Annotated in this window: 35 protein-coding genes and 1 pseudogene (1 of these 36 cut by a window edge); 13 read left to right on the forward strand and 23 right to left on the reverse strand. The window is 59.2% G+C overall.

The features are described 5' to 3' along the window. On the forward strand, positions 1–1,426 hold the 3' portion of the coding sequence (locus tag H7C19_RS25440) for a GH39 family glycosyl hydrolase (RefSeq protein ID WP_185671891.1). Its footprint begins 1,940 nt before the window's first position; the window shows 1,426 of its 3,366 coding nt (coding positions 1,941–3,366); its start codon lies off the left edge, out of view; its stop codon occupies positions 1,424–1,426. Between the two features lie 139 nt (positions 1,427–1,565). Here the strand turns inward: H7C19_RS25440 and H7C19_RS25445 are convergent, their stop codons facing one another. Both H7C19_RS25445 and H7C19_RS25450 read right to left on the reverse strand, forming a co-directional pair. Continuing rightward, positions 1,566–2,444 (reverse strand): carbohydrate ABC transporter permease, encoded by an 879-nt coding sequence (locus H7C19_RS25445; RefSeq protein ID WP_185671892.1) that lies wholly within the window; start codon positions 2,442–2,444, stop codon positions 1,566–1,568. 16 nt (positions 2,445–2,460) lie between these two features. Further along, positions 2,461–3,318 carry an ABC transporter permease gene (locus tag H7C19_RS25450; protein ID WP_246469790.1) on the reverse strand — a complete coding sequence of 286 codons (858 nt, stop codon included), beginning with the start codon at positions 3,316–3,318 and terminating at the stop codon, positions 2,461–2,463. Between the two features lie 338 nt (positions 3,319–3,656). On the opposite strand from H7C19_RS25450, the gene H7C19_RS25455 reads away from it, so the two are divergent. The 7 genes and pseudogenes from H7C19_RS25455 (at position 3,657) to H7C19_RS25480 (ending at position 14,458) form a co-directional block, all read left to right on the forward strand. After that, the gene (locus H7C19_RS25455; RefSeq protein WP_221469473.1) at positions 3,657–5,348 is read left to right on the forward strand and encodes a type 2 periplasmic-binding domain-containing protein; all 1,692 of its coding nucleotides are present in this window, start codon (positions 3,657–3,659) and stop codon (positions 5,346–5,348) included. Positions 5,349–5,461: 113 nt separating this feature from the next. Then, positions 5,462–7,147, forward strand: coding sequence for a sensor histidine kinase (locus H7C19_RS25460; RefSeq protein ID WP_246469791.1), 1,686 nt, complete (start codon positions 5,462–5,464; stop codon positions 7,145–7,147). A gap of 21 nt (positions 7,148–7,168) precedes the next feature. Next, on the forward strand, positions 7,169–8,818 hold the full coding sequence (locus tag H7C19_RS25465; RefSeq protein ID WP_185671896.1) for a response regulator: 1,650 nt from the start codon (positions 7,169–7,171) through the stop codon (positions 8,816–8,818). Between the two features lie 51 nt (positions 8,819–8,869). Further along, positions 8,870–9,391: pseudogene (locus H7C19_RS35785) on the forward strand (glycosyl hydrolase 2 galactose-binding domain-containing protein); the annotation flags it as partial. 21 nt (positions 9,392–9,412) lie between these two features. After that, on the forward strand, positions 9,413–11,350 hold the full coding sequence (locus H7C19_RS25470) for a glycoside hydrolase family 2 protein (RefSeq protein WP_185671897.1): 1,938 nt from the start codon (positions 9,413–9,415) through the stop codon (positions 11,348–11,350). Between the two features lie 125 nt (positions 11,351–11,475). Continuing rightward, on the forward strand, positions 11,476–13,365 hold the full coding sequence (locus tag H7C19_RS25475) for a glycosyl hydrolase family 28 protein (protein ID WP_185671898.1): 1,890 nt from the start codon (positions 11,476–11,478) through the stop codon (positions 13,363–13,365). A 31-nt stretch (positions 13,366–13,396) separates the two neighbouring features. Then, positions 13,397–14,458: an SGNH/GDSL hydrolase family protein gene (locus H7C19_RS25480; RefSeq protein ID WP_185671899.1), complete on the forward strand. Its 1,062-nt coding sequence runs from the start codon at positions 13,397–13,399 to the stop codon at positions 14,456–14,458. Positions 14,459–15,063: 605 nt separating this feature from the next. Here the strand turns inward: H7C19_RS25480 and H7C19_RS25485 are convergent. From H7C19_RS25485 to H7C19_RS25495, 3 genes are all read right to left on the reverse strand, one after another. Beyond that, a complete protein-coding gene (locus tag H7C19_RS25485) occupies positions 15,064–17,793 on the reverse strand; it encodes an alpha-mannosidase (protein ID WP_185671900.1) in 2,730 nt (909 codons plus the stop codon). 69 nt (positions 17,794–17,862) lie between these two features. Further along, positions 17,863–20,502, reverse strand: a complete 2,640-nt coding sequence (locus tag H7C19_RS25490; protein WP_185671901.1) for a glycoside hydrolase family 3 C-terminal domain-containing protein — start codon at positions 20,500–20,502, stop codon at positions 17,863–17,865. Positions 20,503–20,597: 95 nt separating this feature from the next. Next, the gene (locus tag H7C19_RS25495) at positions 20,598–21,428 is read right to left on the reverse strand and encodes a helix-turn-helix transcriptional regulator (protein ID WP_185671902.1); all 831 of its coding nucleotides are present in this window, start codon (positions 21,426–21,428) and stop codon (positions 20,598–20,600) included. A gap of 256 nt (positions 21,429–21,684) precedes the next feature. Between H7C19_RS25495 and H7C19_RS25500 the strand changes: the two genes are divergently transcribed. After that, positions 21,685–24,039 (forward strand): glycoside hydrolase family 95 protein, encoded by a 2,355-nt coding sequence (locus tag H7C19_RS25500; RefSeq protein WP_185671903.1) that lies wholly within the window; start codon positions 21,685–21,687, stop codon positions 24,037–24,039. Positions 24,040–24,147: 108 nt separating this feature from the next. Here the strand turns inward: H7C19_RS25500 and H7C19_RS25505 are convergent, their stop codons facing one another. The 14 genes from H7C19_RS25505 to H7C19_RS25570 form a co-directional block, all read right to left on the reverse strand. After that, positions 24,148–26,481, reverse strand: coding sequence for a helix-turn-helix domain-containing protein (locus H7C19_RS25505; RefSeq protein WP_185671904.1), 2,334 nt, complete (start codon positions 26,479–26,481; stop codon positions 24,148–24,150). Between the two features lie 150 nt (positions 26,482–26,631). After that, entirely contained in the window at positions 26,632–28,215 is a 1,584-nt protein-coding gene (locus tag H7C19_RS25510) for a DUF3502 domain-containing protein (protein ID WP_185671905.1), read from the reverse strand. 82 nt (positions 28,216–28,297) lie between these two features. Continuing rightward, on the reverse strand, positions 28,298–29,179 hold the full coding sequence (locus tag H7C19_RS25515; RefSeq protein ID WP_185671906.1) for a carbohydrate ABC transporter permease: 882 nt from the start codon (positions 29,177–29,179) through the stop codon (positions 28,298–28,300). Positions 29,180–29,210: 31 nt separating this feature from the next. Next, complete coding sequence (locus H7C19_RS25520; protein WP_246469779.1) at positions 29,211–30,122, reverse strand: ABC transporter permease; 912 nt, start codon at positions 30,120–30,122, stop codon at positions 29,211–29,213. 1,242 nt (positions 30,123–31,364) lie between these two features. Continuing rightward, complete coding sequence (locus H7C19_RS25525; RefSeq protein ID WP_185671907.1) at positions 31,365–32,279, reverse strand: AraC family transcriptional regulator; 915 nt, start codon at positions 32,277–32,279, stop codon at positions 31,365–31,367. A 25-nt stretch (positions 32,280–32,304) separates the two neighbouring features. Continuing rightward, a complete protein-coding gene (locus tag H7C19_RS25530) occupies positions 32,305–33,003 on the reverse strand; it encodes a PIG-L deacetylase family protein (protein ID WP_185671908.1) in 699 nt (232 codons plus the stop codon). A gap of 122 nt (positions 33,004–33,125) precedes the next feature. Next, entirely contained in the window at positions 33,126–33,974 is an 849-nt protein-coding gene (locus tag H7C19_RS25535; RefSeq protein WP_185671909.1) for a carbohydrate ABC transporter permease, read from the reverse strand. 13 nt (positions 33,975–33,987) lie between these two features. After that, complete coding sequence (locus tag H7C19_RS25540; protein WP_185671910.1) at positions 33,988–34,920, reverse strand: carbohydrate ABC transporter permease; 933 nt, start codon at positions 34,918–34,920, stop codon at positions 33,988–33,990. Positions 34,921–35,014: 94 nt separating this feature from the next. Then, on the reverse strand, positions 35,015–36,352 hold the full coding sequence (locus H7C19_RS25545) for an ABC transporter substrate-binding protein (RefSeq protein ID WP_185671911.1): 1,338 nt from the start codon (positions 36,350–36,352) through the stop codon (positions 35,015–35,017). Positions 36,353–36,417: 65 nt separating this feature from the next. Next, positions 36,418–37,344, reverse strand: coding sequence for a carbohydrate kinase family protein (locus H7C19_RS25550; RefSeq protein WP_185671912.1), 927 nt, complete (start codon positions 37,342–37,344; stop codon positions 36,418–36,420). 3 nt (positions 37,345–37,347) lie between these two features. Beyond that, positions 37,348–38,865, reverse strand: coding sequence for a family 4 glycosyl hydrolase (locus tag H7C19_RS25555; protein ID WP_185671913.1), 1,518 nt, complete (start codon positions 38,863–38,865; stop codon positions 37,348–37,350). A 278-nt stretch (positions 38,866–39,143) separates the two neighbouring features. Continuing rightward, positions 39,144–39,341, reverse strand: a complete 198-nt coding sequence (locus H7C19_RS25560) for a DUF6199 family natural product biosynthesis protein (protein WP_246469780.1) — start codon at positions 39,339–39,341, stop codon at positions 39,144–39,146. A gap of 121 nt (positions 39,342–39,462) precedes the next feature. Beyond that, positions 39,463–39,681, reverse strand: a complete 219-nt coding sequence (locus H7C19_RS25565) for a DUF2642 domain-containing protein (RefSeq protein WP_246469782.1) — start codon at positions 39,679–39,681, stop codon at positions 39,463–39,465. Between the two features lie 157 nt (positions 39,682–39,838). Continuing rightward, entirely contained in the window at positions 39,839–40,714 is an 876-nt protein-coding gene (locus tag H7C19_RS25570) for a helix-turn-helix transcriptional regulator (protein WP_185671916.1), read from the reverse strand. A 120-nt stretch (positions 40,715–40,834) separates the two neighbouring features. Here H7C19_RS25570 and H7C19_RS35005 point away from each other — a divergent pair, with 120 nt between their 5' ends. Continuing rightward, positions 40,835–42,337: an L-fucose/L-arabinose isomerase family protein gene (locus tag H7C19_RS35005; RefSeq protein WP_185671917.1), complete on the forward strand. Its 1,503-nt coding sequence runs from the start codon at positions 40,835–40,837 to the stop codon at positions 42,335–42,337. A 171-nt stretch (positions 42,338–42,508) separates the two neighbouring features. Beyond that, complete coding sequence (locus H7C19_RS25580) at positions 42,509–42,955, forward strand: hypothetical protein (protein WP_185671918.1); 447 nt, start codon at positions 42,509–42,511, stop codon at positions 42,953–42,955. Between the two features lie 121 nt (positions 42,956–43,076). Here the strand turns inward: H7C19_RS25580 and H7C19_RS25585 are convergent, their stop codons facing one another. The 4 genes from H7C19_RS25585 to H7C19_RS25600 all read right to left on the reverse strand — a co-directional run bounded on the left by H7C19_RS25585 (position 43,077) and on the right by H7C19_RS25600 (position 46,496). Continuing rightward, the gene (locus H7C19_RS25585) at positions 43,077–43,655 is read right to left on the reverse strand and encodes a glycerol-3-phosphate responsive antiterminator (protein ID WP_185671919.1); all 579 of its coding nucleotides are present in this window, start codon (positions 43,653–43,655) and stop codon (positions 43,077–43,079) included. Between the two features lie 18 nt (positions 43,656–43,673). Continuing rightward, complete coding sequence (locus tag H7C19_RS25590) at positions 43,674–44,549, reverse strand: metallophosphoesterase family protein (RefSeq protein ID WP_185671920.1); 876 nt, start codon at positions 44,547–44,549, stop codon at positions 43,674–43,676. Beyond that, the gene (locus H7C19_RS25595; protein ID WP_185671921.1) at positions 44,546–45,355 is read right to left on the reverse strand and encodes an HAD-IIA family hydrolase; all 810 of its coding nucleotides are present in this window, start codon (positions 45,353–45,355) and stop codon (positions 44,546–44,548) included. Before H7C19_RS25595 ends, H7C19_RS25590 begins: the two co-directional genes overlap by 4 nt. 193 nt (positions 45,356–45,548) lie before the next feature. Then, positions 45,549–46,496 (reverse strand): DMT family transporter, encoded by a 948-nt coding sequence (locus tag H7C19_RS25600; RefSeq protein ID WP_185671922.1) that lies wholly within the window; start codon positions 46,494–46,496, stop codon positions 45,549–45,551. A gap of 144 nt (positions 46,497–46,640) precedes the next feature. Between H7C19_RS25600 and H7C19_RS25605 the strand changes: the two genes are divergently transcribed. After that, the gene (locus tag H7C19_RS25605) at positions 46,641–47,558 is read left to right on the forward strand and encodes a LysR family transcriptional regulator (RefSeq protein WP_185671923.1); all 918 of its coding nucleotides are present in this window, start codon (positions 46,641–46,643) and stop codon (positions 47,556–47,558) included. Continuing rightward, positions 47,551–49,038, forward strand: a complete 1,488-nt coding sequence (locus H7C19_RS25610; protein WP_185671924.1) for an aminoacyl-histidine dipeptidase — start codon at positions 47,551–47,553, stop codon at positions 49,036–49,038. Before H7C19_RS25605 ends, H7C19_RS25610 begins: the two co-directional genes overlap by 8 nt. Positions 49,039–49,093 lie beyond the last annotated feature (55 nt).

A 49,093-nucleotide genomic window follows, 5' to 3' on the forward strand; every position in this document is an offset into this window, starting at 1 on the left:
TTATAAATTTTATGCGTCCGCGGACGGAAAAAAATGGACGGAGCAATCCGGATGGAAGAGCCAGGATACGCCGATCAACGACGGCTTGTGGACGAAACGAACGTACACGCTGGGCTCGCTCCCCGGAGGAACGCAATATGTCAAAATCGAGTTCCCGGCCGAGGCGGCTTACTTCTATAGTCCTCAGTTCTCCCAGGTTCAGATCGCCTATGCCAATACTTGCGCGTGCTCCGACAATTCGGTTTATGTCGACGATTTGAACGATTGGTCGGTCGCGCACTCGCATACGGCGGGGCTTGCGTTCGATACGCTGAACGGGGAAGCGCTGGGAGACCCTAGCAGAGTCATGCGAACGGACAACGGCAGGAATACAACCGAATCCATCACCTATCGGTTCGAGGGAATGTCCGCAGCTTCCGTGTCGGCCCTGTACGCTTCCGGTTCGGAACCGATTGCCGATTTCAAGTTTTTCGTTTCGGCGGACGGCTCCAAGTGGACGGAACAAGCGAAGAAGAAAACGGCTATCCACGATACTCCGATCTCCGGAAAGTCCTGGACCCAAAGGCTGTATACGCTTGCCGATCTGCCTTCGGACACCGTCTATTTGAAGATCGAATTTCCGAAAGGAGGGAAAAACAGCTGGAACCCGCAGCTCGGAAACGTCGAAATTCGGGTGAAAGCGAAGCCTCCGACGGAGCTTACGGCAACTGAAGCAGGTACGACGAAAACTCGTTTAAGTTGGACGGCTTCTTCGGGCGCCGGCGGATATAACGTCTACCGCGCCGAAAGCGCAAACGACGCTTACAAGAAGGTCAACGATCATGCGGTTTCGACGACGGCGTTCGAGGACTCCGGTTTGAAGGCCGGAGGAACTTATTACTACAAAGTGACCTCGCTCAACAGTGTGGGAGAATCCGCTCCTTCGGCCGCAGCCAGCGTGAAGACCCCGCTCTTCGATGTCGTGACGCTGACGGACGAACTGAATGACTGGTCGATCGCAAGCTCGCATAGCTCCGGTCTGCAATTCGATACCCAGAACGCAGACGCCCTCGGCGATCCGAGCAGAGTCATGAGGAAGGAAACGCGTACCGATCCGGCCGAACATGTCGTCTACCGGATGAACGGGATGACCGGCGCCTTCGTGAACGGCTTGTTCGCGTCGGGCGCGGAACCGATATCGGACTTTGTTTTCTACGTATCGCCGAACGGTACCGATTGGACGAAGTTATCGAAACAGGCGACAATCGAAGACAAGCCGATTACGAGCGTCAACTGGACCGACCGTAAATACGCGCTGAATGATTTGCCTTCGGGAACGAATTATTTGAAGATCGAGTTTCCGGACGTTGCCGGCGCCTTCTGGAATCCGCAGTTAAGCCGGGTGGAGCTGACGGCGAAGGCGGGCGCGACGACGGACATGAAGTAGATTCCAAGCAAATTCGGATCCTCGGACAGAATATCCCGGTACGACAAGCAACAATGCAGCCTGTCTCCCGAGGGAAGCAGGCTGCATTATTTGTTCCAATTGAAAGTTCGTCAAAGCCTTCGCTTGAGCAAGCGCAGTCTCACTCCTTCACCGCGCCCAGAACCATGCCTTTGACGAAATACTTCTGAAGAAACGGATAAACGAGCAAAATCGGAATCGCCCCGATGAAGATTTGGGAAGCTTTGACCGTGTTGTTGGAGATCAGTTTGACGTCTTCGGGCCGCAGGTTGATCTTGCTGAAATCTTCCGTCACGACAATCGTTTGGAGCAGGGTACTGAGCGGCCATTTTCGGGCTTCCGTGATATAGATCATTCCGTCGAACCATGAATTCCAATGCCCCACCATCGTGAAAAGCGAGAGCGTAGCCAAGGCTGGTAAGGAAATCGGCAAGTAGATATGAAGCAGCGTTTTGAAATGCGAGGCTCCGTCGATAAGAGACGCTTCTTCCATTTCTTTGGGTACGGTCTTGAAGAAGTTGAGCAGCAGAACCATGTTCCAGGCGGATACCGCTCCCGGCAGCACCAGCGCCCAAATCGAATTCATCAGGTGCATCTTCTGGACGATGATATAAGTGGGGATAAGCCCGCCGTTAAACAGCATCGTAAAGACGAAAAACCACGTATACGTCGTTCTTCCTTTGAATCGGGAATGGACTTTGGACAACGGATAAGCAGTTAAAATCGTGACGATCATGCCGATTCCCGTCCCCAGGACGACACGCTCGACGGAGACCAGGATGGAACGCAAAAAGTTCGAATTGGAAAACGTCTGCTCGTACGCGTCGGTATTGAAACCGACGGGCCACAAGCCGACCATATTGGCGTTTGCCGGTTCCTTGGCGCTGAAGGAGACTGCGAGTATATGAATTAAGGGCAATATGCAGGCAACAGCCGAAATCAGCAAGAATGCAAGGTTGATGATGTAGAACACCCTGTAGGACGGGGCTTTATGATACATATTCGTGCTCCTTTGCTCAAAAGATGCGATAGTTGGCGAATTTGAAAGCCATTCGGTAGGCGGTCACGATGAGGAAGAAACTGACCACCGATTTAAACATGCCGACCGCCGTGGCGAAGCTGAACTGTGTTTTGAGCAGACCGGCCCGATAGGCGAAAGTATCGATAATATCTCCTTTGTCATAGACAAGCGCATTATACAGATTAAAGATTTGATCGAAGCCCGCATTCAGTATGTTTCCAAGAGACAAGGTACCGAGAACGATGACGATCGGGGTGATCGCGGGAATCGTCACGTTCAGCGTTTGTTTCCAGCGACCCGCTCCGTCCATCTCCGCGGCTTCGTAAAGAGCCGGATTGACGGCGGTTAACGCCGCAAGGAACAGGATGGTGCCGAAGCCGAATTCCTTCCAAATATCGCTGACGACAACCGTGAACCGGAACCAATCCCCCTGCATAAGGAACGGAATCGATTCGATGCCGAACCAGGAGCCAAGCAATTGATTGACGGGTCCGTTGTTTCCTAGCAGGTTGATCAGAATGCCGCCTAGAATGACCCAGGACATGAAGTGCGGCAAGTAAACGAGCGTCTGCACGAGCCGTTTGACGAACATATGGCGCAATTCGTTAAGCAGCAAGGAGAAGACGAACGGAACGAGCAAGCCGAACACGATTTTCAATCCGGCGATAACGAAGGTGTTGCGAATGACCTCAAGGCTGTCTTCCCGGGCGAACATCAGGCGGAAATTGTTCAGCCCTACCCATGGAGAGTGAATAAAGCCCAGCCAGGGCTTAAAATCCTGAAAGGCAATAACCAGTCCTCCCATAGGAAAATAGAGAAAAACGAGAGCCAGAACGATCCCGGGAACGAGCATGGCGTGGAGTTGCCACGTCTGTCCGAATGACAAAGGCTTTCTTCCCGAGGCTGGGTGTGTCTTTGTTTCCAAGTTCAATGCGATTTCCTCCCATAATCTGCGTTTAAGTTTCGGTACATTCATTGTAAGAGAGCGCTATTGGGTTCAGATATGCGAAAGTCTCAACAAAAAAAGCATTCTCTTAACTTCGATTGGGGGATGGTTAAAGAATTGTCATTATTGTTAAATTTGTTTTCTATCCGGCCTGTTTTATATTCGTTATGCTTGGGGAGCAATTCCAAATCATGAGGTGGAGGTCAGCAGAAATGAAAGGTATAAAAAAGCGGTTTTTAACAGGGATGGTCACGGTTCTCGCACTCTCGTCTTTAGCTGCCTGTTCCGGCAAATCCGGCAACGAAGCCGTTCGGGAGACGAACCCCGCGGCAAGCGCTTCGAGCGTATCGTCAAATGATAGCGGTTCCGCGGAAGCGAACGGGGAAACGGCTCCATTCAAGAACGGCAAATACGATCCGCCGATCCCGATCAACATTGCGGTCGATGTCGGGGACGATATCCAGTATTTCAACGGAGAAACGGCCGAGAAAAATATATTGTTCGACCAGACCAAAGCCAACCTTGGCCTGGACATCCATGTGCTGTGGACCGCCCCCGGCAAAAACGACGGGTTCAAAACGAAACTGCTGCTTTCTCTGGCTTCCGGAGAAAAGCTCCCCGACGTGGTTTTTACGGGCGGAGACTCCGAGCTCATGAATCAATTGATAGACTCCGGCAAGTTTATGGCTCTTAACGATTCCATCGACAAATACGCAAGCGAAGACATCAAACGGGTTTACAATGAAAACCCGGATCTGTTCCTGCCCGTTACCCGCGACGGAAAAGCGATGGCTCTGCCTATTCCGATCTTCGGACCGAACAGTCCTCCCCTGATGTACATACGTCAGGACTGGCTGGATAAGCTGAGTTTGAAAGCGCCGACCAACATGGACGAACTCGAACAGGTGATGGACGCCTTCGTTAATAAGGATCCGGACGGCAACAACAAGAAAGACACGTACGGAGCGGCCGTGCAGCTGAAAAATCCGGGCGGAGATATCTTCGCCGACGCGACCGCCTTGTTCGGGGCTTATGGAGCGATCCCCGGAATATGGAGAAAATCGGAAGACGGCCAATCGCTTTCCTACGATTCGGTTCAGCCGGGAATGAAAACGGCGCTCGGCAAATTCCACGATTGGCTATCCAAAGGGTATATCTCCAAAGATGCCGCCCAGCAGGACGGAGGGACGGCGACGCAATTGTTCACTTCGGGGAAAGCCGGTATCGTATTCGGTCCAAACTGGTTCCCGTACTTTCCGCTTCCAGATCTGGAGAAGAACGTTCCGGGAGCCAAGTACAAGGTTTATCCGATTCCAGCCGGTCCGGACGGCAAAGCCGAACGCAGAGCCATGTCCATCTTCGGCGGAGCGCTTCTTATCAACAAGGACTACGCGCATCCCGATGCCGTATTCAAATATGCCCAAGCCATGTACGATATGGCCAGAGACGGCCAGGTCTGGGGACTTACTAGGGATTTCCTCATGAACAACGGTTACCAGGCGCAAGGAAGCTATTTCCAAGTATCGAAATACGGTTTCCTTCCGAATTACTTCGTCGATCCGTGGTACCAAATCGACGGTTATCTGGATTACATGAAAGAAGGCAAGCCGGGCCGCTCTCCAAGCGAACAGGAAGGGTTCGATACGTGCCAAAAAAATCCGTTGTGCATTAACGGACAAATCGAATCGATGAGCACGTGGAGGGCGCAGAAAGACGCCGACGTCATCAGCGCTTTTGCCGGGCCTACGACGGAAACCCAAAAAACGCAAGGCGACTACCTCTACAAAATGGAATACGAGACGATGATCAAAATCATCTACGGCACTACGCCGATTGACGGCTTCGATGCCTTCGTCGAGAAGTGGAAATCCAGCGGCGGCGATAAAATCACCCAGGAAGTCAACGATTGGTACACGAAGAACGTATTGAAGAAATAACCGGCTTACTGTACGGAAGAGGCGGACTTTCCATCCGCCTCTCTTGTGAGTCTCGAAAGGGCTCGTCATAATGGAACGTAAAACAACAGACGAGGCGATCCATCGTGATCAAGATGAACAACTTCACCAAAGTGAACATATTGGTTCTCATGCTGCTCATTCCCGTTTTCATTATGTATGCGTATTCTTACCGAACCAGCATCCGTGTCCTTCAGCAGAATATCCAGGACTCTCAGATGAGCCGGTTGTCGTTTCTATTCAAGCAACTTGACGACAACGTCAACCAATTGTCCATGATGGCCCACGTGCTCCTCAAAGATCCGAACGTGAAGGAGTTTCGCGACCTGGATTTGTACGGGGACGAAATCAACTTTTTGAAAATCGTGCAAATCATCAGCCAGAAATTAAACCTTCAGAGCGTCGCCAATACGTTCTCCAATTCCATTGTCGTCTACGCCCCCCGGATTCAAAAGGCGATCGGACAATATTCGCTCGTTTCTTACGACGCTCAAGATCTTTACGGACATGCCGATCCGAATTGGCGGTACGACCGGGAAACCGGCCAATTCATCTTATATGCGTTCGATCCCATCAACGAAAATAATCTCGCCGCGAATGCCGGATTAATCGCGAAAGTGAGCTTCAAGTCGGACAATATCGTGAAAATGCTGGACAATTATCATTCCGAAGGAACCGGGGAAACGTTCCTGTTTCGCCCGGGAGACAGGATGATCGTCAAATCCGGAGACAACCTCGACTTCATCGACCAAATCGCGGATCAATTCGGGAAAGGGAAGCTAGCGGAGCAAGGAAACGCGACGGTCGATATAGAGGGCTCCTCCTATTTGATCAACTACCTGAAATCCAATGAGTTGGGCTGGTATTTGGTCGACTATGTGCCGCTGCAGGATATCCTGTCTCCGATCACGACCAACCGCAAGTTTTTCTATTTATTTTTGGGCGTGATGCTGTTTGTCAGCCTGATGATTTCCTATATCTTATATCAAAACATCCGGATCCCGATCAAAGATTTGATTCGCAGCGTGCAGCAGCTCAAAAAAGGCAACTATTCGACGCGAATCCGGGTAAAGGGTGACAATGAGTTTACTTTCCTGATCCTGAAGTTTAACGAAATGGCGGGCGAAATCGAGAATCTGATCGGCAAGGTGTATGCGGAAGAAATCCGTTCCCGCGAAGCGACCTTAAAACAGCTGCAATCCCAAATCAACCCCCACTTCCTATACAACTGCCTGGCCTTCATGAAAAGCATGGCCGTCCTGGAAGAGAAAGAGTCTATCGTCGCGATGGCCGTTAACTTGAGCAAATATTATCGCTACACGACGAGAAACGAACGGCAGCTCGTCACCGTGCGGGAAGAGATGGAGCTTGTCCGGCATTACTTGGCCATCCAGAACCTTCAAATGAAGCGATTGTCCATTCACATCGAAATTCCCCCATCCATGCTCGATCTTCCGATCCCGCGATTGCTGATCCAGCCGGTCGTAGAGAACGCGATCATCCATGGCATCGAATCCGATCCAGATGCCGGACGCATCGTCATTCGCGGGGAGCAGGTCGAGGGCGAAAATCGCATTACGGTAGAAGACGACGGTCCGGGAATGAGCGACGAAGAGAGGCTTGCTCTCTCGAAAAAGATCAATCTTCCTCTTACGGACGAGATCGGGTGCGGTCTGTGGAACGTTCATCAACGGCTGAAATATCAGTTCGATCCGGAATCCGGACTCGTGTTCGAAGCTTCTCAACCCTCGGGACTAAAAGTGATTCTTCATTGGAAATAAGCGGGAAGGGGGGCATGCTACATGTTTCGGATTTTGATCGTGGACGACCACGAACATCAGGTGGAGAGCTTGGCCAAGTCGATTCCCTGGGACGAGCTTGAATTCGATCAAGTGCATCAGGCTTATTCCGGAACGGAAGCGCTGGATCTTCTTCATGCGTGTCCTATCGATATCGTGATTACGGATATCCGCATGCCGGGAATGTCGGGGCTTGAGCTGCTTCAGCGCATTCGGCAAAAATGGAAAAGGATCAAATGCGTCCTGTTCAGCGGTTACGCCGATTTCGAGTATGCCCAACAAGCGATCCAATTCCATACCGACGACTATATCCTTAAGCCGGCGGACGACGCGGAGATCGTCGCCTGTTTGAGGAGATTAACGGAATCAATTCGCAAGGAATGGGAGGACGTCAGTTCCCATCAACGAACCCTCTATACGTTGAGAGAAAATTTCCCCAAGCTGAGAGACGGGTTGCTGAACGAATTGCTGCAAGGCCGTTCCTTCGCGGAGCAGGTTTTGTCCCAACAGCTCGGCGCCTTTGAAATTCCTTTCGCCGCGGGCGACGAGGTGACGCTGATGCTCGTCCGTATGGACGACTCGTTTTACGCTTACAACGATCGGGACGTTCATCTGAGGGAATACGCGATCGGGAACATGGCAGAAGAGATCTTCCGGGACGAGTACTTGTTGTGGACATGCAAGGATCCCCATGATTATCTTATCTTTCTGATGAAGAGAAAGCGGTCCCCTCAAGAAGAGTTAACCGAGGAGGAAACCGGCGTTGCCGACAGGCCGCACCGGTTGGAGCGCGAAGCGAGCGAGCTTCAGAACAGCATTCAGACCTATCTGCACGGCAAGGTTTCCATTCTTCTCAGCGCCAAGGGAACGTTTCCGGGCGACGTACCGCAGCTATATCAGTCTTCGCTCCGCATCGTCCGCCAACGTTTCGGAAAACAGGATGAGTTTCTAATCTCCGCGGATTCCTTCGACGACAAACCGCAAGTCGGCTCAGCCGACAGCCTGCACGATTCGCCGACGTTGGTCCAGCTTCTGGAAGCGGGACGATGGGAGGCGATCGAAGATAAGCTTCGGGCCGTGTTCGAGGAGATGGTCAAGCCGGATCGGCAAACCCATCAGGAGCACCTCATGGAAGTGTGCCTGACGATCGGCGGCGCGCTGATCTATATTTCGCATAAAAACGGCAAGCTTCTGGAATCCGTCATCGGCGAAGATTGGGTCTTTCTTTTCCAGCCGAATCCATTTCGCAGCGTCGATCAATTGCAGCAATGGGTGTGGCGGGTGCTGCGCAAGATGCATGCCGACATGCAAAGCGAGCAGAACGAAACGGCGGCCTATCTCGTCCGACGGGCCCAGCAGTACGTCGAGGATCATTTGTCGGGAGATACTTCGCTGCAGACAGTTGCCGACCACGTGCGCGTTCATCCGGTCTATCTGTCTCGCGTCTACAAATCCGAGACCGGAGAAGGTCTCAGCGGTTATATTTTACGATTGAAGATGGAAAAGGCGGAGAAGATGCTTTTGGACGGAAGCCAAAAGATCCATGAAATCGCCGAACGGTTGGGGTATGCGAATCCCCCCTATTTCATCAAGGTATTCAAGAAGCATTCCGGGCTCACGCCTAAGGAGTTTCGCGAACATATGGCGCGTTAACGTCGAACACTACAAGCTGCCCGGCAGCGGGAACGGTGGAGGAAGAACGAAATGAACACTCGAATTGAACTGAATCATCATTGGACCGTTACGGGTTACGGGGAGAACGACCGCGTGATCGGTCCGATCACGGGGACGGTTCCCGGCCATGTGCATACGGATCTATTGCGCGAAGGTCTCATTCCCGACCCGATGTGGCGGGAGCAGGCGCTCGACTCCCAATGGGTGGAGAGCTGCGATTGGATCTATGAAACCGAATTCGAATGGCCTTCGGACGCGGACCGCGTTCATGCGGTCGTCGTTTTTGAAGGACTCGATACGATCGCTTCCGTTGAACTGAACGGCAAACCGATCGGAACGGCCCGAAATATGTTTATCAGACATGAGTTTCCGGCCGCGGACGCCTTGTTGCCGGGAACGAACCGGCTGCGGGTTCATTTCACATCCATTCCGGCCTACCTTCGCGATAAAGATACCGGACGTTACGTCTCCTTGTTCTCGCAAGACCGGGTGTACGTCAGGAGGATGCAATGCACGTTCGGATGGGATTGGGTTCATCGGTTGGTCAGCTACGGGATATGGAGGCCGGTCTTCGTGTCGGCACAACCCGAAGGGGCGATCTCCAATGTATTCGTCCGAACGGTTTCATTCGACGCCGGAAGGGCCGACTTGCGGTGGGAGACCGAAACGAAAGGCGCCTTGGAAGGGAGCCGTATGCAAGTCCAAATGTACGACGCTGCGGGGGGGCTGGTAGGGGAGGACATCGTCCCGATAGAAGGGGAACGCGCCGGCGGGGACCTTGTTCTGAACGAGCCGCGCCTATGGTGGCCCGCGGGATACGGGGAAGCCCACTTGTATACGTTCCGGTGCACACTGCTTAACTCCAATGGTGAGGCGTGCGACCAGAGAAACGAGGAAATCGGAATCCGGACGGCGGAGATCGAGCAGCTGCCCGATGCCCAAGGCCGTTCGTTTACGATCGTGATCAACGGGAAGCGGATATTCGCCAAAGGCGGCAATTGGGTGCCCGCCGATCCTTTCCCTTCTTCCGTTACGAAAGACCGTTACGAACAGCTGTTGCGGACGGTTGTCGACGGTCATATGAATATGCTTCGCGTATGGGGCGGAGGGACCTATGAACTTCCTGATTTCTGGGCGGCTTGCAACCGTTTGGGAATCATGGTTTCGCTTGATTTCATGATGGCGTGCGCGCAGTACCCCGAACAAGAAGACTGGTTTGCGGAAGAGATGAGGGTCGAGATAGAATCCGCGGTCAAGGAGCTGCGCAATCATCCTAGCCTAGTTTTCTGGTGCGGCGATAACGAACTGGCGATGAACAACAATGCGGAGGACGACTATTGGGGCAAAACGATTTGCGCCGAGGTGACGGAACCTTTATGCGCCAAGTTGGATCCTTCCCGGCCGTTTCTCCCGACTTCTCCGTACGGCGGCAGACCGTTTAACAGCCAAGACGAAGGGGATTGCCATTACTCGGCATGGTATGATGTTGATTTTATCATGAGCGATATGACGGATTACAGGGAGCGTATCTCTCAAGGACGTGGCAGGTTCTTGAGCGAGAGCGCCGTTCCGGGTTCGCCGCCGCTTTCGTCGGTTTTGAAAATGATGACGATCGATGACGTGGCCGATGAGTCCGCCGGCATATGGGAATTCCGAACAAAGGACAATCCTTACAACGGGGTAGACGAGCTGACGCATTTTCGAATGCTGGAAAAAACCGCGAACCGGTTGTTCGGAGATAGTCCCGATCCGATAGCGAAATTAAAGAAAATGGAGTACGTTCAGTACGAGTTTGAGAGACTGCAGGGGGAGCATTATCGGCGCCGCAAATATGAGACGAGCGGATTGTTGTTTTGGATGTACAACGATTGCTGGCCAGCTAGCGGTTGGTCTATGGTCGACTATTTCGGGCTGCCCAAAGCGGGTTACTTTGGCGCGAAGAAAGCGTTCCGGCCTCTAATGATTTCCCTGGAGGACCGGGAGCAGGAGATCGACATTTGGATGGTCAATGACACGCTTGAGAGGTATAGCGGAGAAATTGTTGTGCGATCGGCCAAAACGGATGGTCAAGAGTTATTCGTAAGCCGCTTCGAAGTGAACGTACCCGAGAATTCCGCCACCAGGGCCGGAACGTTAAATAAGAAGAAGGTCGGTTTAGTAACGGGAGCAGCCGACGTTGTCGTTCAAGCGAGCTGGTACCCGGCAGAACGGAATGGATTGCATGAGGGATTGGAAGCCGATCGGGCTTTTTACTTTGACGTAATGCCCTGTGAGCTTCAATACCCGAAAGCTGCGCTCCACGTGAGCTTTCTTCCAAACGACGATTATTCCGGAGCAATTGAAATCCGGACCGACGTGTTCGCCCGCGTTGTTACCATAGAAGATGAGCTGCTGGTCGAAGATAATTATTTCGACATGATGCCCGGCGAGATCCGGAAAATCTCCTACAAAACAAAGCCGGGCGTTCCGTGGCGGCAGATCCCGGTCGTCACCTGCTGGAACGGCAAATAGAATCTTCGTGGAGGAGCCGTGAAGCGTATATGATAACCCGCCCTATTTCATCAAAGTGTTCAAGAAGCATTTCGGGCTTGAAAGTCACAGGGCTTATACACTGAAGCGGAAAGGGCAGGCGAACGATGAGTAACAATACGATTAAGGACACCGGTTCGGCAAGTACCGATTACCGGGTCCGGGTTAACGGCCATCCGGTGCATGTGTATCGGACGCCCGTCCATTTCGAGGACGACCGCTTGGAGAAAGAACGCTGCGAGCCGGAGATGGCTTCCTTCTGCTATTTTCCCATGACCGAAGCTCAGGCCGTCGTGGAAGTCGAAGTGTTGTTCGGCGCCCCGGGCGACGTGAACATACGGCCTCTAAGCCGTGCTATTCGGTGGGATATCCGGGAGCGCACGATCCGGTTCGTGCTCGATTCGCCCGTAAAGCTGTCCGTCGAGATCGGTCGGCTTATCCATCGAAATCTGATGATATTCGCGGAACAGCCGGAGCGGGAGCCGATATCGGAAGCCGCCGCATCCGGGGTGGACAGCCTTATCTATTTCGGACCCGGGGTGCATACGATCGGCGGCGAGTACGGCATTTTGGAACTGAAGAGCCGTCAGACGCTCTATCTTGCTGAGGGAGCCGTATTAAGAGGAAGGATTTTCGCGGAAGGCGCGAACGACATTGTGATTCGGGGAGCCGGCATTCTCGAAGGCACTTGTCTGAAGGGCCGCTGGCCCGACTATCTGCAATCGCAATTCGGTGAGGAGCGGGGTACTGAACGGTCCGCGTTTGTCGAGCTTCGCAATTGCGTGAACGTAACCATCAAAGGGATCAAACTGATCGATTCACCGTCCTGGACCGTGTATCTGTCGGGTTGCGAACAGGTGCATATCGAGGATATCAAGCTGATCGGGTACGTGCCAAACAGCGACGGCATCAATCCGGTCGATTCGCGCGACGTGACCATCCGGGACGTATTCATCCGCACGGGCGACGACTGTGTCGCGGTCAAGGCGAATGCGGGCCGGGCGAATACGGTCGTCGAACGGATTGCGGTAAGAGATTCCGTCTTCTGGGCGGATCGAGCGAGCGCGATCGAAATCGGACACGAAACGACGGCGGCCGCGATTCAGGACGTCATTTTTGAAAATCTGGATATCCTTCATCAGGATCTGGAGATTACGGGATATCATGCGATCGACATCGCCAACTGCGATCAAGCGGCTGTTCGGCGAATTACGTATCGCGACATACGCGTCGAGAGGGCGCGCCGCTTGATCGGGGTTCGGGTGAACGGCGGCATTTTCGCCAAGTCGCCGGAACGCGGTCATTGCGCGGATATCGTATTCGACAATATCGTCTGCGGCGAAGAGGCGCCGTTCGATATCCACCTTTACGGTTACAACGAGGAACATCAGGTCGAGGGAGTCGTTTTTCGGAATTTGAAGCATTGCGGCGATCCGGAGCGCAAGCCTCAGCTTTACGCGAATCCGTTCGTCAGAGATGTCGTAATCGATCATGAGGGTCATATTCGGCATGCGGACAGGCTGTATCCCGCTGAAATTCGGGCGTTGCAGCCCAGACTCGCGCAGCGTGAGCTTGAGGTTGGCGGCATCCGGTTTGATTGTCCCTCTATCCTGCCGTCCGAACCGGTTGCCGGCATTCCCTTTGAGGCGGGCATCCTGCATGACAGGTTCGATATCGGTGCGGGTGTGCATGCGGAGACGATCTTCTTCCTGCATACCGTCGCGGGGCTGGATGCGCGTATCGGAGTCGTTCTTGCGGCATACATCGTGGAGTACGAATCCGGCGAAGACGCGATTGTTCCAGTCGTCTCCCGGCTTGATACGGACGACTGGAAGCTGTGGTCGATGGCGGGGTGGCAGGCCGTCCGCGATGGCATTCGCTTGTATGTCCAGGCCTGGCGCAATCCGGAGCCGGAGCGGCGAATACGGGCGATTCGCCTGGAACGGAGCGAAGCGGGCAAACATTTCATCTGGCTGGGGGTGTCCTATGGAATCTAATGCATGTATGGTATGGCGGCATAGAAAGCCAATGAAGCATACGAGCAGAGCTGTGGCTGCGGGCGCGATTACGCTTGGTTTTATCGGCGGCTCGATTACCGATCCGCGGCCTCGCCACAATTGGCCGGAGGCGGTCATCGCCTGGTTTGTCGAGCGGTATCCGGGACTGCGCGTGTTCGTGGAAAATGCCGCCATCGGCGCAACTGGAAGCGAGCTGGCCGTATTCCGCGCCAAGCGGGATTTAATCGATCGCGGCTGCGATCTCGTCTTTGTCGATTACGCGGTCAATGACGGAGAAGAGCCTGCGGAGAAGCGGATGCGCACGCGGGAAGGGCTGCTGCGTAAGCTGCTGGATGGCGATCGGCGCGATGTCGTGCTCGTCTATACGTTCAGCCAAGCGTTCTACAAAGAAATAATGGGGGGCGAGGCGCCGGCGACGATCAGGGAGTTCGAACAGTTGGCGGATCATTACGGGCTTGGCTCGGTATGGATGAGTCTGTACGCGCTGGAAGAAGTGAAGAAAGGCCGGATGCGCTGGGAAGAATGGCTGCCCGACGGCCTTCATCCGACCGAACGCGGCAGTCTGAGCTACGCGCAAAGCGTTATCGCCTTCCTCGAGCGCGAGCTTCGGGCGAGCACGGCGCCGAGCGAACTTTCGCCGATCGAGCTACCGGAGCCATTGAATGCGGCCCACTGGGCGGGCGCCTACGACCTCCCATTTGCGGCGGTGCGGCTCGAAGGGCCGTGGACGATTCGCCGCGGTGCCCATTTGAGCTGGATCGACCGCATGTTGGAAAGCGCGGCCGTCGGGGCGAAGCTGAGTTTTGATTTCCAAGGCCGCGGCTTGTCGCTCGGTTTCGACTTCGGACGCACATCGGCGGAATTCCGCTACCGGATCGATGACGGGGAATGGACCGTTTCTCAGCGGGATCGCCCCGCCTGGTGCGGCAACGACGGCTGGTATCGGATCTATTCGGCAGCGGACGATCTGGAGACGGGCGAGCATCGTTTCGAGCTTGAAGTCGTTCATGGCGATCGAGCCGAATGCACGGGGTCGAATTTTCGCCTGGCGCTTATCGGGATCGTACCCTGACGAAGAAGAAAGAGGAAGAGCGGGAGGATACGGGCAGGCGCGAGGTCATCTTTATCCGCATCAGGTCCGCGCATTAGGTGCAAATGGATAAGAGCTAGATCCGACACGGCCATCGATTTACCGATCAATGCAACCGCTGGTTTTCATTTTGTAAGGTCCTGAAGGGCGCCTGCGTAGGCGCCCTTTTAAAAATGCCCTATGCTTGCCCCTTAAGTCTGTTGTTCAGCTATCCGTAAACAGCAACGGCCAATCAATTTGCTAAAATGGCTCTGTATGCAACCTCCTGAACATAGACAGCCGAAAATATCGGGAACCAGCAGGAATGGTCGATTGCCCAAAACCCTTACAGCAGTAGGCATCCGAGCATTCGCGGATATGTCAGGAGAATGTGTCCCGACATGGAGGGGCTGGCGGTAGCAATACCGTGGAGGTTCGAGTCCTCTCGACCGAACCATATGACGATGATGAGATCGCTTGCTTAGGCAAGGGATTTTTTGATTTTCTTTTCATTAAAAGAAACCAGCCGCTAACGCGGAAAAATCTCACCCGCGCAAAAGAAGGACCAAAGCGACTCGCAGCCGCATTGGTCCTTCTTCTTTCTTCTATTATAATGTACGCCAACCCGCCGTAACGATCCGATACTTGCCAACCGCAAGCGCCCCGCGCACATTCTCGTCGGATTTTGTTTCCATTATAGAGCTCACATAAGGCACGCTGTCCTCGGCCGTCGTGATGCGCAGCTCGCTCTCCGAGCCGAGGACGTTGTACCACCGGGCCATCAGGTCCCCGCGCTCCTCGTTCGTCTTCAAGTTGGAGAAGAGGAGACCCTCGCCGTCCCAACGCAGGAACGCGTAGCGAGGCGGCAGGCTGCCTGCGTGCACGCCCGTCTGGCCGACGGTGACGGGCACCTGGAACCGGTGCGCTTCCCGGTAGGCCGCGATCCGGTCGTCCCCGCCGTGGGGGATGACCGTCCACTCCGCGGAGATCGCGCCGAGGCATTGGGCTTCCGGCGTCGGGAAGACGCCCCAGTCGCCCAGCTCGCCGACGGAGCGGAGCAGCGTGACGGCGAGCGTGCCGCGGTCGTCCTGCAGCGCCTCGTACTCGTTCAGGCCTTTGCCGGCTACGGTCAGGCCGCGGCCGCCGCCGTGAAGGTCGACGAACGCTTGCATGTGCTGGGCGTTGCACGGGTTCCGCCACTCGGCTGACGGCTTCGTAGCGCGTTCGGCGACTTCGAAGATCGAGTCGGCATAGTGAGCGTCGGCCGCCACATCGGTCGGATAGAGGACCCGCACGCGATGGTCCTTGGCCAGGTTGCCAAATGAGGCTTGGACGCGCACGCCCTTGCCTTCGCGCTCGAGGCTCACGGTCGTCACGATCGCGAGCGGCACGCGCTCGGACGATCGGCCGGCCTTGCGCTCGACGATCGAGACCATCTCGTTCATCTCCGTCTCCAGCCGTTCGTCCGCCGATGCGGGGATCGATATCCGCTGCACGATCTCCAGCGTAGCCCGGTACGGCCGGTCCTCGGAGACGCGAATTTCGGCGATGCCGCCATGCGTCGTGATCGCCGAATCGCCTTCCGGTTGCCGGAAGATGTACTCGTTGCCGACGTCGCCGACATCCTCATAGTGACCGAGACCGGCATACCGCTGCCCGGTCCGCTTGTCCAGCAGCGTCAAGCCGCCGTCGGCTTCGACAGTCACGCGCAGATAGCCGTTCTCCAGCGTCGTCCCGTCGACGACGAGCGAGGCTGCGGCCTCCGCATCGGCGCTCCCGCCAGCCGACCGATCGGACACCCAGGCATACGCCGCGTGGCCCATCGCCGGCAGCGCGCCCGTCTCGAACGTCAGCCGGATCGCGCGCGCCATGTACGGCTGGCGGAACTTGTCGTTCGGCAGGTCGTAGCCGAACCGGACGCCCAAGTCCTCGGCCGTGCAATCGATGCGCTCGCCTAGATGATTCACGAGATAGCCCTGGCCGTGCGTGCGTCCCCGGACTTCCTCCATAACCTGGCGGGGATTCTCGCTCTGGTTGAAGTAGCGTTTTGCCAGCTCGACCTCGAAGGCGAGGACGGAGCTGCCTTCGTAGCCGCTCGTGTTGTAGACGACGAACGGCGCCGCGGATTCGCCTGCGTTCGCGAAGACGGAGGTGTCCGCTTTTGCGCTCAGGTAGGCGGCGCTGTCGGCAACGATGCTGTTGGCGACTTCGATGCTCTTCGCGAACCGGGTCTCCATCTCGCGGTACACTTCGTCCACGCTGCAGCCGCAGATGCTGTCGTGCGGATGGTTCTGCATCAGCGTCTTCCAGGCATAAGTGAAGAGCGCGTGCGGATAGGGCTTGCCCTCGGCATGCGCGAGCGTGGCGAGCGGTTCGGCGACCTTCTCCAGCAGCGTCTGATTCTCTTGGTTGCGCTGCTTGACGGGGACGCGGGCGGAAGCGGTGTTGGCGAGCGTGAACCATCCGTCGGTCTTCTGCCCGCGCAGCTCGCCCCTTGTCCGGCTGAGGTTCGAAGGCAGGGAGGCTTCGACGCTCGCGATATAGTCCTTGAAGTTGGAATGGATAAATTCATAGTCCGGATACAGCTCCCGGGCGACCCGCAGCGCCTCGGACAGGTCCGTCTGCACGGGCTGGTGATCGCACCCGTTCATCAGCAGGAGATGCGGGGTCGACGCGTACCGCTCCGCGCTCGCGAGCCGATGATCCCAGTAGGCTTGGGCAGCTTCCCGCTCGACGGGAATCTCCATGCCGTTGTTGTACCAGTTGGCGAACAGGATGCCGAGCACGCGGGAACCGTCCGGGGACTCCCAGATCAACTCCGAGAAGGGGGATTCCAGATTGGCCTCTTCGCCGACCTGGTTGTTGAAGCCCGTCGCCTTGACGCCGCGGCCGAACACGGCATTCTCGATGCCCGCCTGACGGAGCAGTTGGGGCGCCTGGCCCATATTGCCGAACGAATCGGGGAAATAACCGACCTTGGACACCGGGCCGAATTCGCGGGCGTCGCGGTGCCCGATCTGCAGGTTGCGCACGTTGGCTTCGCTGCTGGTCAGGAATTCGTCCTGCAGCACGTACCAGGGGCCGGCGGACAGCTTGCCTTCCCGGACGAGCTGGCGCATCCGCTCTCTTTTCTCCGGATAGATCTGCAGATAGTCTTCGAGCACGATCGATTGACCGTCCAGATAGAAGCTGCGGAATTCGGGATCGCGCTCGAACGTCTCCAACAGCGTATCCAGCGTCTCGACGAGCTTGACGTGATGGGCTTCGTAAGGCATGTACCACTCCCGGTCCCAATGCGTATGGGAGATGACGTGGACGGTACGTTTCGGTTCGCTCATAGGCTTTGCCTTCTTTCGGTGAGAGATGGGAACGGAACAAGAGGGGGAAGAGCAAGCTTCCCCCGTCGGTTACAGGACAAATTCCTCGGACACCGCGATCCGGTCGGAGCTGGGGCCGATCAGTACCCGGAACGCGCCGGGCTCGACGATCCACTTCAGGTCTCGGCCGAGCAGCCTCAGATCCTTGCCGTTCAGGGCGAACGAGACGGTCGCCCGCTCTCCGGGATTCAGCCTGATCCGCTTGAATCGACGCAGGTCCTTCTCCGGTCTAGCGATCGCGCTGACCACGTCGCTCACGTAGAGCTGCACGACCTCGTCGCCGGCGCGCGAACCGGTATTCGCGACTTCGACCGAGACCTGGATCTCGGGGTCCGGGAGTCCACGGACGACGCTGACCGTCAAGCGATCGTAGCCGAACGTCGTATAGCTGAGGCCGTGCCCGAACGCGTAGAGCGGCCGGTTGTCGCCCTCGACGTAGTCCTTGGAGCCGCCGCGCCTGCGATTGTAATAGACGGGAATCTGACCCAGCGTCCGCGGGAACGAGATCGGGAGCCGGCCGGCCGGATTGTAGTCGCCGAACAGCACTTCGGCGATCGCGTCGCCGCCCCGCTCCCCGGGATACCAGGCTTCGAGGATCGCCGGGATGTGGGCGTCCTCCCAGCTCATCGTGATCGGTCGTCCGTTCTGAAGCACGAGGATGACGGGGGTGCCCGTCTCGTAGACGGCCTTCAGCAGTTCCAGCTGCCTGCCCGGCAGATCCAAGCTGGCGCGGTCGACGCCTTCGCCGCAAGTCCGCCTGTCGTCGCCGAGCGCGACGATGGCGACGTCGGCGCTGCGGGCCAGCTCCACCGCCTCTTGCATGCTGGCCGTCTCGCGGCTCCAGCCCAGCATGACGGACACGCCGTTCGTGTCTTTGCGATATTCCAGGCGGATCTCGTAGCTCCGTCCGGCCTCCAGCGCGACCGGGACGTTCCGGGTGGCGCTCTTGTCCTTGCCCCAGCCGTCGACGATCAGCTCGCCGTCCAGCCACAGGCGCATGCTGTCCGCGCTGACGGTGCCGATACGGCCGGACACATCCTGTTTCGGCACGAGCTTGCCCGTCCACCGCACGGAGAAGCCGAACGAATGCAGGCGCTGATCCGGCTTCGCGATGACCCAGTTGAAGTCGATCGACGAATCGTTGCGGGTCACGACGGGTTCGCCCGTTAGTTCGGGGTTGTTGAAGTACTCGCCCAGCAAGCCTTCGTTGCCGTGCGCGTCGAGAAGGCTGCCGGCCGGAATGGCTTCAAGCTCGTCCTCGAGGATGCCTGTGCCTTTGGCGAACGATACGCGGGTCGCCGGGGAGACGGAGCCGCGGATGCCTTGAAGCAGGGTCACCGGCTCAAAACCCTCGACGTACGGCGTATAATCGCCGAGCCGGGCGACGGCCGCGCTGGGTCCGATGACCGCGACGTGCGGCAGGTCCTTGCGGAGCGGCAGCGCCGCGCCCTCGTTCTTCAGCAGCACGATGCCTTCCCGGGCCGCCTGCAGCGCCGTCTCGCCGTGCTGCGCGCTGCGCACGACTTCGGCGGACAGGCCCGGCGCGATGTAGGGCTGCTCGAAGAGGCCGAGCATGAACTTGACCCGCAGTACCCGCCCGACAGCCTCGTTCACCGTGGACTCGGCGATCTCCCCGCCGCCGACCATGTCGACGATGGCATTCTGATACACTTCGTGCGGATAGTCGTAATACTGCATGTCGCAGCCGGCGACGAGCGCCTGACGGATCGCTTCCTTCTCCGAGTCCGCCGTGAAGTGCGAGCGCTGGAGCCGGGAGATGGCGCCGAGGTCGGAGCGGACGAAGCCAGGCATGTGCCACTTGCCGCGCAGCACGCCCGTGAGCAGGCTCTCGTCGGACGCGCAGGGTACGCCGTCGATCGAGTTGTACGCGCACATGGCGTTGACGGCGCCCCCCTCGACGAAAGCGTCCTCGAACACCGGCATGTAATACGTCTCGATCTCGTTCAGGCCGAGCGAGGTCGCGGACTGGTTCAGGCCGCTCTCCGGCACGCCGTGCACGGCGAAGTGCTTGGGCTCGGCGACGATCGTATGATCCGTCGCGAGCGATTCGCCTTGCAGCCCCTTCACCATGGCGACCGCCATGCGGCCCGCCAGATGCGTGTCTTCGCCGTAGGTCTCCTCGACGCGTCCCCATCGGGGCTCGCGGGCCAGGTCGAGCACCGGCCCGAACGTCTCGTGAATGCCGAAGCTTCTCGTCTCGGCGGCGATGGCTTGGCCGATCGCCTCCGCGATTGCCGGATTCCAAGACGAAGCCGTCGTGATGGCGTGCGGGAAGACCGTGCAGCCGGGCCGGCACAGGCCGTGGAGCGCTTCCTCGCTGAAGAGCATCGGGATGCCGAGCCGCGTCTCCTCGACGGCGTATCGCTGCAGCGCGTTATTGACCTCCGACGTCCCGTACAGATCGTGAATGCAGCCGATGCCTTCCTGTCCGATCGTCTCCTTCACTTTGTCCCACACAATCTCGGCATCCCGGGCCATGACCGTGTCCATATGGGGATGCGTGGCGCTCATGAACGTGGCGCCGAAATATTGGTCGAGCTGGCGGACCTTCTCCCGGATCGTCATGCGCGACAGCAAATCGCCGATCCGCGCTTCGATGGGCGCTTCCGGATTACGGTACAACGCTTTATTTTCTTGAGAGATGCTCATGTTCGTGTCCTCCACTGCAAGCGTCGATTATTAAACCTAACTCCAATATAAAAAAAGACCCCCGACAGTTCCCGTCAGGGGTTGCGAACGACTCGTCATTTTTTGCTGCGGAATTGGGAGGGGGTGCATCCGCTTACTTTTTTGAACACGCGGTTGAAGGTCTCGATGCTGTTGAAGCCCGACCGGAAGGCGATGTCCGTCACCGAAGCGTCGCGCCCCGCCAGCAGCAGGGACATGGCGACGCTCACGCGGAATTCGTTCACGTAATCGACGAAGCCGGCTCCCGTGGCTTCCTTGAAGAAACGGGAGAAGTAGGTCGCGCTGAAGCCGGCGATGCCGGCGGCGCGCTGCAGCGTAATCTCGGACGCGTAATCGCGCTCAATGTAGGCCAGCACCACTTGCAATCGTTCGAGCTGCTCCAGCTGTCGGGTACGCTCCTGCTGAGAGTAAGCCTCCATTGGCACCTGGCGGATGAGGGCCGCGGCCAGATCGTGGATTCGGGCCTTGAGGATGAGCTCGAAGCCGGTCTCGCGCGTCTCCCACTCCCGCAGGACGGCGCGGACGATCGGCGCGAGCGAACGGTGCAATTCGTCTTCGGGACGAAGGTGCGGCGTGGTGAACTTGCGGCCGAAGGCGAGATCGGAGTAGTCGTCGAAGACGGACTTGCCGATCTGGAGGATGATCTTGGCGCAGCCTTCCGGATTGGGGAAGAACCGATGCACGGCGCAAGAGCTGACGAGCAGAATATCGCCGGACCGCACGCGGAACAGATCGTCGTTGATCCCGATCTGCATGTCGCCATCGAGAATGTGGACGATCTCGATCTCCTGGTGCCAGTGGGCGGGGGTGCCGGTTTCTTCCTTGCCGACGATGATCTTGAGCGGATGATGGGTATTCAGAGCGATCTTCTCATGCCAAGGATTCACGTTAATCTCCCGTACGCGGCGTTATTCTCTTCAGTCTAGCGGATATCGGAATGGGGGACAAGATCCGGCCCGGGCGCGCGCGGGAATGCGTTAGGGCATTGCAATCCCGAACGGACCAAGTGTAGACTACAAAAGCCAACATCCCCCTATTCAGGCGAATAAGCCGATAGGGTAACATGATCACGAGCAACCGCCTCGCGTACGCGCCGGAAGCCGGACGAGAAGCGGTCATCAGGGAGAGGAGCGTGCTGTCTGAATGGAATGGGATGCCGTTAACGCGACAAACGCAGATACGCCCAAGCTAAGGTTCTCCGGTCCCGCGTCCGCATGGGAGGAAGCGCTGCCGGTCGGCAACGGAAGGCTGGGCGCCATGATCTTCGGAGCCGCCCAAGGAGAACGAATCGCGCTTAACGAAGACAGCCTGTGGTACGGCGGACCGCGCGACCGCAACAACCCGGACGCGCTAGCCCACCTGGAGTCGATCCGGCGATGCCTGCGGGAAGGCCGGGTGGAGGAGGCTCAGCGGCTGTCGGTGCTGGCGCTGTCCGGCGTTCCGGAGACGCAGCGGCATTACGTGCCGCTGGGCGATCTGAACTTGACGTTCGGCCACGGCGGAGCGACGGAGGACTATGCGCGGGAGCTGGATCTCGCGACGGGCATCGCCCGCGTGCGCTACCGGGCGGGAGGCGTAGCGTTCAGCCGCGAAGCGTTCGCAAGCTATCCGGACGAAGCGCTAGTCATCCGTCTAACCGCGGACCGTCCCGGCGCGATCAGCTTCTCGGCGCGACTGACCCGCGGGCCGAACAACCGCTATTACGACGAGATGGCGCGGGCGGACGAGGCGACGCTCGTCATGCGGGGCAACGGAGGCGGCACGGGAGGCGTAGACTTCCGGACGGCGCTGCGGGCGAACGCGGAAGGAGGAAGCGCGAGGATCGTCGGCGAGCGTCTGCTGGTCGAGGGCGCCGACCGCGTGACGCTCGTCCTGACGGCCGCGACGTCGTTCCGCTATGCGGATCCGGAGGCCGAAGCGCTGCGGGCCGCGGACAAGGCGAGCCGGATGCGGTATGATCAGCTGAAGCGGCGGCAGGAAGACGACGTCCGGGCGCTGATGGACCGGGTCTCGCTGCGCCTCGGGACTGCGGAGCGCGAACGGGACGCGCTGCCGACGGACGTTCGGCTGGAGCGGGTACGCGGCGGCGCGGAGGATGCGGGGCTGGCGGCGCTCTATTATCAATTCGGGCGCTATCTGCTCGTCGCCAGCAGCAGGCCGGGGTCGCTGCCGGCCAACCTCCAAGGGATCTGGAACGACCGGATCCTGCCGCCGTGGGACAGCAAGTACACGATCAATATCAATACCCAGATGAACTACTGGCCGGCCGAGAGCGGCAATCTGGCCGAATGCCACGAGCCGCTGTTCGATCTGATCGAACGGATGCGCGAACCGGGGCGGCGTACCGCGAAGATCATGTACGGAGCGGCGGGCTTCGTCGCGCACCATAATACCGATCTGTGGGCGGATACGGCGCCTCAGGACTTGTACGTTCCGGCGACCTATTGGCCGATGGGCGCGGCATGGCTGTGCCTGCATTTGTGGGAGCACTACGTCTACGGCTTGGATCGGACCTTCCTGGAGCGGGCATATCCTACGCTGCGGGAAGCGGCCGAATTTTTCGTCGATGCGCTCGTCGAGCTGCCGGACGGGAGGGTCGCGACCTCTCCTTCGGTATCGCCGGAGAATACATATCTGCTCTCGGACGGGAAGGCCGGCATCCTGTGCGAAGGACCCGCGATGGACGGCCAGATTCTGCATGAGCTGTTCTCCGCTTGCATCCAAGCCGCGGGGACGCTCGGGACCGATGCGGCATTCGCCGCTAGGCTGACGGAGCTCAGGGATCGTCTGCCGCGGCCCGCGATCGGCAAGCACGGCCAGCTGCTGGAGTGGCTGGACGATTACGAGGAATCGGAGCCCGGTCACCGGCATATCTCGCATCTGTTCGCGCTTCATCCCGGCACGGGATGGTCGGTCCGAAGCACGCCCGATTGGACGGCCGCCGCCAGGGTCACGCTAGAGCGGCGTCTCGCGAGCGGCGGCGGGCACACCGGCTGGAGCCGGGCTTGGATCGTGAATCTATGGGCGCGGCTCGAAGACGGGGAGCGGGCCTACGAGAATCTGGAGGCGCTGCTCGCGCACTCTACGCTGCCCAACCTGTTCGACAACCATCCGCCGTTCCAGATCGACGGCAACTTCGGCGGCGCCGCGGGCATCGCCGAGATGCTGCTGCAGAGCCATGAGGGCGAGCTGCATCTGCTACCTGCCCTGCCTTCCGCCTGGCGAGAGGGAGAAGCGCGCGGACTGCGGGCGAGAGGAGGGTACGAGGTCAGCCTCGTCTGGACGGACGGCGTCCTGGCCGAAGCCCGGATCCTTCCGCGCCGGGATGGCGAATGCGTCGTACGCGCGCGGGGCGAATTCGACGTCCTGACGGGAGATGCCGCCGCGGATCATGCCGTCGAGGCCGTCTTGGACGGCGAAGGCCGGCTGCGGTGGTCCGTCCGGGCGGGGGCGGCGTACGTCCTGAAGCCGCGCAGCGAATCGCGAAGAGAGGCCTGAGGGAGATTCGCTCCCCGAAGGCACGCCGAACAGGCGGGACAGATGACGTCATCTGTCCCGCCTGTTGTCGTATAGGGGGGGCGCGAGCGAACCCTATACACGTGCCCGCTAGCGGCTGTTCCTCTTCGGCTCCTTCTCCGAGAGCGAATATTCCCGGTAGGCGGTGGGCGTCATGCCCACCTCCTTCTTGAAGGCGGAGTAGAAGTGGCTGCTGTTGATGTACCCGCACATCTGTGCGACGTCGCTGACCTTGTACTCGTCGCTCTGCAGGAAGTCCTTGGCTTTGCCGATGCGGATCTTGCGGATGTATTCGCCGGAGTTGATGCCGGTCATCTCCTTGAAGAGCTTGGAGAAGTAGTTCGGCGTATATCCGGCCACCTCCGCCAGCACCTCCACGCTCAAGTTGCTGTCCGCGAAGTTGTCCTGGATATACTGCATCGTCTCCTCGATCTTGCGGTAGAACTTGTTCTCCTTCAGTTGCTGGATGCTCTCCAGGTTGCCCCGGTAGTCCTCGAACCGCTTCAGGAGCCATGCTCGGGCTTGCTCGAGCGTCTCCATCTCGGTGAAGATCAGGTTCAGCTCGCCGAATTGCATGCCTAGCTTCTTGTTCTCGTCGTTAATCGTCTGATTCATCTGGGTGATGCAGACGAGGAGAATATGGAACAAGGCTTGAATCGCGTCCGAATGCACGTAGCCCTTGAGTAGTCCGGTCATGCTATCCAAGCCCTGGACGAAGCTCTCCCGGTCGTTGCGCTTGATGGCGGAGATCAGCTTGTCCTCGATCTCGATCGGCAAGCCGTAGCTTCTCGACAGGGTCTCTTCGACGAGCTGCGGATAGATGATCCGGTTCGGTCCGAGGACGAATCGCTGCTGAATCATCTCCAGCGCCTGGCGGTACGCATGCGGGCAATCTCCCCAAGCGTCGATCGGGTCGCTCACGCCGACGCTGACGGTGATGCCGATCGTGACGGCAATCGAATCTTTGACGTTGGCGAGCTTGGCCAGCAGGTGCCGGAAGCCGTCCTCGGCGCCGTTCGCTTCGTTGATCAACAGCGCGATCTCGCCCTTGGGCATCTGCAAGACTTCGTATCGGAGCTCGTCGCTGAGCAGCTCGGCGATGCTCTGGAACAGGACCGACTCGTATAAGGTCATGCTCTGGGCGTCCAATTGCGAATAGCCGTCGATCTTGAAGACGCAGACCAGCAGCCGGTCCAAGTCGATGCGCAGCCTCCATTCGTCCGCATGCAAGGCGACCGACGGTTCGTCCGGTCCGGCGGAGATCAACGCCCGGCGCAGGAAGTTGTCCTTCATGAGCTGCAGGCTGTCGCGATTTTTGTCCTCCAGGGACTGCATATGCTGCAGCGTCTCCGCATAGACCCGGCCGATCAAGGAGATGTCGCTCGAGACGGCGCTCCCGACATTGAACTGGGAGCGCTTGAACAGTTCGGTGAGCCGCTGGACGGGATTGTACAGCTTTTTGGAGATGAGGAACGTCAAGGCCAGGCAGAACAACAGAATGGACAGGCAGACGACCAGCAGGGCGTTGCGCTTGTCCTGGATCGGCTTCACCAAGCTGTGATAAGGGGTCGCGCTCAGAATGTACCAGCTCGTCGTCCGGTTTTTCACGAAGGTCACGAGAGATTGATGATGCCCTTCGTCGTCGATGACGTCGCCGGCGTCGGCCGCGGCCGCGGCGCTCAGCACGGCTTCGAACGAGGCGGTTCCCTTCACGCTGCCGCCGATCTGAGCGACGTCGCTGTGGGCGATGAGCGTCCCCGCCTCGTCCGCGAACAGGAGCTGATCCCCGCTCTTGGACAGGTAGTCCCGCACGAGCAGGTTATCGTCCAGGTTGATGATGACGGTCTGCTGCTGGCCGTTCATGCTGCGGTTCGTATATTCCATGCTGATGACGTAGTTCGCGTTTTTATCGGTCAAGAAGCTTTTCGCAGCGTTCGTATTTTCCAATCGGGTCAAGTAGATCGTTCTTGCGTCGTTGACGCTTTTCTGAAAGCTCGCGTCCCGCTTCAGAAATCCTTGGGCGTCGAAGCCGGGCTCGCCTTCGACGATATACTCGTTGATCGAGGAGTTGTAGACGAAGATCGAATGAATGTACGGGTTGATCTGACGGATGTTCCGGATCTGGATCCGGGCTTTGTTGTTGATCAGCTCGTCGTTGCTCCTGGAAGCCAGGAAGAAGTTAATGTCCGTGTTGATCTCCAGATTCAAATAGATTTGATCCATCTCTTTAAACAAATTGTCGATATTCTCGCTGAGCATCTCCAGTCCTTTGACCTGTTCCTGGGACAGCTGGCCGTAGAGCGTCTTGGCGTACAAATTGGAGAAGATCAGGGTAATCGTGACGATGATGATCATCACCAGGATCGTAAAGGACAATAGTATGCGAGCGAATAAGGAATCGAGCTTGAATCTGGCAAACGACAACATCGATTGACCCCCCGCCCCTGCATGATAAGCGCTTTCCTAAGACGATTACTTAGTATAAACGAAAAGGATCGCGAATGGCTAATGTAAAAGTCGCCATTCGCGATCGGTATGGCTCATGCGGCCTGCCGGCGTCAGCCGGACGAGGCGTTACGGGCTCTTGGACAGGAAGGCGTCCAGCTGCTTCTGCACCTCGGCAACGATCTTATCCGTTCCGGCATCCTTCTCCTTGGCGATGAAGTCGGAGACGCCTTTGTCGACGTCCTTGACGTTGATGCCGGTCATGAGCAGTTGGCCGAGCTCGCTCAGCACTTGCTCCCGCTTCGCGCTCTCCGTCTTGATGTTCGTCTGGTCGGGGACGAAGTAGTTGACGGTGGAGGAGATGTTGACCGGACGGTTGATGAAGTCGTTGTACTGCTTGTAATAGTTTGCCGTGCGCTGGGAGTCTTCTTTCTGGAACTCCGGACGCCAGAAGCCCCATTGGCCGGCCCAGTCGAGATAGTTCGTCGGCTGGCCGTTGCCTTGGCCCGGCATGTAGGAGACTTTGTTGCCATCCAGTTTGTACGTCTTGTCTACGATGCCGTAGATGACGGCGTCGTACAGCTTCTGGTTCGTCGTGATCTGCTCGAGGAACATGAGCGCCCGCTCGGGATTGGCGGCGTTCTTGTTGATGGCGACCGCGTTGCCGAGCGGCGATTCGAGCACCCATTTATGATCCGGATAGAATTCGGACCACGTCTTGACGGCGCCCTGCGATTCGATTTCGGGCTTGAACGGATGCGGATTCTCCAGGATGCCGCCGTCGATCTGGTTGATGGCGGCGCCCATCGTGCCCGCGCTGAAGTCGGCTTCCGTACCTTTGGTCGCCAGCAGATTTTTCGGAATGATGCCGTCTTGATTCCATTTTTTCGTGTAGGTCACGTATTCCTTGAACGCTTCGGTCTGCTCCCATGGGATGACGGCATGCTTCGGATCGTCGATCTTGACGACCAGTCCGTGGAAGTTCAGATCCTCGTAGCCGTATTTCTCGAGGAATACGCGGTCGATGTCGTTGAACCACGAGTCCGGGCGGAACGAGATCGGGAGAATCTGCGGCGATGCCGTCTTCAGGGCGTGCAGCATGGCGTCCAGATCTTCGACCGTCTCGACTTTGTCCTTCGTATAGCCGCCCTTCTTGGCAAGATCGCCGCGGTACCACACGATCGGCTTGCTGGTTTTCTTGATCGTCCACGGCGCGGCATAGACGCGGCCGTCGACCTTGATCGGATCGAGCAGATTGTTGTCGGTATACTGCTTGTATAGCGTCGGCGCATACTTGGGCAGCAGATCGGTCATATCGAGGTAGCCGCCGCGGTTCATGGCGTTCGGGAAGTCTTCCCAGTTGGCGTCGAAGTTCAGGTCGTAGTCGTCGCCGGACGACTGCAGCAGCTTCATCTTGTCCTTGTAGTCGTTCCAGTTCACGAAGTTGATCTCGAATTTGGCGTTGAGCGTATCCTTCGTCAGCTCGGAGACGTACTTCCAGACTTCGTCCGTCGCTTGCGGCTTGTCGCCCGGAAAGTAGAAGCGAAGTGTAACCGGTTTCAGTTTTTCGCCTTGCGCGCTTGTCGCATCTCCGGTGCCGGAGGCGCTGCCTGCCGCGTCGTTCCCTTTGTCGTTCCCGCCGCAAGCGGTCAGCGATACCGCTACGAGAGCGGCCGCCATGCTTCCGGCGATCCATTTGCTTTTCCTAGCCATGTTGAAGTTCCCCCTGTCGATAAAATGTTTATACGCTATACGGCGGATGCCGGTCAAGCCTGTTGGAAGGGAGGGGGCGGCCTTAGCCTTTGACCGCGCCCATCATGAGACCTTTGACGAAGTAACGCTGCAGGAACGGATAGAGGAAGATGATCGGGCCGATCGTAATGATCGTCGCGGCCATCTTGACGCCTTCGCGCGGCACCATTTGATCGATGCTGGTCGCCAGGATGCTGGAGTTCGCCAGGTAATCCACGTTCGAGACGATCGTCCGGAGCAGCAGCTGAAGCGGCTGGAGCTCGGTCTTGTCGATCAGCATCAATCCGAGCCACCAATCGTTCCAGTAGGCGAGGGCGATGAAGAGACCGACGGACGCGAAAACGGGAACCGAGAGCGGCAGCACGATGGACCAGAGCGTCCGGACTTCGCCGGCGCCGTCGATCTTGGCGGACTCGTGCATCTCCTCCGGGATCGACGAGAAGTAGTTGCGCATCAGGAAGATGTTGAAGCCGTTCACCAGAGAAGGCAGAATCAGCGCCCACAGATTGTTGTGCAGGTGCAGATACTTGACGCAGATAATGTACCAAGGCACCATGCCGCCGTTGAACAGCAGCGTGAGGAGCACGTAACCCGAGATGAAGTTGCGGTATTTGAGCCTGCGCAGCGAGATGGGATAGGCAAGCATCGCGCTGATGGCGAGGCTCGCGATCGTGCCGACCACGGTGACGAGACCGGTAATCTTGTAGCCGGTCAAGACGACGTCCATCCGCTGGAACAGGTAGCGGTAAGCCGAGAAGTCGAAGTGCTTGGGGTAGATATTATACCCGCTTGTCAGAATATCCGTCTCCCGCGTCATGGAGCTCGCGAGGATGATGACGAACGGAACGACGCAGAACAGGGCCATCAGGATGACGACGGCGTACAGGACGATTTGTCCCGGGTGAACCGCTGAACGTGCTTTCATGTTATGGACCTCCATTTGAAGCGATTCGGGATCAGAATAAGGCGGAACCGCTCTCGTACTTGCGGGCGACGCGGTTGCTGAAGTAGACCAGAACGAAGGCCAGCACGGATTGATAGAAGTTGGCCGCGGCCGACATGCCCATGTCCCCGGAGCCCTTCAGGCTGCGGAAGACGAACGTGTCGATGACGTCCACCGTCGGATAGAGCTGGGCGCTGTCGCCGACGAGCGAGTAGAACATGCCGAAGTCCGAGTTCATGATGTGGCCGATCGCGAGCAGGGTCAGCACGACGATGGTCGGACGCAGCAGCGGGATCGTAATATACCGGATCTGCTGCAGCTTGGTCGCGCCGTCGATGCGCGCGGATTCGTACAGCGTGTGGTCGATGCCCGTCAGCGTCGCCAGATAGATGATGCTGTTGTAGCCGACGCTTTTCCACACGAAGATGATCAGGATCAAGACGGGCCAAGCCTCCGGCCGCGCGTACCAGTCGACCTTCTCCGCGCCGAACTTGGCGATCAGCTCGCTGACCATGCCGTGCTCGTAGTTCAGCAGGTTGTAGGCGAATACGCCGACGACGATCCACGAGATGAAGTAAGGCAGCAGCGTGAGCGACTGCGCCGTCCGTTTGAACCACATCGACTTGATCTCGTTGAACAGGATGGCGAGGCCCACGTTCACGCAGGTGCCGACGAAGATGAACAGCAGGTTCAGCAGGATCGTATTGCGGGTGACGCGCACCCAGTTGTCCGAAGTGAAGAAGTATCGGAAATTCTCGTAGAGGGGATGCATCCAGGGACTGGCGAAGATGCCGTTGCTTAGATTGAAGTTTTTGAAAGCGATGATGATGCCGGCCATCGGGAAGTAATTGAAAAACAGAAGGAAAAGCATGGCCGGGAGGGTCATCAAATAAAGCGCTTTGTTTTTGGTAAGCTCGCGTAACAAGAAATCATCACTCTCCGTTCATTCTGGGGCTGACTGGTTGCTCGCCGGCGGCCGTTCGTCCGGCATGCCGTGAATCCGTTTACAAATTCAAGTTATCACGCCCCGAGGAGGTTTTAAACTTCGCCTTCGGGTGATTTTGTTGCAGTTTCTAAGATGAATCGACTTGTTCAAACTACGATTTGGTTGGTTTTTCTCGCTTGGGAAGGCTGTCCGGCGGCGGAAATCGGGCATTGTGGGATGGAATGGGAGATGCTGGGCGAGTGACGCGGCGAGGGAAAGGAGATCGCTGCGGGAATGCCGAAAAGCCGCAGGCTCGTAGGGGGAGCTTGCGGCTTCTGACTTTGGGGACGAGACAGCAAGATAAACATCCTGGCGCTAAGTGGAGCGTATGTTCGATTTCGGAGCTTAAAAAATCCGTCAATGACGGATGCTCCCCCTAAGGGTCAACGGTATAGCTTATGAATTTCTTCGGGAATCCCGCATTGGTTCAAGAAGGAATGCAGCGTCGCGTCGGTTTTTATGAAAATGGGGCTGGCCATTATCGCTTTCAGGGCTTACACACCTAATAGTCGTACGGAATATTCGTCTTCGGTTGGGCAAAGGTCGCCCGGAATTCATCGGCTGGGACCTGTCCGGTGGTGCTTACTTTGGTGCTTGTCGGTGGTGCTCGCCGTGGTGCTTTATGGTGGTGACTTGATGGTGGTGCTTGATGGTGGTGCTCGCCGATGGTGCTCGCTGGTGGTTCTTTCTCGTGGTTCTTTCTCGTGGTTCTTTCTCGTGGTGCCTGCTCCAATAAATTGTATTCATACAACTTAATTGGCTCCCATCGGCGGAGAAGAGGCATTTACTTGCAAACGTACAACTTATTACGCAGAAAATCGAAAAATATTCNNTTGATCGATATGAAGGTCATACTGCAGAAAAAGTTGTACATTTACAACTGTTCGGTCGGCGTTGGGGGTCCGGAGGTCTGGAGGTCTGGAGGTCGGGAGGTCTGGAGGTCTGGAGATCCGGCGGTCCGGAGGTCCGGAGGTCCGACAAATCTATGATGACGGAACAATAGGTGCTTAGAATGTCCGAATGTCCGCTAACCACCAAATAAGAATCAGATAGGCCATGTGGATTTTATCGTTGAAGCTCGTAAAGGCCGGACCCGCCGCTGTGCGATCCTTTTATAGCCTGTCGCAATTTTCATGATAGTCTGTGACCTGGTAAGGTCATGCGTGTTTTTTGCTCGTCTCCTCAATACCTCTTCAAATGATAGTAACTCCGCGGCAGCTTGCGATACTGACCGGGACTGAGACCCAGCATCTTCTTGAACGTCCATTGGAAGTGAGTGACGTTGTTGTATCCGATCTGATGGGCGATGGCGGTGATGCGGGCGTCGGAGTAGAGCAGCATCTCCTTCGCCCGCCAGATGCGCTTGAAGGCGATGAACTCCACGATCGTGAAGCCGGTATTCTGCTTGAAGATGCGGCTCAGATAGGACGGATTGGCCCTGACATGCCCCGCGATGCGGTCCAGGGTCAGCTCTTCGGCATAATGCGACGAGATGTAGTCCATCGCCTCGTTGACGATCTCCTTGAAGGAGATGCCGTGGCGCGACCCGTCCACCAGCGTGTAGGGAGCGTTCCCGCTGTATGCCTCCTTGAGCTCCAGGAGCAGCCACTGCAAGAGCGCGACCAGCTTGCGCGGAGAGTAAGCCTCGCCGGTGCCGTATTCCTCGCTCATCAATGCCAAGCAGGCGCGCAAGCGACGGGCGACCGCTTCGTTCGGACGGAGCTGATGGGAGAACCCGGCCGTGCGTTCGTAGAACAGCGCCAGCGGGTCGACCCCGTCATCCAGCTCGACCGCCCGGGCCAGGGCGGGATCGAACATGATGACCAGCGCTTCGAACGCTTCCTGATCGATCAGTTGGCTCTTGTGCAGCTCCTGGTTCCCGATGACGAAGACGTCCCCTGGTCCGAACAGATAGCGTTTGTCGTCGATGTAGTAGGTGCCCCGGCCTTCTCTTACATAGAAAATCTCAAGCGGTTCATGCCACTCCAACGGCATCCGCCACTCGCCTTCGTTGCGGTTGATGAACATCTGGAATTCGCCGAATCCCCGGAACGTCTTCAGCGATTCGGGCAGCGCCTGATTCGTATAGCCGTCCATGGAGCATCCTCCTCCGCGCGAGATCTCAAACCTCCAACGCCAATTCCGATCCGAACAGCTTGCGGAACCGTTCCTCCTCCAAAGCGGCCTCTGCCGGGAAAGCGGAGCGGTACCAGCGCTCGTACTTCTCCCCGAATGTCGCGTCCGGCGAGCCTTGGCTGACATGCGCGTCCGCCGCGTGCCGCCGTACCGGGGCGGTCGACGATACGTCTACGATCAGATTAGGCTCTTCCGTCCAGAAGAGCAAGAGCTCTCTTGGCTTCCAGGGCGCGATCCCCATCGCTTCATGCTCGGGATAATACCAGACGCTGTCCGCCAGATAGCACGCCTCCGCGGCGAGCTGGCCCAGGGCGCGGTGATCGGGGTGCAACTCCCAGCGACGCCAGCCGTCCAGCGTGATCGCGATGTCCGGACGGTGGATCCGGATGACGCGGAACAGCCGCTCCCCCAGATCGGGCTGCTCGCGCAAGGTGCCGTCCTCGTAATCCAGGAAGTGCACCTCCCGCACCCCCAGCCGGCGGCACGCCTCCCGCATCTCTTCGCGGCGGATCGCCGCAAGCCGCTCCGGCCGCATCTGCCGGTCCTGCGTGCCCCGGCTCCCGTCCGTCGCGACGACCGCCGTTATCCGGTGCCCGGCCCGGGCGAGCCGGGCGAGCGTGCCTCCGCAGCCGGTCTCGTCGTCCGGGTGGGCGAGAATGACGAGAATGTTCAAGCGATCGCTCATCGGTAAGCCCTCCTCATTGGATCCTCATTCAGATGGTCTCGCGTCTCGCGCTTCTCGAACAGCGTGATGCCGAGCCCAAAAAGCGATCGCCGCTGTCGATCGCGGTGCCGATCACCCTGTCGTTACTTCAGTCCGCTCAGCGTCATGCCCTCCACGAACTGTCGCTGGAGCAGCAGGAACAGCAGGATCATCGGAGCGATCGCGAGCAGCATGCCCGCCATCAGCAGCGGGTAGTTGGTCGTATATTGGCCCTGGAGCGTAGCGAGGCCGACGGCTAGCGTCATCTTGTCCGGCGAGCTGTTGACGATCAGCGGCCACATGAAGTCGTTCCACGACCAGAGGGCGGAGATGATGCCGAAGGCGACCAGCCCCGGCTTCGCGAGCGGCAGCATGATCCGCCAATAGATGCCAGGCGGACGGCAGCCGTCGATCTTGGCGGCCTCCTCGAGCTCGACCGGGAGCGACAGGAAGAACTGCCGCAGCAGAAACGTGCCGTAGGCGCTGAACATGCCGGTCACGGTGATGGCTTTGAGCGAATTGAGCCAGCCCCAATCCTTCATCAGCATATATTGCGGCACGAGGAAGACTTGGGCGGGGACCATGAGGACGGACAGCACCAGCACGAACAAGACCGATTTCCCGGGAAAAGGAACACGGGCGAACGCGTAGCCCGCCATCGAGCTGATGAGCAGGGCGGCGAGCGTCTTCACGATGGTGGTAGCCGCCGTATTCCAGTAATACCGGGCGAAGGGCAGCTGATCGAAGGTTTCGGCGAAATGCGACCACTGCGGCTTCGCGGGCAGCAGCTTCATCGGGATCGCGATCGCTTCGGCCGGCGTCTTCAGCGCGGTAAGCGCCGCCCAGGCGAACGGCAGCAGCATGAGAACGGCGCCGGCCAGCAGCAGGAGCTGCGCGAGGACGCCGCGTCGGCTTCGGCCCGCCCGCGCGATTGTCTGAGGCCTATGGGACATGCGCGTCCTCCTCTCAGTCATAATGCACCCAGCGTTTCTGCAGCCTCAGCTGAATGGCGGTGATGGCCAGAATGACGGCGAAGAGCGCCGTTACGATGGCCGACGCGTATCCCTTAGCCCCGAGTTGGAATGCTTGCTTGTAAAACAGGTACACGACGGTGTCCGCATGGTCGATGGCGACCTGACCGATCATCATGTAGATCAGATCGAACACCTGAAAAGCTTGGATCAGCGCGGTGACCGAGACGAAGAACAACGTCGGCGTGAGCAGCGGCAGCGTGATGCGACGGAACAGCGTCGCCCCGCCGGCGCCCTCCTGGCGAGCCGCTTCATAATAGGCGGAAGGGATTCCTTGCAGCCCGGAGAGCAGGATCATCGCCTGGAACCCGACCATGCTCCATACCGCGACCAGGACGATGGCCGGCAGCGCCGTCCGTCCTTCGGTCAGCCAGCCGGGGCCGTGTATGCCGACCAGCTTCAGAAGCGTATTGACCAGTCCGAATTCGCCGTTCAGCAGCCAGCGCCAGGCGAGTCCGACGGCGGCGGGCATCAGCACGGCCGGCAGGAAGTATAGCGTCCGATAGACGCCGCTGCCGCGCACGCCTTTGTTCAGCAGAACGGCGAGGAAGGTGGACAGCGCGACCAGCACGGGAATGTAGATCGCCACGTAGAAGAACGTATGCCCGAACGCGCGATAGACGGCGGGGTCGCGGACGAGACGGCGGTAGTTGTCCCCGCCGCTCCAGACGTAGCTGCCGAAGTCGCCCCAATCGGTCATGGAGAAATAAAACGTGCGAAAGACCGGCCAGATGAAGAAAACGGCCAGTCCCGCGAGAAGCGGCGCTACCATCAGGTAGCCCCATTTGTAGTCGATGCGCGCAAGCCGCTTGGAACGGGCGAAGCGGGAAGCCGAGCGCTTGCGGAACGTTTCGGACAGCATGGCCATGGGATTGTCGGGCGCCTCCTTGCCTCGTAGACCGGGCAGAGCCTCCAAACGGCCGAGCCCCCCGACGAATCGGGCGGGCTCCGCCGGGTTGGGATTATTTCAGCGTCTCGTCGATCTTCTCTCCGAGCAGCTTCGCGGCGTCCGCCGCGGAGCTCTCGCCCGTATAGGCGGACTTCAACGTTTCCTTCTCCAGGCCGTCCCACTTGTCCGAATGGAGCGTCGCCGGATATTGCACCGACACTTTGGCCATATCGACGAACGCCTGCAGGTGGAACGCCGGCACCGACTTCAGCCACAGCTCCTCGCCGCCCGAGACGGCGGGCAGCGCCGTGCCGTCCTTCGCCTGAATCTCGGCGGCGTCCTTGGAGCCGAGGAACTTGAGGAATTCCCACGCTTCCTTGGGGTGCTTCGTGTTCGCGGCGGCTACGTTGCCGAGACCATGGATGATGCCGGAGCGGACTTTGTCCTTCGGCAGCACCGCCACGTCCGCGTTCGCCTTGGTATATTCGGTCGTGGCGAAGTCCTTGACGTTCCAAGAGCCGTCCATGAGCATGGCGACCTTGCCCGACTTGAACAGATCCTTCGGATTGGTGTCGGTCATTTGCGCCAGCGTCGGGGATACTTTGTGCTTCAGGATGAGATCGGTCTGGAGCTCGATGCCGCGGATGCCTTCCGGCGTCCCGTAGCCCGACTTGGCTCCGTCCGGAGACAGGAGGTAGCCGCCGGCTTCGAGGATCGTATTGTAGAACCCGATCTGTCCTTGGAACTGCGCGGGCAAGCCCCAAATGCCCTTAGCCGGGTCGGTCAGCTGCTTGGCGACTTCGACGGCCTTGTTCCAATCCCAGGTATCGTCGGGATAAGGGAGCTTTTTCGCGTCGAACAACGCTTTGTTGTACCACAAGCCGATCGTATCATAATCTTTCGGCATGCCGTAGCGCTTTCCCTTGTAGGAATACATATCGACGAGCGACTTCGGATAGACGTTCCAGTCAAAGGCGTCGGCCGTCGCGTAGTCGTCATAAGCCAGCAGCTTGCCGTTCGCGGCGAACTTGACGATGCTCGACCCGTTCATCCAGAACACGTCGGGCAGGGTGCCGCCCGTCGCGGCCGTGTCCAGCTTGGTCCAATACTCGCTCCAGGGCGTCAGTTCGATCTTGACCTCGATATTCGGGTGCGTCTCCCGGAACTTGGCGATGATGGCCTCCATGGCCGGCTGCTGCACTTGATCCCACAAGCCGTACGTGATCGTGACGTTCTCGGCCGATGCGGAGGGCGAAGCCGACGGCGCTGCCGAAGCCGAAGACGAAGGCGACGCCGCGAACGCGGACGGACTCGGGCTACCGTTCTTGTCGTTGCTTCCGCAGGCGCTCAGTAAGATAGCCGAGCCCGCCAGGACCGCCGTAAGTTGACCCCATCTGATTCCTTTGCCCATGTATCCCGACTCCTTTAGGTTCTGATTGGAGGGGGCCGTCGCGCCGTCGGGGACGCTGGCTTCTCTTACGCCCCGTGCGTGCGGCTTTCCCGGTCCCTTTCTTCTAACAATTGCTGCAGGGTAGGCGCCCCCGCATAGCCGCCGATCCGCCCGACCGACCTTCTGCCGCACCGGTTGCCCAGATCGAGGCATTCGGCGAGCCCTTGGCCGGCCAGCCTCCCGTACAGGAACCCGGCCGCGAAGCAGTCTCCCGCGCCCGTCGAATCTACCGGCTTGGCCGCCGCCAGGCTTCGCCGGATCGTCAGCCCGTCCGCGGCCGCGATCGCGCCGCGTTCGCCCAGCTTCACGACCGCCGTCGGCGTCCATTCCGCCAGACGGCTCAGCGCCGCCTCGGGCTCCTCCTCGCCGGTGATCGTCTGCGCTTCCTTCAGGTTCGGCATGAAGATATCCGCCTGACGGATGAGTGCCCGCAGCTCGGCCGACTTCAGCCACGCTTCGTCCCAGACGGCGTCGAGACTGACCGTCTTGCCGCGCTTGCGCGCTTCGGCGACGACCCCGGCATACTCCGGCAGCGCCGTGACGTGGAAGTAGGAGGCGTCCGCTTCGGCGGCGATCCGGGGGAGAGAGCCTAGAAACGACTCCGCATGCCGCCGGTCCGCATAGGAGATGAAGGTCCGATCGCCGGGTTGATTCAGCACGACCGTGAGCTGCGGATAGGGATGCGGATATTGCCGGACGTGGTCGAGCATGACGCGTTCGGTCCGGAGTACCTCGAGGACCCGGGCGCTCCATTCGTCCGTGCCGGCCTCCGCGGCCAGCCCCACTTTCAGGTCGAGTCGGGCCATGGCGACGGCGGCGTTCACGATCCCTCCCGCCGTCAGGTCGAGACCGGTGGCCCACGCTTCCTCTCCCATTCCCGGCAGACCGGGCAGGCCGCTGAAGACCAGGTCGCAGCAAGCCGAGCCGAAGAGCATGACATCAAACCTAGGCATTGTTCAGCTTCCTCTTTCCGTAAAGTAGGCTAGCGAATCTCCATGTTCGCGTATATAGTCGTTCAGCATGCGCTCGGCCAAATCGTCGCTAGGAACCAGCGGGTGGCTCGCGAGCGCGGCGAGCGCCGTCTCGTAACAACCCGTCGCCGCCGCTTGGACGGTTAGGCGCTCGTAATGCTTGACCTGCCGGATCAGCCGCATCGCCGGTTCGGGAACGGGTCCCAATGGCAGAGGCCGCGGTCCGCCGCGATCCACCAGGCAGGCGACCTCCACGATGTCGTCGTCCTCCAAGCCCGCCAGCGTCCCGCGGTTCGGGACGTTCACGATCAGCTCCGTCGGCCGGTCGCCGTGAATGGCCGTGATCACCGCCAGCGCCAAGCCGGCATAGCCTTCGTTCTCGTAGATGGCTGCCTCCATCCCAGGTCCCGCTTCGACGTTCGACTCGCCAGAGGCACGGTTCCAGCCGTTGTTCGCTCCGCTACCGGTTGAGAGATCCGGCCGTTCATTCGATCCGCCGGCCGCAGCTGAGTCGGGTCGGGCTGCCGATATTCCATCCGGCGCCGCAGCCGAGGCCGCCTGCCCGCTCTCGAGCTGCATGTAGCTGATCTGCCGCTCCTTCATGACCGCCGCGAAAGCTTCGAACGCCGCGTCCATCCGGCCTTTTCCCAGCTCCTCCTGCAAGCGGTCGATCAGCTGCCGGTTCAGCGCTTCGATCTGCTGTCCCCGCGTCCGCGTGCCGCCAAGGATGTGCCGGGTCGCTTCCTCCGGGCTGTAATAGTAATAGAGATACTCGTTCGGGATCAGCCGCAGCGCGCGTATGCGCTCGGGACTGAAGCAGGCCATGTGCGGACTGGCGGCGACGAAGGCCTCGTAACGGTCGATCAGATCGTCCAACCGTTCGCGCCCGTCCAACCGGATCGCGTCGATCCACCCCAGATGATTCAGGCCGAAGTACCGGATCGCGATATCGTCCGGCGCCGCCTTTAGGTAGCGGGCGATATCCAGCTTGAGCGAGGAAGGCGCGTCGCAGATGCCGATCGCGCGGATGCCGGAATGACGGTGCAGCGCTTCGGTGATCATAGAGGCCGGGTTGGTGAAGTTGACGACCCAGGCGTCCGGCGCTTCCCGCTCGATGATGCGCGCGTAACGCAGCAGGACGGGGATGGTCCGCAGCGCCATCGCGAATCCGCCGGGGCCGATCGTCTCCTGTCCGAGGATGCCGTAGCATAGGGGTACCCGTTCGTCGATGACGCGACCGGCGTCGCCGCCCTCCCGGATTGCAAAGTATACGAACGCTGCGCCGCGCACCGCCTCCGCGACATCCGTCGTCAGCTCGACTTCGAAAGGGGCGTTCCCCCGACGCGCCGTCTCCGCGATCATGCTGCCGATCGTCGCAAGCCGCGTTTGGGAGATATCTTGAATATGCAGCACGCGGATCGGGAGAAGCGCATGCTGTTCGATGAGCTTACGGACGAACCCGAGCGTCCGAACCCCGGCTCCGCCGATGATCGTGAGCTTCAAGCCATCCCTCCTCATAACCGACTTATTTCATAGGAATATCCAAATTTTAAGCGATAACGGGCGCGGCCGCTAACGATCCTTTGACAAAAACATTAGATATTTTTACTTTTTTGGGTTGCGCCTACTTTAAAGGGGGAGGTGGGCGGTACTGCCTCAATGAACGGCCCGCGCGAGAGAGCGTCCGATTCGCTTCGCACATCGCAAGAAGCCGGCCCCGATGACGATCGGAGCCGGCTTGTTGGTATGGCGTGCCTGGGCGCCGGGCGGGAATGCAAGATCTAGCGCAAGGTGGGAAGGACGAAGAAGAGGAAAACGAGGAGCACGATGACGCCGCTGATCCGGCTGAACAGCAAATAGCCTTCGCTGGGCTCGGACTCGCCTTTGACCGCCCAGCCGTATCGCATATACCAGCCGAAGCGAGGATAGATAATATTCACGACCGCGATGGCGATGAAGAGAATGGCGAATAAAAACATGCGCATCAGCTCCTTTATCTGTTCATACGCATGCGATTCTCGATTGTTCCGCAGAAGGGGCGAGTCTTTGTCGTCTCTCCAATAAAAAAGGAACTGCTGTCCGCAGTTCCGGTGTGCCGGGTTAGATCGGCATGGTCCAGACGATCTCAGCAATCCGCACGCATGCCTGGTGGGAGTGGAGCTGGACGAGGACATGATCGGGCTTGACGTCCAATATCGTTCCTTCCAATCTTCCGCGCGTCGTCTCGAAGACCACACAGCGGCCCATCAGACGTCTTAGCGCTTCTACTACGTAAGGGTCGACCAACGATACGGATTGTACATGCATCGGATTGTACATTGCCAGCATCACTCCTCGGAATAGGTTCGAGGCCATTATATGCGGATGCCTATTGCCCGGCATAGGCGTTCGTCCCTATTCGCCGACGCCCGCGGCGTTTTGCCGACCGATCCCGAAAGCGATGAGCGTCCGGTCGGCTCTCCTCGGGCAGGGGACGCTAGTCCGGCCGCTGCCAGGTCTTGCGGAATGCCAGCGGCGTCTGATCCGTTCTGGCTTTGAACAAGTTGATGAAGTGGCTGACGTTGTCGATCCCGATCTGTTCGGCGATCTCGGCGACCGGGTGGTCCGAATACTTGAGCAGCTCCTTGGCCCGGGTGATGCGGGCTCGGATGATATACTCGCCGGGCGAAAAGCCGGTGTGTTTCTTGAACGCCTTGGCCAGATGATACTTGTCGACCGCAAGCGACTTGGCGAGGTCCGCCAGCGTCAGCTTCTCTGCGTACCGCTTGTCGATGAGTCGCAGCGTCTCCGAGACGTGACCGGGCATATCGGCGACCGAGGACTCGTCCCCCAGACCGGAGACGACGAGTTCGGTCAACAGCTCTACGATCGTCCGGGAGGCGAGAAGCTCGTTGCGCACGCTCTTGAAGCGGTGCATCTCGAGGAGCTCCAGCAGGAGGCGGGGAATTTGCGATTCGGACGCGAGTTGGCGGACCGGCTCTCCCCGGCGCGCGAATCGTTCATAGTAAGCGCGGACCGCCTCGCCGTTCAGGTGCGCCCAGACGAACGCCCAATCGGCCGTCTCGGCCGTCGCGTAATGCTGGTAATCCATGCAGTCGATAAAGAAGAGCTGTCCGGGAAGCAGCGCGTGCGTCTTGCTCCGGTAGGTCAACCGGCCCTGACCGGAGAGCGTATGAACGAGCAGGAACGAATCCAGGCGCTCGCGTTCGGTGTAGTAGGCGGGGAGCGCCCGGAATCGCCCGATCTCCTGGACGTACGGCAGCGCGGAGCGGACGAACGCCGAGGGCGTATGAATCAGACGGATCGAATCCGCCGTCCAGGCATGCTCCGCCCGTTCGCGGTAAGGGATCATGACCGTCATCCTCCCAACATTCTATGATTATTGTCCAAGAAAATGGGATGTATCCGGCGTTGAAAGCCTTTACGATAACAGTATCATTCTATTATTCCATAGTGCAAAGGATGGGTAAACATGAGCTTATTCCCGGCGTTAAAGCCGAGCAAGAAGCCGCGTATCGGCCTCTATTCGGTTGGCTTGCGCGCCTACTGGGAGCAATTCCCGGGATTGCGCGACCGTCTGACGGCATACGGCAAATTCATCGAGCGGCGGTTGTCGGCGTGGGGCGAGGTGTTCAACTTCGGTTTGGTCGACACGGAGAGCGAAGGGCGCCGGGCAGGCGAATGGCTGTCCTCGCGGCAAGTGGATCTGGTCTTCTGCCACGCCGCCACTTACTCGACGAGCTCTACGGTGCTCCCCGTTCATCAGATCTGCTCGGCGCCCGTTATCTTCCTCAACTTGCAGCCGACGGCGCGGATCAGCTACGAGCAGTCCACGACGGGCGAGTGGCTCGCGCACTGCGGCGCCTGTCCGGTGCCGGAGTTCGCGAACGCGTTTAACCGGGCCGGCATTCCGTTCCGCGTCGTGAACGGCCTGCTCGGGTTGGACCGCTCGCCGGACATCTCCCTGGCCGACGAGGCGACCGCCGGCCGGCCGGAAGCGGTCCGCGCCTGGCGGGAGATCGAAGCGTGGGCGCGGGCGGCCGCGGTGCCGCGCACCTTGCGCTACAGCCGCTTCGGCTTCCTAGGCAATACGTACAGCGGCATGCTGGATATGTACAGCGACTTCACGATGATCCAGGCGCAGACGGGACTCCACGTCGAGGTGCTGGAGATGTGCGATCTTGACCGGATGCTGCGGGCGGTGACGCCGGAGGAAGTGAAGGCGAAGTTGGAGGAAGTACGGCACATGTTCGTGATCAGCGGGGATTCGCCCAGCGATCCGATCGCGAAGCGTCCGACGGACGAGCAGATGGCGTGGTCATGCCAGGTCGCGGCCGCCCAAGAGCGGCTGGTGCGCGAATACGATCTGGACGCGTTGACCTACTACTACCACGGGGCGCCGGGCGGCGAGTACGAGAAGCTGCAAGGCGGGTTCATCGTCGGTCATTCGCTGCTGACCGCCCGCGGCATTCCCTGCGCCGGCGAGGGCGACCTGAAGACGAACGTCGCGATGAAGATCTGCGATATTCTCGGCACGGGAGGCAGCTTCTCCGAGATCGTCGTCGTGGACTACGACGACGAGACGATCCTGCTCGGCCATGACGGGCCTTTCCATATCGCGATCTCGGAAGGCAAGCCGATCCTGCGCGGCATGGGGCTCTACCACGGCAAGCAAGGAACGGGCGTGTCGGTGGAGGCCAAGGTGAAGACGGGACCGGTCACGACGCTGAATCTGACCCAGACGGGAGACGGCAAGCTGAAGCTGATCATCAGCGAAGGCGCGTCCACGGACGGACCGATCATGCGGATCGGCAATACGCAGACGCCGGTCAAGTTCCGGGAGCATCCGGATGGCTATATGGCCCGCTGGTTCGCCGAAGCGCCGACCCATCACTGCGCGATGTCGATCGGGCACAATGCTTCGCTGTTCCAAAAAGCCGCGGAGCTGCTGAAGATGGCGCAGGTGACGTTGTAATTCCCGCGACCCGTGCAGGCATTCGAAGCCCAAGTCTTGCCATTGCCTGCCTGACCGTCCCTTGTTCCCGGCATTCCTCCAAAATGTGCGATTCACGCTAGCGAATCGCGGATACGCCTGTCAGTCTTGTCTCATACCATGTAACATCATTAAGAAAAGGATGTGGATGAGATGTCATATAGCAGGAAAGGAAGCCGTACCGGCGCGGCCGCGGCGGGCGGTCGCAAACGCAGGCATCATAAACGTCATCGCGAACATCGCAGCCATAGGCATCATGACAGCAGCGAGGTTTTCCCGTCGACGGAGATCAATCATCCGGGTGAACACCCTTCGGGCGAACATGGCTTGAATCGCTCCGGCTTGAATCGCTCCGGCTTGAATCGCTCCGGCTTGAATCGCTCCGGCTTGAATCGCTCCGGCTTGAATCGCTCCGGCTTGAATCGTCCCGGCTTGAACCGCTCCGGCTTGAATCAATCTGGGTTGAATCGCACGGGCGTACTTCCCGCAGACGGCCGTTCGGGCAATAACCGTTCAGGCGCCTACGGCATAGAAGGGAACCGTCCCGAGCAGAACTTCGGAGGCGTACAAGGCCAACTTCCTTTCTGGGGACTGTTCTAATCCCGGTCCGCTAGACAAGTATATTCAAGCAGGAGCTGCCGATATTGGGCAGCTCCTGCTTGGTTATGCGGCACGCAATGCCAGGGGATCATCGCGGCGGCACGAGGCGCATCCGACCGCCTCACAAATCGCCGAAGGTCAGCCCCCAAAGCGCCTGTTCGCTGACGGACAAGGCGGTGGCTCCCGCGTTCAGCGCCTGAACGGCTTCCTCCTTCGTCTGGATCAGGCCGCTGGCGACCACCGGAATCTCGAGCTCCTCCGCCAATCGGCCGATCACCTTCGGGATGGCGCCGGGCATGATCTCCACGGCATCCGGATGCAGCGACCGCGCCAAGGCAAGGCCACTGGACAATGCATGGGAATCCAGAATGAACAAATGATAGATCGCATAGAGGCCGATGCGCTTCGCTTCCTTAATCAGATGGCTCTTCGGCGTGATGATGCCGTCGGCGCCGATCTGTTCGCGGAGGAACGCGAGGCTCTCTTTGTCGGTGCTGGACAAGCCGCGGATGAGGTCCAAATGAATGAACGCGCCCTTGTCTCTAGCCTTGGCGGCTTGGACCATATGCGACAATTCTCCCAACGCGCCTCCCATGATGAACAAGTTGGCCGCTTCGCTAGCCAACGCGTTCTCCAGCGCATCTTCGGAACGGATCGCCGCGATGACCGGACTTTGGGCCAAGCGATGCAGCAGCGTCAATTCGCTCTCCTCCTTTGCTTATTCCGCCGGCAGCAGCCGGATCACCCGATACCCACCTGAGAATCCGGCCTGCGTCACATACTGGCAGGAGCCGCGACCGAACGCATCCCGGTGGGCAAAGTGAACGTGGCCGCAGAACAGTCCGATCAGATTCCGATGGCGGTTGTCCCGCAACAACCGAACATAGGCCAGCGTGGCGTCCGTCGCTTTCTCGACTTGCCAATCCATCATCAACCGGTCGTCCCAGCCTTCGGCCGCCATCATGATCGGCGCACGCCATTCTCGCATCACATCGGACAGGAGAGAAGGAATGTAGAGGGGGATATGCATGAATAACAAGGTCGGCAATCCCCGCGCCAGCATGCGCTGGACGAAGGCCAGCTGTTCCTCCGTAATCTGGTAGGTACTGTTGTCGACGGCAAGCAGCAGCACGCCCTGGATCTCCCTGGCCGAGCAGGCCGGATTGCCGCCAGTCAGCCGCTCGAACTTCGGGTACTGTGCCTGGCGGGTCGACTCGCACCAAGGGAAGCCGGGGAATTCCCAGTCGTGGTTGCCGAGCGTGTATAGCCAGGGGATGCCGAGCGATTGCAGCTTCGCCGCCAGATGGTCCAGATTGTTCGCCGTTGCGCCATTGAAGAGATCTCCGGTCAGCGCCACGCCGTCAACCGACAACTCGCGAGCATAGGCCAGCGCTCGGTCGAAGTGCGTACGGGCAGCTAGCGCATCGAAGCTGTATTGGCGGTACGATTCCGCCAGTACGTCCGCGCCCTCCCGGCCATCCGTCTCGTTCATATGGCTGTCCGTAACATGCAGCAAGGTCACGGGAGCCGATAGGCCTGCGATGCGGATCACGGCTTGCTTGTCGCCCGGTGTTGGAATATGCTCAAATCTCATTCGTCAACGCCTCCCATCAAACGATATAGCGCGAGCAGATGCGGGACGGTCAAGTCCGCCCGGGACGTGTCGGCGTCGGATGCCAAGGCGGATGCCGCCTGCGAGCTTCGCAGCCAAACCGTGTACAGTCCGAGGGCTTTGCCGCCGGCGATGTCGGTGCCGTAGTTGTCCCCTACCATCGCCGTCTGCGCAGGCGAGGCTCCGCCCAGCGCCAACGCATACCGAAACAAATGGGGAGAAGGCTTGCCGATGTAGTCGGCGCGAACGCCGGATGCTGCCGCGACGGCGGCGACGAGCGCGCCTGTCTCCGGCACTTTGCGGCCGTCCTGTCCCGGATGGGATCCGTCGCCATTGGCGGCGATCAGCTTCGCTCCCTTCCCGACGGCATGCACGATCTGCTCCAATCGCTCGTACGAGAAGGCGTCGTCCAGCCCTATGACGATCGCATCAATCTCTGCATGTCCGTTCAGCGGATATACCGTATGGCCCGCAAGCCGGTGCGCCTGCTCGAACGCCGGACTGCCGGCCACGCTTAGGCGAAGCCGCCCATACCGCTCTCGCAGATACCGGCCAGTATAATCCGTCGCAGCTACGATATCGCTTGTCCGAGCATCAATTCCTAATCCCTTCAACTTGCCGCCAATCTCGCGCGCCGAGTGACGCGAATTATTCGTGACGAACAACACCCGGCGCCCCGAACCGCGAATGAAGTTCAGTACCTCCTTCGCCCCCGGCGCTGCACGAGCGCCGGCATACAGCGTGCCGTCCAGGTCGGAGAGCCAGACGGGAAAAGTAAGCTTTGGCACCGCAATCCTCCTTTCCGCCATGTCGTCGCAACGGACTGGACAAATCAAAAACTCCAAACGGAAAACAGGTGCGGAACGATGCCGCCTGCTGACCGTTTGGAGTTTCTCGCTCGTCACTCGCTCCAACGCGTTAGGAAGATTATACCTGATTATCGGCCGGCGAGAAAGTCTCGGCAGCCTCTTTTTTTTCGTTTTACTGGACGGAGACTTCGTTCTCCTGGATGCGCGCGCATCCGATCGGATGGTGGCGATCTTTTCGAGCGGGACGAATCCGGGAACGGCTAGGCTCGGCGCGCTTCGGCCGCCATTCGGAGACGACGACGCCGAGGAGCACCAGCGCGCCGCCCGCATAGCCCGCCATGGAGAGGTACTCGTTCTCGAAGAGGAGGCCGAATAAGGCGGCGAATACCGGCTCAAGGGCGAAGATCAGGCCGAGACGGGTCGGCGAGGTATACTGTTGGACGACCGTCTGCAGGATATAGCCGAGCGCGCTGCAGAAGACGCTGAGCACGACTACGGCGATCCAGCCCTTCGTCGAGCCCGGCAGGGTCGGCGTCTCGAAGAGACAGGAGAACGCCAAGCCGTAGGCGCCGGCGAAGCCGAGCTGCCAGATGCCGAGGTTCAGCGTATCGGTCCCTTTGGTCGCATGGCCGGTGATCAGGATGTGGACCGCATAGCAGAGTGCCCCTAACGCGCAGAGCGCGTCTCCGGGATTGACGCTGAACGGCAATCGCAGGGTGATCAGGCCGATGCCGACGATCGCGAGGACGACGCCGGCCAGCATGCGCTTCGAGATTTTTTTCCTTAAAAAGACGAATGACAGCAAGGGCACGAAGATGACCGTCAAGCTGATCAGGAAGCCGGCATTTGAGGTCGTCGTGAACCGCAGGCCGAACAGAACGCATCCGATGACGCCGAACAGGAGGAAGCCGAGCAAGGCCGCGTAGCGAATCGTACGGAAGTCGGTCGTGCGCAGACGCTTTGCGAAGAACGCCGCCGCGATCAGGAAAGCGAACCCGAACCGGAGCGCGATGAGGTTGAATTCGCCGAGGTCGCCCAGCCCCATTTTCATAAAGAGATAAGAAGATCCCCAGAACAGCGTCACGAGGAGCATGAGCATGTCGGCTTTGAACGGTCTCATGAAGTATCGATCATCCTTCTATGTTGCTTAATGTTGGCTACTGCTATATATTACAAGCGTGGAAAGTATAAGAAAAACGAATGTTTGTCATGTTATGCATGAGAACTGTTCATAGTCGCAGTACGGGACGGGAGAGGGACGCCGATGAGTCTCGCGAAGTATGAAGTGCTGTTGAAGGTCGTCGAGACGGGGAACCTGACGCGGGCGGCGGAAGCGCTGGGGTTCACCCAATCGGGCGTAAGCCACGCGGTTCACAGCCTGGAACGCGAATTCGGTTTCGGCCTGCTCACGCGGAGCCGGTCGGGGGTGAAGCTGACCGCAAACGGAGAGCGGGTGATCAAGTCCATCCGCGAGATCGTGAATTGGAACGAGCAGCTTAAGCAAGAGGTCGCCGCGGTTCACGGCATGGAGATCGGGACGGTCCGCATCGGCACTTTCACGAGCGTATCCGTCCATTGGCTGCCCGGCATCATCAAGCGGTACCGTAGAGACTACCCGGCCGTCGAGGTGAAGCTGATGGAAGGGGACTACCGGGAGATCGAGGACTGGATCGGAGACGGGCAGGTGGACTTCGGCTTCCTCTCGCTGCCGACGCGCGAAGGCTTCGACGCGATCCCGCTGAGCGAGGACCGGATGCTGTGCCTCGTGCCGAAGGAGCATCCGCTCGGCGAGCGAACGTCGATCAGCTTCGCCGAGCTGGCGGAGGAGGACTTCGTCATGCCGAAGGAAGGCTCGGATTACGACGTGAAGCGGGTGCTCCGCAAGGCAGGCATCCAGCCGAAGATCAAATACGAAGCGGCGGACGACCGCGCCATCATCGCGATGGTGGAGAACGGGCTCGGCGTCAGCGTGCTGCCGGAGATGGTCCTGCAAGCCCATCAGCATCATCTGTCGATGCTCGAGCTGGAGGACCGGAGCTGCCGGACGCTGGGCCTGGCGATGCAGGCGGTCAAGGACATCTCGCCGGCGGCCCGCAAGTTCAAGGAATACGCGCGCGCCTGGATCGATCAATGGGAGCAGTCGCGCGTCAAAAACGTCGGGGGAGGCCCATCCAATGGCTAACGATCAAGCAAGAGTATACCAAGGCGACAATCCCGTCATCCGGTACTTCGAGGACCTGTCCGCCATCCCGAGAAGCTCCGGACACGAGCAGGCTGCGAGCGACTTCGTGGCGCGGTTCGCGCGGGCGCGCGGGTACGAAGCGGTTCAGGACGAGACGTTCAACCTGATCATCCGAAAACCTGCTTCGCCGGGCTATGAAGCGGTGCCGCCGGTCATCGTGCAAGGGCATCTGGACATGGTGGGCGAGAAAAAGGAGGGCGTCGTCCACGACTTCCTCCGGGATCCGATCGCGCTTCGGGTGGACGGCGAATTCCTGACGGCGGACGGCACGACGCTCGGCGGGGACAATGGCCTTGCGGTCGCCTTCGCCATGGCGCTGCTCGACGCCAAGGACGCGGCGCACCCGGCTTTGGAGATCCTCCTGACCACGGAAGAAGAGACGTCGATGAAGGGGGCGCGGAAGCTCGACGTCGGCCTCTTGAAAGGGCGAACGATGATTAACCTGGACTCCGACCGGGAGGGGATCCTCTACGTGAGCAGCGCGGGAGGCGTTCGTGCCTATCACACGGCGCCGATCGTGTGGGAGGATGCCTCCGGGGCCGGAACCCCTTGCCGGGTGCGCATCTCCGGCCTCGTAGGCGGGCATTCCGGCGACGATATCGTCCACGAGAGAGCCAATGCCTGCCAGCTGCTCGGACGCGTGCTGGACGGTCTCCGGAAGCAGCTTCCCTACGAGATCGCGAAGGTAGACGGCGGCATGCAATCGAATGCGATTCCGCGGGAAGCGGAAGCGCTGCTCTATCTCGCAGAAGCGGATAGGGCCGCCGCGGAAGCGCTCGTGCAAGATTGGGATGCGGTCTTTCAAGCGGAATTCGCGCTCGTCGATCCCGGCGTCCGGGTCGAGCTGGCGTCCGGCTGGCCGGACGGAGCGGAAGGAACGTCCGGCGGGAAGCGCAAGTTCTCCGAAGCGTCCAAACGCGCGGCCGTCGACTCGCTGCTGCTCGTCCCGAGCGGCGTGATCCGGATGGACAAGGCGATCCCGGGACTGCCGCGGACGTCGACCAACGTCGGCATCGTCGCGACCAAGGAAGACGGCGTCCGGTTCGAGAGCCTGGCGCGAAGCTCGCTCCGCTCCGAGCTGGATTCGGTCGTAAGCCGGATGGAGGCGCTCGCCGCGGCGCTCGGCTGCGGCTTCGCGGCCAGCGACTACTATCCCGGCTGGCCGTACCGGATCGAATCGAAGCTGCGCGAAGTGTTCGAGGAGGTCTACCTGCGGGAGTACGGGCAGCCGATGGAGGTCAAGGCCGTGCACGCCGGGATCGAGTGCGGCATCCTGGCCGATCGAATCCCGGATCTCGATGCCGTCTCCTACGGCCCGGATCTTTACGACATCCACACGCCGGACGAGCGATTCCGCATCTCCTCCGTGGAGCGCACGTGGCATTTCTTGCTCCAAGTGCTGCGGGAGATCAAGTCCTAGCCGCGATATGGACGACAAAAAGACCGGCTGCGAAGAGGCCACTGAATAACTAACT

The organism is Cohnella nanjingensis (assembly GCF_014212125.1).
Lineage (GTDB): Bacteria > Bacillota > Bacilli > Paenibacillales > Paenibacillaceae > Cohnella > Cohnella nanjingensis.

What these genes read in the sequence shown, in the direction of transcription:
- H7C19_RS25445 (WP_185671892.1), bottom strand. Translation starts at nt 2,444, where the DNA reads ATGTATCATAAAGCCCCGTCCTACAGGGTGTTCTACATCATCAACCTT.
- H7C19_RS25450 (WP_246469790.1), bottom strand. Translation starts at nt 3,318, where the DNA reads ATGCTCGTTCCCGGGATCGTTCTGGCTCTCGTTTTTCTCTATTTTCCT.
- H7C19_RS25455 (WP_221469473.1), top strand. Translation starts at nt 3,657, where the DNA reads ATGGTCACGGTTCTCGCACTCTCGTCTTTAGCTGCCTGTTCCGGCAAA.
- H7C19_RS25460 (WP_246469791.1), top strand. Translation starts at nt 5,462, where the DNA reads ATGAACAACTTCACCAAAGTGAACATATTGGTTCTCATGCTGCTCATT.
- H7C19_RS25465 (WP_185671896.1), top strand. Translation starts at nt 7,169, where the DNA reads ATGTTTCGGATTTTGATCGTGGACGACCACGAACATCAGGTGGAGAGC.
- H7C19_RS25475 (WP_185671898.1), top strand. Translation starts at nt 11,476, where the DNA reads ATGAGTAACAATACGATTAAGGACACCGGTTCGGCAAGTACCGATTAC.
- H7C19_RS25480 (WP_185671899.1), top strand. Translation starts at nt 13,397, where the DNA reads ATGAAGCATACGAGCAGAGCTGTGGCTGCGGGCGCGATTACGCTTGGT.
- H7C19_RS25485 (WP_185671900.1), bottom strand. Translation starts at nt 17,793, where the DNA reads ATGAGCGAACCGAAACGTACCGTCCACGTCATCTCCCATACGCATTGG.
- H7C19_RS25490 (WP_185671901.1), bottom strand. Translation starts at nt 20,502, where the DNA reads ATGAGCATCTCTCAAGAAAATAAAGCGTTGTACCGTAATCCGGAAGCG.
- H7C19_RS25500 (WP_185671903.1), top strand. Translation starts at nt 21,685, where the DNA reads ATGGAATGGGATGCCGTTAACGCGACAAACGCAGATACGCCCAAGCTA.
- H7C19_RS25510 (WP_185671905.1), bottom strand. Translation starts at nt 28,215, where the DNA reads ATGGCTAGGAAAAGCAAATGGATCGCCGGAAGCATGGCGGCCGCTCTC.
- H7C19_RS25515 (WP_185671906.1), bottom strand. Translation starts at nt 29,179, where the DNA reads ATGAAAGCACGTTCAGCGGTTCACCCGGGACAAATCGTCCTGTACGCC.
- H7C19_RS25525 (WP_185671907.1), bottom strand. Translation starts at nt 32,279, where the DNA reads ATGGACGGCTATACGAATCAGGCGCTGCCCGAATCGCTGAAGACGTTC.
- H7C19_RS25530 (WP_185671908.1), bottom strand. Translation starts at nt 33,003, where the DNA reads ATGAGCGATCGCTTGAACATTCTCGTCATTCTCGCCCACCCGGACGAC.
- H7C19_RS25535 (WP_185671909.1), bottom strand. Translation starts at nt 33,974, where the DNA reads ATGTCCCATAGGCCTCAGACAATCGCGCGGGCGGGCCGAAGCCGACGC.
- H7C19_RS25540 (WP_185671910.1), bottom strand. Translation starts at nt 34,920, where the DNA reads ATGGCCATGCTGTCCGAAACGTTCCGCAAGCGCTCGGCTTCCCGCTTC.
- H7C19_RS25545 (WP_185671911.1), bottom strand. Translation starts at nt 36,352, where the DNA reads ATGGGCAAAGGAATCAGATGGGGTCAACTTACGGCGGTCCTGGCGGGC.
- H7C19_RS25550 (WP_185671912.1), bottom strand. Translation starts at nt 37,344, where the DNA reads ATGCCTAGGTTTGATGTCATGCTCTTCGGCTCGGCTTGCTGCGACCTG.
- H7C19_RS25560 (WP_246469780.1), bottom strand. Translation starts at nt 39,341, where the DNA reads ATGTTTTTATTCGCCATTCTCTTCATCGCCATCGCGGTCGTGAATATT.
- H7C19_RS25565 (WP_246469782.1), bottom strand. Translation starts at nt 39,681, where the DNA reads ATGTACAATCCGATGCATGTACAATCCGTATCGTTGGTCGACCCTTAC.
- H7C19_RS25570 (WP_185671916.1), bottom strand. Translation starts at nt 40,714, where the DNA reads ATGATCCCTTACCGCGAACGGGCGGAGCATGCCTGGACGGCGGATTCG.
- H7C19_RS35005 (WP_185671917.1), top strand. Translation starts at nt 40,835, where the DNA reads ATGAGCTTATTCCCGGCGTTAAAGCCGAGCAAGAAGCCGCGTATCGGC.
- H7C19_RS25580 (WP_185671918.1), top strand. Translation starts at nt 42,509, where the DNA reads ATGTCATATAGCAGGAAAGGAAGCCGTACCGGCGCGGCCGCGGCGGGC.
- H7C19_RS25590 (WP_185671920.1), bottom strand. Translation starts at nt 44,549, where the DNA reads ATGAGATTTGAGCATATTCCAACACCGGGCGACAAGCAAGCCGTGATC.
- H7C19_RS25600 (WP_185671922.1), bottom strand. Translation starts at nt 46,496, where the DNA reads ATGAGACCGTTCAAAGCCGACATGCTCATGCTCCTCGTGACGCTGTTC.
- H7C19_RS25605 (WP_185671923.1), top strand. Translation starts at nt 46,641, where the DNA reads ATGAGTCTCGCGAAGTATGAAGTGCTGTTGAAGGTCGTCGAGACGGGG.
- H7C19_RS25610 (WP_185671924.1), top strand. Translation starts at nt 47,551, where the DNA reads ATGGCTAACGATCAAGCAAGAGTATACCAAGGCGACAATCCCGTCATC.